The sequence below is a fragment of the Burkholderia sp. AU44665 genome, from assembly GCF_030504405.1.
In the GTDB taxonomy this organism is placed as follows: domain Bacteria; phylum Pseudomonadota; class Gammaproteobacteria; order Burkholderiales; family Burkholderiaceae; genus Burkholderia; species Burkholderia semiarida.
The window spans coordinates 56,095-113,765 of record NZ_JAUJRI010000016.1 but is presented as its reverse complement, the minus strand read 5'-3'; the positions used below and the strand labels follow the sequence as shown (position 1 = coordinate 113,765).

Below are 57,671 nucleotides of genomic sequence, written 5' to 3'. Positions count from 1 at the left end.
CGGAAGAAACCTTCATTTCCCATCTCGTCGAGCTTCGCGATCGCATCATTCGCGCGGGGCTGGCCGTGATCGTCGTGTTCGTCGGGCTCGTCTACTGGGCGCCGGACATCTTCAAGCTGCTCGCGCGGCCGCTGATGGACAACCTGCCGAAAGACGGCAAGATGATCGTCACCGACGTCACCGGCTCGTTCTTCGTGCCGATGAAGGTCACGATGCTCGTCGCGCTCGTGATCGCGCTGCCGATCGTGCTGTACCAGATCTGGGCGTTCGTCGCGCCCGGGCTGTACCAGCACGAGAAGAAGCTCGTCGCGCCGCTCGTCGGCAGCAGCTACTTCCTGTTCCTGTGCGGGATGGCGTTCGCGTACTTCCTCGTGTTTCCGACGATCTTCCGGGTGATGGCGCACTACAACGCGCCGCTCGGCGCCGAGATGACGACCGACATCGACAACTACCTGAGCTTCGTGCTGGGGATGTTCATCGCGTTCGGGGTCACGTTCGAGGTGCCGATCGTCGTCGTGCTGCTCGTCCGGATGGGCGTGCTGTCCCTGAAGAAGCTGAAGGAGATGCGGCCGTACGTGATCGTCGGCGCATTCGTGGTCGCGGCGGTCGTCACGCCGCCGGACGTGTTCTCGCAACTGATGCTTGCGCTGCCGCTTATCGTGCTGTTCGAGATCGGGCTGCTGGCCGCGCGGTTCTTCGTACCGAAGAAGCCGGTGGAAGAGGGCGAGGCAGGCAACGGCGAAGCCGCGAGTTGACCGCGCCGCCGCGTGGCGCTGCGGCCAGGTCGGCGTGGGCCCGGTACCGCGGTTGGCCGCCGGCCGGTGCGTGGCATAGCCATCTTCCCGGCCAGGCATCGTTTGAAGCAAGGTGAAAGGGCAGCCGGCCGGCTGCCCTTTTTCAATTCCGCATCGCGTCATGACCGGCAGGCGGCGTGCCGCCCGCCGACCGTCATTCGCTGTCGCTGTCCTGCTCGTCGAGTGCCTGTTTCGGCGGCGGCGGGCGCTTGCCGATCACGACGTTCACGTCGAACTGCTTGCCCTTGCGCACGACGTGCACCTTGGTGGGCGTGCCCGGCTTGATCTGCGCGACGACGTTCAGCAGCTTCGTCGTGTCGGTGATGTCCTCGCCGTTGACGTTCACCAGGATGTCGCCCGGCCGGATGCCGGCCTTGTCGGCCGGGCCGCCCTGCAGCACGCCCGCGACGATCGCGCCCGATTTCTGCTGGAGCCCGAACGACTCGGCGATTTCCGGCGTGACGTCCTGCGGCTCGACGCCGATCCAGCCGCGCGTGACCGAGCCCGTCGTGATGATGCTTTCGAGCACCGTGCGCGCGGTCGAGACCGGAATCGCGAAACCGATGCCGAGCGAGCCGCCGGAGCGCGAATAGATCGCCGTGTTGATGCCGAGCAGGTTGCCGTTCACGTCGACCAGCGCGCCGCCGGAGTTGCCGGGGTTGATCGGCGCGTCGGTCTGGATGAAGTTCTCGAACGTGTTGATGCCGAGGTGGTTGCGGCCGAGTGCGCTGATGATGCCCATCGTGACCGTCTGGCCGACGCCGAACGGGTTGCCGATCGCGAGCACGACGTCGCCGACGCGCGACTGGTCGGAGCGCCCGAGCGTGATCGTCGGCAGGTTCGTCATGTTGATCTTCAGCACCGCGAGATCGGTTTCGGGATCGCTGCCGATCACCTTCGCGGTGGCCGTGCGGCCGTCGGCGAGCGCGACTTCGATCTGGTCGGCGCCGTCCACGACGTGCTGGTTCGTTAGAATGTAACCTTCAGGGCTCACGATGACGCCCGAGCCGAGGTTGGCGGCCGGCTCGTCCTGCTGCTTGCGGGCGTTGCGGTCGCCGAAGAAGTAACGGAACAGCGGATCCTTCGCGCGCGGGTCGGGCGGCAGCGAGCCGTCCTTGCTGGAGAACACGTTGACGACGGCCGGCATCGCCTTCTGCGCGGCTTCGGCATACGACGTGGTTGCCGGTGCGCCGCCGATGCCCGGTGCGACTTCGCGCAGCGCGACGATCGGCGTGGCGAGCTGCTTGCCGAGCTGTCCTTGCCGTTGCAGCCATTGCGGCTTGAGCGTCACGACGATGAACATCAGCGCGAGCAGTACGGTCACCGCCTGCGCGAAGAACAGCCAGAAGCGTCTAAGCATCTGAATGGATTAGAGGTTTATATGGATCGGATCGAACTCGAATTGTACTTGAACAATACCCTTGAAACCGCGCGCTTCAAGGACTATTGCCCCAACGGCCTGCAGGTCGAGGGGCGCCGCAAGATCGAGAAGATCGCCACCGGCGTGACGGCGTCGGTCGCGCTCCTCGAAGCCGCCCTCGAATGGGGCGCGGATGCCGTGCTCGTCCATCACGGCTATTTCTGGCGCAACGAGGCGCCGCAGATCACCGGCCGCAAGTATCAGCGCCTGAAACTGCTGCTCGCGAACGACCTGAACCTGTTCGCGTTTCACCTGCCGCTCGACGCGCACCCCGAATTCGGCAACAACGCGCAGCTCGGCGAGAAGCTCGGGCTGATCGGCGAGCAACGTTTCGGCGAAGGCGATCTCGGCTGGATGGCGACGCTGCCGATGCCCGTCACGCTCGAGCACTTCGTCGCGAAGGTCGAGCACACGCTCGGCCGCACGCCGCTCGTGCTCGGCGATCCGGACACGCAGTTGCGCCGCATCGCGTGGTGCACGGGCGCCGCGCAGAGCTATTTCGATGCGGCGATCGACGCCGGGGCGGACGTGTTCCTGACCGGCGAGGTATCCGAGTCGACCACGCACGCGGCGGCGGAAAGCGGTGTCGCGTTCGTTGCGGCGGGGCACCATGCGACCGAACGCTACGGAATTCAGGCGCTGGGGCGCCACTTGTCCGAGGAATTCGATCTCGAACACCTTTTTATCGATATTCATAATCCGGTCTGAGCGCCGGATTTGCGGCGGTGCATCGAAATTCCGCAATGTAGCATCCGCTTAAAAGCGAAATGATTTAATTGCTCCGATAGTGGGGGATAACCCTTAACTATCAAACACTTCGAAGGGATTTTCATCTCCGGGCCTTGTAAATGACGACTCCATTCGAGCAAACTAGCGGCGGAATGGAAAGTCGTGACGGAAAATCCAACTCAGAAGTGGGGCGTGTGATGCGAGACAAGGAAGAGAAACGCGTCGACAGCGGCCGCCGTACCTGGCTGATTGCGACATCCGTAGCAGGTGGCGTAGGAGGCGTCGCCACCGTCATACCTTTCGCGGCGTCGCTTGCGCCGTCCGCGAAAGCAAAAGCAGCCGGTGCGCCGGTCGAGGTCGACATCAGCGGTCTGAAGCCGGGCGAAATGGTCACCGTGCCGTGGCGCGGCAAACCCGTCTGGATCCTGAATCGCACCGATTCGATGCTGGCCGACGTCGTCAAGGCCGACAAGGAAGTGGCCGATCCGGCCACGAAATCCCCGTATTCGATGCCGTTGCCCGCGTATTGCGCGAACGAATATCGGTCGCGGGCCGATCGCAAGAACATTCTCGTCGTGATGGCCGTGTGTACGCACCTCGGCTGCACGCCTAGCCAACGCTTCACGCCGGGTCCGCAGCCGAACCTGCCGGACGACTGGCCGGGCGGTTTCCTGTGCCCGTGCCATGGTTCGACCTACGACCTCGCCGGCCGCGTGTTCAAGAACAAGCCGGCGCCTCAGAATCTCGACATCCCGCCCTACATGTTCACGTCGGCGACGACCCTCGTGATCGGCAAGGACGAGAAAGGAGAAGCGTGATGGCCGCCGACAACAACGAAGTCTCCACGACAGGTTTCACCGGCTGGATCGACCAGCGCTTCCCGTTCACGTCCACCTGGAAGAAGCACGTATCCGAGTACTACGCGCCGAAGAACTTCAACTTCTGGTACTTCTTCGGCTCCCTCGCGCTGCTCGTGCTCGTCAACCAGATCGTCACGGGCATCTTCCTGACGATGAACTACAAGCCCGACTCGATGCTCGCGTTCGCGTCGGTCGAGTACATCATGCGCGAGGTGCCGTGGGGCTGGCTGATCCGCTACATGCACTCCACCGGTGCATCGATGTTCTTCGTGGTCGTGTACCTGCACATGTTCCGCGGGCTGCTGTACGGCTCGTACCGCAAGCCGCGCGAGCTCGTCTGGATCTTCGGCTGCGCGATCTTCCTGTGCCTGATGGCCGAGGCATTCTTCGGCTACCTGCTGCCGTGGGGCCAGATGTCGTTCTGGGGCGCGCAGGTGATCGTGAACCTGTTCTCGGCGATTCCGTTCGTCGGCCCGGACCTGTCGCTGTGGATTCGCGGCGACTACGTCGTGTCCGACGTCACGCTGAACCGCTTCTTCGCGTTCCACGTGATCGCGATCCCGCTCGTGCTGGTCGGCCTCGTCGTCGCGCACCTGGTTGCGCTGCACGAAGTCGGGTCGAACAACCCGGACGGCATCGAGATCAAGGCGAAGAAGGACGAGAACGGCATCCCGCTCGACGGCATCCCGTTCCACCCGTACTACTCGGTGCACGATTTCCTCGGCGTGTGCGTGTTCCTGATGGTGTTCGCGCTGATCGTGTTCTTTTCGCCGGAGATGGGCGGCTACTTCCTCGAGGCGAACAACTTCGTCCCGGCGAACCCGCTGCAGACGCCGCCGGAGATCGCGCCGGTCTGGTACTTCACCGCGTTCTACGCGATGCTGCGCGCGACCACCGACCCGTTCAAGATCGTGCTGATGATCGTGATCGCGCTGCTCGGCGTGCTCGCGCTGATCCGCGCGCGCGGCAAGTGGAAGATCGGGCTGCCGGTGCTGGCCGCCGCGATCGTCGTGTTCATGTACCTGACGGAATCGAAGTTCTGGGGCGTCGTCGTGATGGGCGCGGCGGTGATCACGCTGTTCTTCCTGCCGTGGCTCGACCGCAGCCCGGTGAAGTCGATCCGCTACCGGCCGCTGTTCCACAAGGTGTTCCTCGGGATCTTCGTCGCGGCGTTCCTGACCCTCGCGTTCCTCGGCACGCGGCCGCCATCGCCGGCGGCGACGCTGATCGCGCAGGCCTGTGCGTTGATCTATTTCGCGTTCTTCCTCGGCATGCCCGTCTGGACGCCGCTTGGCACGTTCAAGCAGCCGCCGGAACGGGTGCGCTTCAAGCCCCATTAACGTGAGCGAGGAGAGAACGACATGAAGAAACTGCTTTCGACACTCGCGCTAATCGGGGCGACCGCGTGTGCGCTGCTGGCGGCGCCGGCCGTGCGGGCGGAGGGTAATTTTCCGCTCGACCGGGCGCCCGATAACACGGAAAATCTCGTTTCGCTTCAGCACGGCGCGCAATTGTTTGTAAACTATTGCCTGAACTGCCACAGCGCGAACCTGATGCGCTACAACCGTCTGACGGATCTGGGCATATCCCAGAAGGAGATCGAAAAGAATCTCCTGTTCACGACCGACAAGGTCGGGAACACGATGTCCGTCGCGATGCGGCCCGACGACGCGAAGAACTGGCTCGGCACCACGCCGCCCGACCTGTCGGTCGAGGAGCGTGCGCGCGGCCGCGACTGGCTGTACACGTATCTGCGCAGCTTCTACCGCGACGATACGCGGCCGACCGGCTGGAACAACGCGGTGTTCGAGAACGTTGGCATGCCCCATGTGTTGTGGCAGTTGCAGGGGCAGCGCGTAGCCAAATTCGAAGACAAGACGGACGAGGAGACGGGCGAGAAGGCCCACGTGCTCGTCGGCTTCCAGCAGGTCACGCCGGGCACGCTCTCGTCGCCCGACTATGACGCTGCGGTGGCCGACCTGGTGGCCTATATGACATGGATGTCCGAGCCGGCCCAGCAGACCCGCAAGCGCCTTGGCGTGTGGGTGCTGATCTTTCTCGGTGTCCTGACTTTCCTGGCCTGGCGGCTGAATGCCGCGTACTGGAAAGATATCAAGTAAACACGCCTGACCGGCGTGGGGCCGGCGCAAGGCGGAACCCGTGAAAGGGGTTGCGCCGCGTGCCGGCCCTCGGCTTTTTTGAGGAAACGCAAATATGATGGTTCTGTATTCCGGCACAACTTGCCCGTTCTCCCAGCGTTGCCGGCTGGTGCTGTTCGAGAAGGGCATGGACTTCGAAATCCGCGACGTCGACCTGTTCAACAAGCCGGAAGACATTTCGGTGATGAACCCGTACGGTCAGGTGCCGATCCTCGTCGAGCGCGACCTGATCCTGTACGAATCGAACATCATCAACGAGTACATCGACGAGCGCTTCCCGCATCCGCAACTGATGCCGGCCGACCCGGTGCAGCGCGCCCGCGCGCGCCTGTTCCTGCTCAACTTCGAGAAGGAACTGTTCGTTCACGTCAGCACGCTCGAGAACGAGAAGGGCAAGGCGGCGGAGAAGAACCACGAAAAGGCACGCCTCGCGATCCGCGATCGCCTGACGCAGCTCGCGCCGATCTTCGTGAAGAACAAGTACATGCTCGGCGAAGAGTTCTCGATGCTCGACGTCGCGATCGCGCCGCTGCTGTGGCGCCTGGATCACTACGGCATCGAGCTGTCGAAGAACGCCGCGCCGCTGATGAAGTACGCCGAACGGATCTTCAGCCGTCCGGCCTACATCGAAGCACTGACGCCGTCCGAAAAGGTCATGCGTCGCTAATGTTGCAATGAAGGCATGACGGAGCGGTGGCGCGGTGTGCCGCGCGTCCGCTCCGGGTTCGAGGATTGTGATGCAAGAGATTTCAACGAAGCCGTATCTGCTGCGCGCGTTGTACGAGTGGTGCACCGATAACGGTTACACGCCGCATATCGCGGTGAGGGTCGACAACTCGACGCGCGTGCCGCGTCAGTTCGTGCGTGACGGCGAGATCGTGCTCAACATCAGCTTCGAGGCGACGAGCCAGTTGCAGATGGGCAACGAGTGGATCGAGTTCACGGCCCGGTTCTCCGGGAAGGCGCACAAGATCGAGATTCCGGTTGCAAACGTGCTCGCGATCTATGCGCGCGAGAACGGGCAGGGCATGGCGTTCCAGGTCGATGCGGTCGCAGGCGAAGGCGAGGATTCGGGCGCGTTCGACGATGACGCCGCGTCGGCCGATGATGCGCCGCGTGACGAGTCCGTATCGCCGTTGGCGCCCGTCGCCGACAGCGGCGCGAACGAGGAACCGTCCGAAGGCGCCGACGAACCGCCGAAAACCGACGGCGACGGCTCGAAAGGCGGGAGCAGACCTCGCCTCAAGATCGTGAAATGAGGTAGAATCTCGCGCTACGCCGGCTTAGCTCATCTGGTAGAGCAGTTGATTTGTAATCATCAGGTGGCGGGTTCGAGTCCTGCAGCCGGCACCATATCTGACAAGGGGTTACGCGATGTTTGCGTAGCCCCTTCGCGTTTCCAAAGCACCCGTCACGTTTCCAAAAGACGCTAGACGGCGCTCTAAGACCAGCTCGTCCATAATGGCGAGCGCGCACGAATAGACCATCGTGCGAGGTCAAACTGCCGCCCGGCCGGCGCAGTCCACAACGAAAAATCCAACAAGAATCGATCGTGAAGTTTTCCCGAATTCCCGAGCTTGATGTTCTCCGCTTCATCGCCGCCATTGCCGTTGTGTTCTTTCACTACGCATTTCGAGGCTACGCCGCCGACGACCTGACGACCATGCACTATCCGGCGCTCGAGCCGGTCGCGCAGTACGGGTTCCTGGGCGTGCACCTGTTTTTCATGATCAGCGGTTTCGTGATCCTGATGACGGCGAGCGACGGAAGCATCAAGCGCTTCATCGCGTCACGGGCGTCTCGCTTGCTGCCCGCCTTCTGGGTCTGCTGCACGACCACCTTCCTCGTGATACTCGCCATCGGCGGAGAACGCTTCGCCGCGACGTGGCCGCAATACCTCGTGAACATGGTCACGCTCGGCGGCGGCTTCGGCGCCGATCCGATCGATGGTGCGTACTGGTCGCTCGGCGCGGAGCTACGGTTCTATCGCCTGGTCGGCATTCTGCTCATCGTCGGCCAGATCCATCGCGCCGAGCGCTGGCTGTTTGTGTGGCTCGTCGCCACCGTGCTCGTGGACCTATTTCCGTTCATCAAGCTCGAGGGCTTTCTCGTGACGGACTATGCTGGCTTCTTCATTGCCGGCGCCGCGTGCTTCCTCATTCGTGCACATGGCCTGTCTTGGTCGCGCCTCGTGCTCGTTTGCGCGGCCTGGATGCTGTCGCTCCATCACGAATTCCAGCTCCTGTCGTATTCCAGCGGCCACTTCGAGTACACACTGAGCCCATCGGTCGTGGCGGCCGTGATGACTTCTTTCTTCGTGGTAATGCTGGCGCTGGCACTGCGTCGCATGCCGATGCTCGCCAGCCCGCGGTGGGCCTGGTTCGGCGCAGTCAGTTACCCCCTGTACCTGATCCATCAGAATGTCGGCTACATGGTTTTCAACACGGTCGGCACGGTTGTGAACCAGGTCGTGGTGTTCTGGTCGGTAGTCGTTCTGGCGATCGGGGCTGCGCTGCTGGTGCACGTCATAGTCGAGAAGCCGGCTGCGGGGCCGCTGAAGAGCGGCCTGTTGCGCATGCTCGATGCATTGCAGCGCCGCGCACCGAAGCTGCCGACGTGTCGCCGCCAGCAACAAGGCAATCAACGCGACGGCTTTACCGGCCGCGCGCCCCGTACGTAGGGCGCCGTCGTACCTGGCCCGCTGTGGCCCGCCAGGCGCTACCCTGCTTCGAGCCCTTCGTCGACCGGCTTGTGCGTTACGCCGCACGCGAAGGTCGCGGAACTGAAACTTTGCCTTGTCGATGCCGGCTAACTCGCGCGCCTTGTCGAATCGCGAGGCAGCTTGTCTTTCGTCAGCGGGAACCTGTCGGCAGAGTCACATATCCATATGTTTTCAATAATGCTAATGAGCGCCGGCGTTACCCCTTTTTCCTGTCACGCCCGCGTCACGCCGCACCTCTAACGTTGCACATTCCCATCGCGGCAGCACTTTCACGAGCCGAGCGCGCGTGACCGCATCCGACGCCGTGCCCGCGTCGCGCAGGCTCACCCGGGATCTCGCTCCCGCCAGCGCATTGGCTTCCGCCTCGCATCCATTCCATTCGAAAACGCGATCGACGCCGATCGAACTGCATCGCGGACGATCAGGAGACACGAACCATGCTGAGCCCGCACGAATTCTCGATGCTGCTGCGCATTGCGCGTGCGCCCGACAGTGTCGATCTCGCGAACCCGGCCTTTGCCGTGCTCGTCGAAAAGCGGCTGGTCGACGACACGCAGCTACGCGTGAACGAGGTAGCGGCGCGCCCGGCGCTGACGCCGATCGGCCAGATGCTGCTCGCCCGTTTCGACGACGCGGCCTGACGGAAAAGGCAAAGGGGGAAGGCTGCAACCGCGCGTCACGCCTTCGCCGCAGCGAAAACGTGACGCATTGAACGCGCGCCGAACCGCTTACTGCGCCACCGGCACCGTCACGTCGCTGCCGAACCAGTGCATCGAGATCTTCTTCAGCGTGCCGTCCTTGCGCAGCGAATCGAGCGCGTCGTTGATCGCCTTCTCGAACTTCGGGTTGCCCTTGCGGAACGGGATCGCCATCTCCTGCTTGCCGCCGTTCAGCACCGCCCCCGAGCGCAGCGGCAGGTTCGACGTCTTGATCATGTACGGCAGCATCAACCGGTCGTCGAGCGTCGCTTCGATCCGCCCCGCGGCGAGGTCGCGCAGTTTCTCCGGCGCGCCCGGATACGTCTGTACCTCGATGCCCGGCACGCTGCGCGCCATCTGGTCGTAGTTGGTGCCGAGCGTCACGCCGAGCTTCTTGCCCTTGAAATCCTCGAGCGACTTGAAGTTGCGCGTGTCGTCCTTGCGCTGGATCAGCTGCGCGGCCGAGTACGTGTACGGCTGGCTGAAGTCGAGCGCTTCCTTGCGCTGCGGCGTGATCGTGACCTGGTTGACGATCACGTCGAACTTGCCGGCCTGCAGGCCCGCGATGATGCCGCTCCATTCGGTCGGAATGAATTGCGTCTTCACGCCGAGCTTGCCGGCGACCGCGTTCGCGACGTCGACGTCGAAACCCTCGAGCTGGCCGGACGTGCCGCGCGAGTTGAACGGCGGATACGTGCCTTCGAGGCCGACGCGCAGCACGCCGGCTTTCTTCACGGAATCGAGCAGGTCTTCCGCGTGCGCGGCGACGGCCGTGAAGCCGAGGGCCGACGCGAGCAGCAGGCCCGACAGCAGGAACTTCGAACGTTTCATCGCGGATCTCCAGTGGTCAGTAGGGTGTTGTGGTGAGCGACGGGCACCGGGCGCTGGGTGGCCTTGATGGGCCGCAATACGGGCCACGTAGACACTACTCGCAACCGCGCCGCACCGGAAGTCGAATTGGCCCTGATTGCAATCGATTTCAGCGGATTGAAGGCGGCAATCCAGCGCGACGGCATGGGCTGTGCACGGCGACTGCCTGGTCGAACCGTTCGCCGCGGGCATTCTGGATCCACTTAAAAATACTCTTTTAAATCAGGTCATTTTTCCGATTCGGGCCGTAATTTGTCTGTAAAATCGCGCGAGCGAAACTGCTCAGCGCGCCATCCGAGGGCGCGTCAAAAGAAGAAAAGGCCGTAGCCATGAACATGCAGAACACGATCGCCGCATTGCGCGGCGGGTTGCTTCAGCAGGACCGGTTGCTGAAGCTCGAGACGCCATTGGGGAGCAACGTCCTGACCGTACAGCGGGCAGTCGGCCGCTCACGCATCGGGCGCGCGTACGAGTTCACGCTCGACGTGCTGTCGACCGACAGCGATCTGGAACTCAAAAAACTGATCGCGCAGCCGGTCACGTTATGGATTCAGCAAGGCGATCGCAGCTACCGGCCGGTGAATGGCTACGTGCACACCGCGCGTCGCCTGGGCGCCGACGGCGGGCTCACGACCTATCAGCTGACGTTCGCCGATTTCACCCATTTCCTGAAGTTCCGTCGGGACCAGCGGATCTGGAACGATACGACCGTCGACCAGATCATCAGCGACGTGCTGGACCAGCATCCGCAGGCGAAGGGCCATTTCCGCTTTGCGCTGTCGAAGCCGCTGCCGAGCCGTTCGTACACGCGTCAGCACGATACCGACTGGCATTTCGTGCACCGGCTGATGGAGAGCGAAGGCCTTTACACCACGTGGCAGCAGGCCGACGACGGCAAGTCGCATACGCTCGTGATCACCGACAACTTGCAGGCGTTCGCGCCGCTGTCGCCGCAGGCCGTGCGCTTCTATCACGGCGGCGCGGCGAGCGAAACTGACGCGCTCACGCAATGGTCCGGCACGCGCACGCTGCAGAGCGTGACCCGAACGACACGCACGTTCGACTACAAGAATCCGTCTCAACCGTCGAATCCGAAAGGCACGTCGCTGCCGACGATGGCCGGCCAGGGCGAATTGCCCGACCAGCTCGAAGTGTACGAATACACCGGTGCGTACACGTATCTGGATCAGACGCGCGGCGATCATCTGACGAAGATCCGGATGGAGCAGTGGGAGTCGGAGGCGAAGCGCTTCCACGGCGCGGGCGGCGTGCGTGCAATGGATGCTGGCCGGCGCTTCACGCTGGCGGACCATCCCGAACACGATCGCGATCCGGCCGACCAGCGCGAATTCGCGGCGATCGGCGTCGAATGGTGGATCGAGAACAACCTGCCCGTTGCCAGCAGCAGCGCCGATTTCCCGTACAGCCTGCGCGAAGCATTGACGCAGGCGCAGGACGGCTATGGCGCCGACCCCGCGTTTCGCGTGCCGCATGACGACGGCTCGGTCGGCTTCTATCTCGTCGAGGTCGAAGCACAGCGCGTGAGCGTGCCGTATCGCAGCCCGTTCGAACACGAGAAGCCGAAGATGCATCTCGAGACGGCGATCGTCGTCGGGCCGCAGGGCGAGGAAGTCTATACCGACGAGCTGAACCGGATCCGCGTGCAGTTCGTGTGGGACCGCCTGAACCCGGGTAACGAGAACGCGTCGTGCTGGGTGCGCGTCGTGCAGTCGGATACCGGCGGCGGCTACGGCGGCGTGCACGTGCCGCGCATCGGCGAAGAAGTGCTGATCGATTACGTCGGCGGCGACTGCGACCGGCCGCTGGCCGTCGGGCGCGTGTACAACGGCGCGAACCAGCCGCAGTGGCATTCCGACGGGATCCTGTCCGGGTATCGGTCAAAAGAATATTCGGGCGGCGGCTACAACCAGCTCGTGATGGACGACGCGACCGGGCAGAACCGCGTGCAACTGATGAGCAGCAGCGCGAACAGCCTGCTGCATCTCGGCTACATCATCGACCAGAACGGCAATGCGCGCGGGTCGTATCTCGGTAGCGGCTTCGACCTGCGCTCGGATGCGTACGGCGCGGTGCGGGCGAGCCAGGGCTTGTACGTGACGACCCATCCGAAGGCGGCGAACAGCCAGCCGCTCGACGTGAAGGAAGCGCAGCAGCAGCTCGTGACGGGCGAGAGCCTGATCGAAGCGATGTCGGGCGTGAGCGAGCAGCATCAGGCGGAAAGCCTGAAGGAGGCGCACGAAACGATGCGCGCGTTCACCGACGCGACGCAGGACAGCAAGTCGGGCAACGCGTCCGGTGGACGTACGGCGGGCGGCGGCACGGGCAGTGCGAATGCGTTCAAGGAGCCGGTGATGCTGTTCGGCAGCCCGTCGGGCATCGGGATGTCGACGCAGCAGTCGCTGCACATGGTCGCGAACGATCACGTGAACGTGGCGAGCGGACAGAGCGTGCACGTGGCCGCGGGCAAGTCGCTGATCGGGAGCATCGGGCAGAAGCTGAGCCTGTTCGTGCAGAACGCGGGGATGAAGCTGTTCGCGGGCAAGGGCAAGGTCGAGATCCAGGCGCAGTCGGACAACGTCGAGGTGACCGCGCAGAAGGCGGTGAAGGTTGTGTCCGCCACCGACCGGATCGAGATCGCGGCCGATCAGGGGATTCTGCTGACGAGCGGCGGCGGGTATATCCGCATCAAGGACGGCAACATCGAGATCCATGCACCGGGCGCGATCGATGTGAAGGGGGCGTCGCACACGTTCGCGGGGCCGGCGAGCATGGGGTATCCGTTGCCGAGCCCCCGGCCGGATCAGCCGGGGCAGCTCGAACTGTTTCACAAGTACGTGAACGGCGAGGCGGTGAAAGGCGGACTGTTCACTGTGAAGGACGTGAACGGAGCCGTGCTAAAGAAAGGCGCGCTCGACGACAGCGGTCATACGGTTGTGAGCGGGTTGCCGCCGGGCGCGGTGCGCGTCGAGTTCGGGAAGGATCCGCGCGAGTCGGATCAGCCAGGGAACTATTTCAAGCAGGCGAAGTGGCCGGCGGAGCCCGTGCAACCGTCGCCGGAAGCCGCGCAGGCCGCGGCGAGCGGACAGCTCGCGAGCCAGTTGCAGGGGATGGCGCCGGCCGCGACGACGGCGGCGATGGGGCTGGTGAGTGGCGGCAGCGCGGGCGCGGCCCTCGGCGGGCTCGCGAGCGCCGCATTGCCGGCCGCTGCGACCGCGTTGGGCGGAGCCGGCGTTGCGTCGGCGTTGCAGACAGCCTCCAGCTTGAGCGGTGCGGCGAAGCAGGTGGCCGGGATGGTTCAGGCCGCACGTCAGGGCGGGCTTGCCGCGCTGGCCGCGCCGGCGGCGAATGCGGCGTCCGGCGCGTTGCAGAGCGCATTGCCGGGCGTCGCCGGTATCGCGGGCAAGGGCGCCACGACCGTGGCGTTGGCCACGGGCGCGACGGGCATGAAGCTGCCGACGAGCGGGTTTGGCGGGCCGTTGAAATCCTGAGAGAGCGCGGCTTGTCAGCCGTCTTGAAAAAAACGAATTGAACGAAGAACGACATGGCACAACAACTCCCACCGGGCGCTGAGAAGGAACAGGCTGTTACCTGGCTCAGCGATGTTTCCGCCAAGGATGTCGCCGCGGTCGGCAACCGCTTCGATGCGTGGTTGCGCCGGATCAGCGGCAATCACATCACGTTCGAGGATGTGAAGACGTTTGCCGGTGCGGTACCGATCATCGGCAACATCATGGCGATGGTCGACGCGCTGGGCGATATCGCCGAAATCATCGAGAAGCGCGGCGGTCAGGTGCTCGACTACATGAGCCTCGCGATCAACCTGCTCGGCATCATTCCGATTCCGCCGACACTCGCGCCGTTCCGGATGTCGGCGCGGCCGCTGCTCGCGCTCGTTCGTCACGAATTGCTGGCGACCCGCAACAATCTCGGCGCGGCGATCATCTCCGTGCTGGTCACGCATATCAACGCGACGTGTGCGACCGAGATCGAGGATTTTCTGAACAAGCTGAAGGCTGGCCTCGTCGAACTGCTCGACGGATGCGCGTCGACATGCCAGGAAATCATGCTCGCGCTGGCGACGGGCATGGACAAGGCGCTGCACGGTCAGCTCTTCGACGCCAACGCGAATCTGAAGCGACAGCAGCAACTCGCAGAGAAGATGGCCGACGAGCGGCCGTGGTACAGCCCGAGCCGCGTCGGTGACGGCATTCAATTCGCGTACGAAGGAACCAAGGCGCTCGGAAAGAAGGTCATCAACAAGACTGCGGGCACCGTGGCGACGCTCGCGCCGGATGCATGGCTCGAGCCGTTTCGCGTCACGGTGACGTTCCTGCGGACCGAGGCGCCGAAGATCGCGAAGTCGATCCGTTCGCTCGCCGGCAGCGAAGAAGGCAAGATGATGTGGCTGGTCTTGCAGCTGATCGAGGCTGTCGCGCGCGTCAAGGCACGCGCGAAGCTCCATGAGCAGAGTGCGGACGTCAAGGCGGCAGGGACGAGCCAGGCGAAGAAGACGCGCGGACAGGAGGGGCTGGAGAAAACCAACGGACAAGCACCATCCGAAGGGCCAGGGAAGAGCGCGTGCAAGTCTTGCGGCGTCGGGGCATCGCCCGCATCCATCGATTTCGCGTTCGGTGACGAAACGTTTTCGCACGTGGATTTCGACCTGCCGGGCGCCATGCCTGTCGTATGGGAGCGTACCTATCGTTCCCGGCTGTCAGCCTATGACAACGGTGAACTCGGTGCACGATGGATCACGCCATATACGACGCGAATCGACGTCAAGAACGATCAGTGGATCTATCGCGATGCGGAAGGGCGCAGCATAGAGTACCCGGCGCTTGCGGCGGGTGCGGTGCACGACGATCTGTCCGAGAACCTGACGCTGTCGCGGCTCGACGATACCTGGGTGACGATCGCATACGGCCATGACGTGCTGCATGTGTACGAGCGCCGCGGCGACGCGTTCCGGCTTGCGATGCAGAAGGACCGCGCCGGCAACACGATCACGCTCGACTACGATGCGCTCGATCGCGTTGCGCGCCTGATCGATGCGAGCGGCAATGTGCTCGCGTTCGAACACGACAGGCACGGCCGTATCGTGCAGATCGAGCATGTGCTCAAGGACGGTGCGCGTCGCACGCTGGCGAGCTACGAATACGATGCGCACGGGGACCTCGTGCGCGCGGTCGATCGTCATGGCAATGCGCGGACGTATCAATATCACCGCCACCTCGTGACGCGTTACACTGACCGAACCGGCCGCGGGATGACGCTCGAATGGGATGGCGCGGACGCGCAAGACAACGCAGACGCGAAATGCATTCGCGAATACGCCGACGACGGCAGTCTGGATCTCCGGCTCGCGTGGAATCCGAACATCCGTCTGACCTACGTGACCGACGCGCTCGGTCAGATGACGCGGTACTACTTCAACATCCACGGCTACGTGTATCGGATCGTGTATCCGGATGGTAACCAGGAGTGGTTCCGGCGCGACGCCCATCACAATCTGGTGCTGCATATCCGGCAGGACGGCAGCATCGAGCGTCGCGAATACGACACGCGCGGTAACCTGATTCGGCACGAGCGGGCGGACGGCAGCGTTGTCGAGATGGCGTATGACGACAAGGATCAGATGATCCGGCTCGTCGATCCGAATGGTCATGTATGGCAGCGCAAGTACGACGACGCGGGCAACGTCGTCGAGGAAATCGATCCGCTCGAACATTCCACGAAGTACGAATACAACGACAAGGGTTTGCCGACGCAGATCACCGATGCGAAGGGCGGCTCGAAGACACTCGAGTACAACGATGCCGGGCAGATCACGCGCTATACGGACTGCTCCGGAAAGACGACGGAGTGGCGGTACGACGATATCGGGCGTGTGATCGAGACGAAAGATGCGGCCGGAGGCGTGGTTGCCTATCGTTACGGCCTGAACGGACAACCGACGGAAGTGCGTTCGCCTGCCGGTGTCGAGCAGGTCCAATACGACGCGGAAGGCCGTTTGCTGCGGCATACCGATCAACTCGATCGTTCGACGCGATATGGCTACGATGCGGCCGGGCGCATTGCGAGCCGCGCCGATGCGCTCGGGCAGACGGTTGCGTATCGCTATGACCGTCTCGGCCGCTTGTCCGCGCTGACCGATGCGAACTTTGCGACGTACCAGTTTCACTACGATCCTGCGGGACGGCTGATCGAGGAAGTGGGCTTCGACGGCAAGTCGACGCGCTATCAGTACGACAGCGTGAGCGGCAGTCTCGTTTCGATCGATGAAGCGGGTTGCGTGACTTCGGTCGAAGTCGATGCAAACGGCCGGCTGCTGAAGCGCGCCGCGGGGGAAAGCGAGGAGCGGTTTGCCTACGATCGGAGCGGCAGGTTGATCGACGCGGCGAACCGGTACAGCCGCGTGCAGTTCTTCTTCGATCCGGTTGGCAATCTGGTGCGTGAACATCACGCCTACGATCTGTTCGGCGACCGGCGCAGCTACGTTTGGCATCACGAATACGACGAACTCGGCAATCGGCGGCGTACCGTTCGGCCGGACGGGCATGTGGTCGACTGGTTGATGTATGGCTCGGGGCATGTGCACGGAATGCTGCTCGATGGCGAGGAGCGCGTGCAGTTCGAGCGTGACGATCTTCATCGCGAGACGGTGCGCGTGTTGTCGAGCAAGGTTGGGCAGCGCACGCACTATGATCCGGCCGGCCGCGTGTTGCAGCAGACGATCCAGCGATCGACGTCACCTGCGCCGCTTGCCGAGCGGCGGTATCGCTATGACGCGGCGGGGCAGTTGTCGCGAATCGAGGACAGCCGCAAGGGCGGGACCGACTATCGGTACGATCCGGTCGGACGGCTGATCGAGGCGATCAGTCCCATCGCGAAGGAACGGTTCGCGTTCGATCCGGCGAGCAACATCATCGATCCGGTGCGGACTGCGGAGACGCCGACATCGCGTCCGAGCCCGGTGCGGCCGGAAAGCACGTTGCCTGTCGAGGTGCCGAAGGTGCTCGGGAACCTGCTGAAGGCGTATGCGGGGATGCACTTCGAGTACGACGCGCGCGGGAATCTGGTGCGTAAGCGTACGCCGGCGGGTGAGCAGGAATACGAGTGGGATGAGTTCAATCGCTTGCTGCGCGCGCGGGTTGCCGAGACGTCGCGGCAGAGTCAGGCACGGTATTTCTATGATGCGTTCGGTCGACGTATCGCGAAGGAGGTGAACGGCGAGCGGACGGTGTTCGGGTGGGACGGTGACACGCTGGCGTACGAGAGTGATGGCGAGCGCGGCACGCACTATCTCTACGAGCCGGGGACGTTCGTGCCGCTGGCGCAGTATGTGGCTGAGCCCGTCGATGGGATCGCGACGCCGGAGTGGAAGAGCACCGACCGCTATGTGCCGGAGGAGGATCCGCTGCAGAAGGTGCCGGAGCGGCGGGGTGACGCGGCGGTGTTCTATTACCACTGCGATCAGATTGGTACGCCGCAGCTTCTAACGGACGACGATGGCGACGTCGTCTGGGAAGCGTCATATAAGGCGTGGGGTGAAGCGCGGGAGGTGATTGCGCGGGCGTCGAAGGCGGCGGGGATCGTGCCTAGGAATCCGTTGAGGTTTCAGGGGCAGCAGGGCGATGACGAGACGGGGCTCGCGTTTAACCGCCATCGATATTACGATCCCGGCATTGGACGGTTCATATCGAAGGATCCTGTCGGCTTGGCTGGCGGAATCAATGAGCTAGGCTATACCGCGAATCCAATTCAATGGGTCGATCCTCTTGGGCTCACACCATGCGCTGGAAAAGCAGTGATCCGACACTATGATACCGGTAGCCGCACGGGGCACTATACGGTTGAAGTCCAAGGCCCGACTGCGTCTGTTCATACGCATCAAGTGATCACAGGCGATACGACTACGACTGTTGTAAACGAGAGGCGGGAAAGGTTGATGGTTAACGATCCTGTTTTGCATACTACGGAAGTACCACTTCCCGACGCGAACGCCGCGATCGCATATCAGCAGAAACAGATCGGCCGCGAATTAGGTCAATATGATGAGAGGTCGAATAGTTGCGTCGACCACGTAGCTAATGTATTGCGGGCTGGTGGCGAGAACGTTCCCTCGGGACCGTTGGGCCAGTCGAGGTATCTTACCCAGCGTGGCTTCAAAATGAAGGTTAGGTAATATGGCTCATTCGATCTGCGAAAGACACGGCTCCCAACCTGCGGAGTTGGTGACCAGTAACGTTCTCGATATGATCAGGTCGGGTGCGAAGCCAGGCGCGGGGACAGTGTTTCCGGTAACCTTGATTTATGAGGAGTTGGAATATCCGGGTTACGGAATGATGGAGGACCGGACCATTCTTCGACGTCTCGGCGGGATTTGGGAATCGGCAGAAATGTGTCGGTTTACCGATGAGCGCGCGATGGAAGAGGCGATAGGGCTGTTCACTGCAATTTGTGCGAAGTGTTTGGTGGAAGTGCTGTGACATTCAGTGCGTTGAAGTAGCGATAGAGAAACCCAGAAATCTATCGCCTGTCGAGTTGAATCGGGGTGGGAAATCACGGGCAGCGGCTACGTAGTCGATCAAATCCGGCGGTGCCCGGTGTGATGTGATCGGTGGTTCGCCGGCAAAACCGTCGGCGGCCATACTACAGTCACGGCCGCGACGAGGCGTCCGGAATTGCGTGTCGGGATTGGTTGAAATTCGGACTCCAATGTTGAATCGCTCCGGGCAAAGCAGCGCGAACTGGGTGATGGCCTCTTCGGAGGTATCCGGAATTCCGTGTGTGAGGCGGGTTCAGATTCAGACTCCGATGTTGAATCGTTCCGGGTAAAGCAGCGCGAACTGGGTCATGGCGCTCTTCCAATCGTGCCGGGAACCGGTCCACTTGGCCGCGACGTTGCGCAGCGCCAGCCAGATCAGTTTGAGCGCGGCCTCGTCCGATGGGAAGTGGCCGCGCGCCTTGATGATCTTCCGAAGCTGCATGTGCAGCGACTTGATCGCGTTGGTCGTATATACAATTTTCCGGATGTCAGGCGCGAAGGCATAGAACGGAATCACCTGATCCCAGGCCCGGCGCCAGAGTGCGGCAATTGGCGGGTATTTCGTACCCCACGGGCTCGTATCGAACGCATCCAGCGCCACGGCGGCCGCTTCGGCGCTCGGTGCCAGATAGACCTCCTTGAGCGCCGCCGCGACCGATTTCCGGTCTTTCCAACTGGCGAAGTCCAGCGAGTTCCGGATCAGATGCACGATGCAGGTCTGGACCGTAGTTTCCGGGAACACCGTGTTGATCGCCTCCGGGAAGCCCTTCAGGCCGTCGACCACGGCGATCAGGATGTCCTGCACGCCGCACAGCTTCAGGTCGTTCACCACCCGCAGCCAGAACTTGGCCCCCTCGGTCTGCTCGATCCAAAGGCCGAGCACGTCACGTGTGCCGTCGCGGCGCACGCCCAGCGCCAGGTAGATCGCCTTGTTGCGCACGACGCCTTCGTCGCGGATCTTGACGCGTAAGGCGTCGAAGAACACGACCGGGTACATCGGCTCGAGCGGCCGCTGTTGCCATTCGCGCACTTCGTCGATCACGGCATCGGTCACCGTGCTGATGAAGTCCGGCGGCACCTCGATGCCGTACATCTCCAGCAGGAAGCCCTGAATCTCGCGCACGCTCATGCCGCGGGCGTACATCGCGATGATCTTGTCGTCGAAGCCGGTGAAGCGTTGCTCGCCCTTGGCGATCAGCACCGGATCGAAGGCGCCTTCTCGGTCGCGCGGAATCTCGACGTCGAGCAGGTCGTCGTCGGTCGCGATGCGCTTGCGGCCGGTGCCGTTGCGATGGTTCGTGCTACTGGCCGGCTTGGCTTCACCTTTCTCGTAACCGAGATGATGGGTCAGTTCGCCGCCCAGCGCACGCTCGAAGATCGCCTTCTTCAGGGCCGCGAGTTGCTCGTTGATCGTGGCCGATCCAGCGTGCCGGGTACCAGTTGCTTGATGAGTTTCGGGTCCAGGTTCAAGCCCTCGCCCGGTTCTACGGTCGCTTCTTCCTTACGTTTGCGTGGCATAACGTGGCTCCTTCGCCATCAGTTTATGCCTCGCACACAAAAGTTCGGATAGGCTCCATGCGGCTCAGCCGACAATGTGCGCGGGCAATATCACGATCCCTGATTCGGCATAATCACGGCTCGCCACCGTGACCTCACGACTCCCGCAACGCATTCCCTCCGTTCAACCGCAACATCCATGTCGACCACCCCCGCGACCACCGCGTCGCTGAAACACATCCTCGAACACCCTGGCGATTTCCACGGATGGCTCTGCCTCCCGCAGACGCCATGGACCCTCGACACAGAGGGCGCATTCATCGAAGACGCCACTGACACCGAAGCCGCTACGCCACCCACCACCGCACCACATCCCGATTGGCGCGTGACCTTGAACAGCGCGACGATCGAGGACATCGTGATCAATGCGCATGACCAGGTCGACGAGCCGACCGCCACCCAGCTGTTCGACGCGTTCGTGTTCTACGTCGACAACGAAGGCTTCATCCTGCTCTGAAGCCACACGCCACAGTAAAAAAGGACCGCCAAGCGGTCCTTTCTCATACAGCGTCAACGTCCGAACGAAGCGCGGCCCTCAAGGCAACGAAATCGTCAAATTAGCCGACTCCGGCCCAACCTTGATGACTTGCGAATAAGGCGCCAACGCCTGCAGCGTCTTGTCCTTGAGATAAGTATTGAGCCCGAGATACCCGAGCAGCGCCACGAGCGCGAACACGGCCCCGATCGCCCAGACCGGCACCTCGCGCTTGAGTCGATGCGCGATCTGGTCGGGCAGCGGCCAATGCGGCGCGAACGGCGCGCGTTTGCCCTTCATGTGCGCGATCTCGTCGCCGAGCCGCGCGGTGAGATAAGCCAGCTTCTCCGGCCCTTCGAGCAGATACTTGCCCTGGAACCCGAGCAGCAGGCACATATGGAACACCTCGAGCGACTGCAGCCGCGCCGCGCCCTGCGCGCGACATTCCTCGAGATACTGGAAGAACTTTTCCCCCGCCAGCTGTTCGCCGAACAGCACGAGCTGCAGCGGCCGGCGTTCCCAGTCCGCGCGGATCTTGAACTGCGACGACAGCACCATTTCGTCGATGGCCGCGCAGAACGCGAACTTCGCGCCGTACACGTCCTCGGCGGCAATATTCAGCTTCTTCGCGCCGCGTTCGAAATCGGACAGGAATTCCTGGATCCGCGTGCTGAACTCGCTGGCGCTGTCCGGCTCCCGCCCGTTCTTGAGCAGGAACAGCATGAAGAACCCGTCGTACAGCAAATCGAGCAGCGAGCGGGCCTGGAACGCGGAATCCGTCGACGCCGGGCTGTGCAGGGGCGGCGGCACGTTGTCGCCGAACAGGGAAGGCGCGTAGCTCATGATGTGACCGCGATCAGTTCGAATTTCAGGTCATTGATGCCAGTCGGCGCGTAGATCATCGCGGACTGGGCCTGCAGCATGCGCTCGTACAGCGGGCTGCGCGAATCGAGCGCGAAGTAGCACGCGCCGGGGCGCACCGGAATCGCGGGCGGCACCTGCGGCGTGTACGACAGCCGCACGCCGGGCATCGCCGACAGCACGAGCTTGTCGACGTCGTCGGGCGCGCCGACCTTGAAGCGGGCCGGCACCGCATCGACGAGCTCGACGCTCGGCATGTCCGCGGACACCGCCAGATAGAACTCGGTCTTGTCGTCGATCTTGCCGGAATCGAGGCGGCCGAGGTGGAACGACGGGCGCACCTCGTCGAGCGTGATCGCGAAATAGCGCGTCGAGATCACGGTGTCGAGCAGTTCGCGCAGCATCAGGTCGAGACGCGCGAAGCTCGGGCCCGGATCGTCGTGGCGGTACACGGGCAGGTCGGCGAGCGTGTAGCCCTTCGAGAACGTCATCAGCTGGCCCGCGAGGCGCAGCAGTTCCTGGAACAGCCGCTCCGGATGCAGCGCCGCGTGCTGGTGCAGGTGCGCGAGCGTCGCGAACGCGGCGTTGGCGGTGTGCAGCAGCCAGAACGATGCGATGTCGCCCGAGCGGAACTCGATGATGTTCTTCGACGGCTCGCGGTGGAAGCCGTACAGCGCGTTCACCTTCGCCTGCAGCGCGTCGACGAGCTGGCGCAGCCGCTGGTGCAGGATCGGCGACGCCTCGATCGCGAGGCACGGCGGCACGAAGCTGTCGTCGATCTCGAAGCCGGACGTCGCGGTGCGGCGCACGCGCACGAGCGGCACGGACAGCAGCTGGTCGCGCGGCTCGCTGTGCGCGATCAGCTTGACCTGTGTCTTCAGGAACGTGATGTCGGCTTCGGCGGCGTCGGTGAAATTGTCGGCGACGCTCGTCTGCTCGCTGACGAACCGCGTCATGAAGCCGGCGGCCGGATCGTCGCTGTAGTTGGTGCCGTTCTCGCGCAGCGGATGCAGCGCGAGATAGAACACGAATTCGTTGATGCCGTCGGGCAACGTATCCAGCGCGATCGGCGGCGGCAGGTCGTCGGCCTGCGGCGCGGCATACAGCGCGCCGTCGGGGAACACGAGCGCGAGGTCGGCTACCCGCAGCACGTTGCTGCCGAGCGCGTCGCGGTCGATGCGCACCGAGCGCACGCCCCAGTTGTACGGCTGGATCGCCTGGATGGACTCGAACAGGCGCGCCTCGTGGTACGCGTCCTGCCGCTGAAAGTGTTGAGGCCGGAGGAACAGCCCTTCCCCCCACAGCACCTTGGCCGAATAACTCATGTCAAATCCGGTTAATGTGGCGTTGCGATGTAATCGATTTGTTCGTGCCCGAATTAAATCGCCAATTGTTAACTCTTGTTAATTGACATTCGTGCGTCATGTTTAACCGCAGGACACCGAAGACAGCATATTCAGCGGCTGCGAAGGCGCACCCTGTTGCGGTGCGATGACCGTGCCGCCGGTGACGGTCATCGCGCAGTTATGCAGGCCGATGATTATGCCGGATTTCTCCGACTTCGCCGGATCGAACGTCAGTTTCCATCGTTGCAGCGCGGGATCGCGGAACAGCGCGACGATACCGAATGCCTGCGCTTCGCGCGACACCTTCTCGGTCGCCGTATAGCGCTGGCCCGGAATCAGCGTGATTTCGCGCACGTTCAGCAGGTCGGCGCCGAGTGCGGCTTTTTCCTTGGTCGGATCGGTAAATGCGTCGAACGGCGCTTGCTGGAACGAAGTCGGGTCCTTCAGCGCATAGAGCCGGACGACGAGCGCGAGCGGCTTGTTGTCGGTCGCGGCGTTCAGGTTCGGCGCGGCGGCCAGCGTCAGCCCGATGTTGCGCGGCGGCTTCTGCGCATCGGGCACCTCGGGCTTGCCGATGCCGGCCGCGGACATCACGGCGCTCGCGGCCGAGCCGAGCAGCGGGGCGGCCGCGCATCCGGCCAGAAGGGCGCAGGCGACCAGCGGCAGCGCGTAGCGAATCATGGACGATCTCATCGTGTTTCCGGCGTGCCGCCTTTATCCCTGTCAAAACTGCCGGGTATTACCACGTTCGCTGCGGGTCCCCGACACTGCACCGTTTAACTATTAAGCACGCTCGCGTCAAGGCGAGCGTTCGGAAATTTTTTCCGCCGCTGGGGCGGCGCGTCGTGCGATCAGTAAAACTTGCGCTTCCCGGCCCGACGAAAAACCGCCGCGAGCCCGCCGCGAGCGGCCATTCGAGGGGGTAGCGCCCGGTTTTAAAAGGAATTACTCTTCACACGACGATTGAATTATGAAAAATTGATCGGTACTATACCCGCGCGCTTCTTGCAAAGCAAAAGAACCAGATTCTCAACGATTTAAAACTCACGCGCCGGTGGATATAACGATGAAAGACCGTCTGTTCGCAAAACTGTCTGGGGTAGTGGTGGCTTGCGGCGTGATCGCCGGCTGTGCGAGCCAGCCCCCCGCGCCGCCGACTGCGGAAGTGTTCAACAAGTCGCTGGCCGATGCGGACGCCGTCGCGAAGGCGGGGGACCAGGACAAGGCGCTCGGCCTGTACCAGCAGCTCGCGAAGTCGGATCCGACGCGCGAGGAACCGTGGTCGCGCATCGCCCAAATCCAGTTCGCGCAAAACCATTACGGCCAGGCGATCGTCGCCGCGCAGGAAGCGCTGCAGCGCGACGCGACCGATCGCCAGGCGAAGAGCGTGCTGGCCGTCGCCGGCCTGCGGATCGCGACGCAGTCGCTCGGCGAGCTGCGTCAGGATGCGTCGCTCGCGGGCGACGCGAAGTCCGACGCGCAGGCGCTCGCGAAGCAGCTGCGCGACACGCTCGGCGAGTCGGCGCTGTTCCCGCCGGAGCAGCGGGCGCAGACGAGGAAGTACAGCGGCCGCCGTACGGTTCATCGTGCGAAGGCCGGGGGCGCACCGGCCGCGGACACGGCCGCGAGCGCCGCCCCGACTCCGACGCCGACGCCGCCCGCGGCGCAAAAGGGCAGCGCGGATCCGTTCGGCGCACTGCGCAACTGAAACCGCAACTGACGCGATAACCACAACTAACCTGGGAGCCGTCGAGATGGCCAAGAAAGAAAGCATTCAGAAAAGCTTGCAGAAAATACGGCCGCCGCGCGTCCAGCTGACCTACGAGGTCGAGAAGGGCGATGCGATCGAGGTGAAGGAACTGCCGTTCGTCGTCGGGGTCGTCGGCGATCTGGCGGGCCAGTCCGAAATCGAGCAGCCGAAGCTGCGCGACCGCAAGTTCGTCAATATCGACCGCGACAATTTCGACGACGTGATGAAGGCGATCGAGCCGCGCGCCGCGTTCCAGGTGGAAAACCGCCTGAGCCCGGAAGGCGGCAAGTTCGCGGTCGACCTGAAGTTCCGCTCGCTGTCGGATTTCAGCCCGGACGAAGTCGTCGAACAGGTCGAGCCGCTGCGCCGCCTGCTCGAGGCGCGCTCGAAGCTCGCCGACCTGCGCAACAAGCTCGCCGGCAACGACAAGCTCGAGGATCTGCTGTCCGAGGTGCTGAAGAACACGCAGCAGCTGCAGGAGCTCGCGAAGGGCACGGGCAGCGACAAAGACGGCGAATGACGACGGAGTGTTGAGATGAACCAGCAAACGGCTGCGGCCCAAGCGAGCGGCGCGGAATACGCCGCCGGGACTTCGCTGCTCGACGACATCGTCGAGAAGAGCAAGGTCGCGAAATCCGATTCCGAGCATGCGCGTGCGAAGGACCTGATCGGCGAACTCGTGCACCAGGTGCTCGACGGCACGGTGATCGTGTCGGACAACCTGTCGGCCACGATCGACGCGCGCGTCGCGGAACTCGACCGCCTGATTTCCACGCAGCTTTCCGCCGTGATGCACGCGCCGGAATTCCAGCGCCTCGAAAGCACGTGGCGCGGGCTGGACTATCTGGTCAAGGAAAGCAACACGGGCCAGACGATCAAGATCAAGGCGCTGCACGCACCGAAGCGCGACCTCGTGCGCGACTTCAAGGGCGCGAGCGAGTTCGACCAGAGCGCGCTGTTCAAGAAGGTCTACGAAGAGGAATTCGGCACGTTCGGCGGCTCGCCGTTCGGTGCGCTGATCGGCGATTACGAGATCTCGCGCCAGCCGGAAGACATGTACTTCATCGAGCAGATGTCGCACGTCGCGGCGGCGGCGCATGCGCCGTTCATTGCGTCGGCGTCGCCGGAGCTGCTCGGTCTGGAGTCGTTCTCCGATCTCGGCAAGCCGCGCGACCTCGGCAAGGTGTTCGACACGGTCGAGTACGCGAAGTGGAAGTCGTTCCGCGACGCCGAGGATTCGCGCTACGTCGGCCTGACGCTGCCGCGCTTTCTCGGCCGGCTGCCGTTCAATCCGAAGGACGGCCAGACCGCGGAGAATTTCAACTTCGTCGAGGACGTCGACGGCACCGATCACGACAAGTACCTGTGGTGCAACGCGGCATGGGCCTTCGCGGCCCGCCTGACGGCCGCGTTCGACGACTTCGGCTGGTGCGCGGCGATCCGCGGCGTCGAAGGCGGCGGCCTCGTCGAGGATCTGCCGACCCACACGTTCAAGACCGACGACGGTGAAGTCGCGCTGAAGTGCCCGACCGAAATCGCGATCACCGATCGCCGCGAGAAGGAGCTGAGCGACCTCGGCTTCATCCCGCTCGTCCATTGCAAGAACTCAGATTACGCCGCGTTCTTCGCCGCGCAGTCGGTGCAAAAGCCGAAAAAGTACAGCACCGACAGCGCGAATGCGAACGCCGTCCTGTCCGCCCAGCTTCAGTACATCTTCTCGGTATCGCGCGTCGCGCATTACCTGAAGGCGATGATGCGGGACAAGATCGGCAGCTTCGCATCGGCGCAGAACGTGGAGACTTTCCTCAACCGGTGGATTTCGCAGTACGTCCTGCTCGACGACAACGCCTCGCAGGAACAGAAAGCGCAATTTCCGCTGCGCGAGGCATCCATACAAGTGTCGGAGATTCCGGGCAAGCCGGGCTCGTATCGTTCGGTCGCGTTCCTGCGCCCGCACTTTCAGCTCGACGAACTCTCGATTTCTCTGCGACTTGTCGCTGATCTGCCCAAACCGGCAAATTCATAAGCGAGTAAATCGCCCGGGCGGGCCGCCTGGGTAGGACGTTAAAACCACCTCTTTGGGGAGTCGAAGGGCCATGTTACATATGCACTTGCAGTTTGGTAGTCCCGCGGTGAAGGGCGAGTCCGCGGACAAGGACCACCAGGGCTGGATCGAACTGAAATCGTGGGATCACTCGATCGTTCAGCCGCGTTCGGCAACCGCATCGACCGCTGGCGGTCACACGATGACGCGTTGCGAGCACGGCGACATGATCTTCACGAAGGAAATCGATTCGTCGAGCCCGCTGCTGTACCAGCACGCTTCGGGCGGTACCACGTTCGACGAAGTGACGGTCCATTTCTCGCGCGCGGACGGTGAAGGCAAGCGCGTGCAGTATCTGGAAGTCAAGCTCAAGTACGTGATCATCTCGAGCATCGCCCCGAGCGTTCGCGAGGAAGGTCTGCCGATCGAGACGTTCTCGCTGAAGTACGCAGCCGTGCAGTGGAAGCAAACCCAGCAGAAGATCGGCGGCAACCAGGGCGGCAACACGCAGGGCGCCTGGAGCCTGACGAAGAACGACAAGACCTACGCGGTCTAAGGTCGGTTGCGGCAACGGGGCGCTCGCGTCCCGTTGCCGTTTTCGCTGTCAACACCGGCCGATGAAACGATTCGAACCCAGTTTTCTCGACAAGCTGTTCGACGACGAACCGCATCTGCCGGCCTCGGCCGCGATGCGGCAATTGTCGCTGGACGAGCTCAAGACCACGGTCGCCCGCGACGTCGAGGCGATCCTCAACACCCGTATCGCGCACACCGAGAACGAACTGGCCGCGCTGCCGGAATGCCAGAAATCGGTGCTGACCTACGGGCTGAACGATTTCGCGGGGCTGAGCCTCGCGAGCCACTACGATCGCGCGTTCATCTGCAAGTCGATCCAGCAGGCGATCGCGCGCCACGAGCCGCGCCTGCAGCAGGTGCAGGTGACGTTCGAGCTGAACGAGCAGGCCACCAACGCGCTCTATTTCGCGATCCAGGCGTTGCTCGTGGTGCACCCGGCCGAGGAGCCGGTGAATTTCGACGCGATGCTGCAACCGTCGACGCTGCAGTATTCGGTCACGCGCGCACGCGCGGCACGCATGCAGTAAATCAAGCCGCCGAGCGGGCCGGACCGCCCGGTGGTGAATCAGGTCCGGCAGGAAATATTGAGGTTCGGGGTCGTCGATGGAAGAATTGCTGCCGTATTACGAACGCGAATTATCGTTTTTGCGGCGCTATTCGCGAGATTTCGCCGAACGCTATCCGAAGATCGCCGCGCGCCTCGCGCTGTCCGGCGAGCATTGCGAGGATCCGCACGTCGAGCGGATGATCGAGTCGTTCGCGCTGCTCGGCGCGCGCATCAACAAGAAGCTCGACGACGACTACCCGGAATTCACCGAAGCGCTGCTGGAAGTGCTGTATCCGCACTACTTGCGGCCGTTTCCGTCGTGCTCGATCGCGCAGTTCACGCCGGCTTCGCCCGGCCAGCAGACCGAACCGGTCGTGATCGATCGCGGCACCGAGCTGAAGAGCCGCCCGATTCGCGGCGTGCAATGCCGGTTCCGCACCGCCTACGACGTGACGCTCGCGCCGATCCGCATCTCGGAGGCGCGCTATACGCCGGTCGCGCTCGCGCCGAGCGCGACGGTGCTGCCGTCGAATGCGACGGGCGTGATCTCGATCACGTTCGAATCGCTCGCCGCGCAGCTCGATCTCGGCGCGCTGAAGCTGCCGACGCTGCGCGCGCACCTGCACGGCGAGCAGTCGTTCGTCGCCGCGCTGACCGACTGCCTGTTCATCAACGTGCTCGGTGCGTATGTCGAGCCCGAGCGCAACGGCCGCTGGACCGCGCTGCGCAAGCTGCCGATCGCGCAGGCCGGCTTCGCCGAGGACGACGCGCTGATCGACTATCCGGCGAAGTCGCATCCCGCGTACCGCCTGCTCACCGAGTACTTCGCGTTCCCCGACAAGTTCGATTTCGTCGATTTCGACCTCGCGGCGATCGCGCGCGCGTCGGGCCGTTGCCAGCGCGCGACGCTGCATCTCGTGCTGCAGGACGTGCGCGGCGATTCGCACGTCGCGCGCCTGCTCGAGCTGCTGACGGCGAGCCATTTCCGGCTGTTCTGCACGCCGATCGTCAACCTGTTCCGCCAGCACGGCGAGCCGATCCGCATCACGCACCGCGCGGTGTCGTATCCGGTGATCGCCGAGGCGCGGCGCGCGTTCGCGTACGAGGTGTACTCGATCGATTCGGTGAAGCTCGTCCGGCAGCAGGCGCACGAGGAATCGGTGATCGAGTTCCGGCCGTTCTATTCGCTGCATCACGGCGAAGCGGCGCGGATCGGCCATTACTGGTTCGCGCGCCGCAACGACTGGGTCGCGCAGAAGAGCCCCGGCTACGAAACCGAGATCTCGATCGTCGACATCGACTTCGAGCCGACGTCGCCGCAGACCGACACGCTGAGCCTCGACCTCACCTGCACGAACCGCGACCTGCCTTCGATGCTCGCGTTCGGCCTAGAAGGCGGCGATCTGTTCCAGGAAGGCGGCGCGCAGACGAGCGGCATCTCGCTGCTGCGCCGGCCGACACAGAGCGTGCGCTTCGAGCGCGGCCGCGCCGCGCACTGGCGGCTCGTGTCGCATCTCGCGCTCAACCACGTGTCGCTCGTCGCGCACGGCCTCGCGCCGCTGAAGGAAATGCTGACGCTGTACGACCTGCGGCGCACGGCCGTGTCGATGCGCCAGATCGACGGCCTGGCCGGCGTCGAACAGCGCGGCGCGGTGCAGTGGCTGCCCGGCAAGCCGTTCGCGACCTTCGTGCGCGGCATCGAGATCCGGCTGACGATCGACGAGGAGCACTTCGTCGGCGCGAGCCTCGCGTCGTTCGTGCGCGTGCTCGACAGCTTCTTCGGGCTGTACGTCCACCTCAACAGTTTCGTTCAATTGGTCGTCGTGTCGAAGCGCACCGGCGAGGAGATCATCCGATGCAAGCCCCGAACCGGCGAATCGATCCTGGCGTAGTCGACGCGCTGCTCGACGAGCCGCACCGCTTCGAGTTCTTCCAGGCGGTGCGCGTGCTCGAAGGGCTGTTCGCGCGGCAGGTGTCGGATGCGCCCGGCGCGTGGCGGCAGGGCGACGTGGTCGCGCAGCGCATCGAATTCCGCAACACGCTGTCGCTCGGCTTCCCGCCGAGCGAGATCGAAGGCGCGCGCTCGTTCGACGACGGCGGCGCGCCGCTGAACTCGAGCGAGCAGCGCGGCGCCGCGCTGGCCGCCGGCGAGCTCGGCCGCGTCGAGCTGACGCCCGCGTTCTTCGGGCTGCTCGGCGGGCAGGGCGCGCTGCCGCTGCACTACACCGAGCAGATCGTCGCGCGCGAGCATCTGCGGCGCGACCACGCGGCGCGCGCGTTCTTCGACGTGTTCTCGAACCGCGCGACCGCGCTGTTCTACGCGGCGTGGAAGAAATACCGGCTGCCGTTCCATTACGAACTCGACCGCGACGAGCGCTACCTGCCGCTGTTGCTCGCGATCGCGGGCGTGCCGAGCGACGAGGTGCGCGACAGCCTCGCGGCCGGCCCGGGCGGCGTGCTCGACGAGGCCGTGGCCGGCTACGCGCTCGCCGCGCGGCACCGGCCGATGTCGGCCGCCTACCTGCAGCGCACGCTGTCCGATTACTTCCGCGTGCCGGTGAAGATCGACCAGTTCGTCGGCAAGTGGTACGACGTGCCGCCCGATCAGCTGAGCGTGCTCGGCGAAGTCAACGCGGTGCTCGGCGCGACGGCGCTCGTCGGCGAGCGCGTGTGGCAGCGCGACATGCGCGCGCGGATCGTCGTCGGCCCGCTGTCCAAGCGCGACTACGAGGCGTTCCTGCCCGGCGGCGCGCACGCCGTCGCGCTCGAGCGAATGCTGACGCTGCTCGCCGGCGTCACGCTCGAGTACGAGGTGAAGCTCGTGCTGAAACGCACGGAAGTCGGCGCGAGCGTGCTCGGCGCGGGCTCGCGGCTCGGCTGGGACGCGTTCCTCTGCACGCGCGACGCGGCCGAGGACCGGTCCGATGCCCGCTACGAACTGCACGTGATTCACTGATCCCGAACGACAACAAACACGCAAACGAACCTGAGACCGACGCCATGAGCACGCCTCTGAAGACCCTGATCACGAAACTGAACCCGCTGTGCCGGCACGCGACCGAGCGCGCGGCGAGCGCGTGCCTGGCGCGCGGCCACTACGAGGTCGATCTGGAGCACCTGTTCCTCGCGCTGCTCGACGAGGCGACGGGCGACCTGCCGCTCGCGCTGCGCGCGAGCCGCGTCGATCCGCACGCGCTGCACGCCGATCTCGAACGCGAACTCACGCGCCTGAAGACGGGCAACACGCGCACGCCGGTGTTCTCCGTCCATCTGATCGCGCTGTTCGAGCAGGCATGGCTGATCGCGTCGCTCGATTCGCAGCTCGGCCGCATCCGCTCGGGGCACCTGTTGCTCGCGCTGCTGACCGCGCCAGATCTCGCGCAGTTCGCGCAACGGATGTCGTCGCGGTTCGCGGAAATGAACGTGACGGACCTGAAGCACAAGTTCGACGAAATCATGGCCGGCTCGAGCGAAGCCGAGCCGCGCCAGGCGGACGACGACGGCAGCGACGTCGCGCCGGCCGCCGACGGCATGGCGCCCGCGGCCGGCCCGTCGAAGACGCCCGCGCTCGACACGTACACGACCAACCTCACGCAGCGCGCGCGCGACGGCAAGATCGATCCGGTGATCGGCCGCGAAGCGGAGATTCGCCAGGCGATCGACATCCTGATGCGCCGCCGCCAGAACAACCCGATCATGACCGGCGAGGCCGGCGTCGGCAAAACGGCGGTCGTCGAAGGGCTCGCGCTGCGCATCGCGGCCGACGACGTGCCGCCGCCGTTGCGCGGCGTCGCGCTGCACGTGCTCGACATGGGGCTGCTGCAGGCCGGCGCGAGCGTGAAGGGCGAGTTCGAGAACCGGCTGAAGAGCGTGATCGACGAGGTGAAGAAGAGCGCGCACCCGATCATCCTGTTCATCGACGAGGCGCACACGATCATCGGCGCGGGCGGCCAGGCCGGCCAGAACGATGCGGCGAACCTGCTGAAGCCGGCGCTCGCGCGCGGCGAGCTGCGCACGATCGCCGCGACGACGTGGAGCGAATACAAGAAGTACTTCGAGAAGGATGCGGCGCTCGCGCGGCGCTTCCAGGTGGTGAAGGTCGAGGAGCCGAGCGAGCCGCTCGCAGCCGCGATGCTGCGCGGGATGTCGGGCCTGATGGAGAAGCATTTCAACGTGCGGATCCTCGACGATGCGATCACCGAGGCCGTGCGCCTGTCGCACCGCTACATCAGCGGCCGCCAGCTGCCGGACAAGGCGATCAGCGTGCTCGACACCGCGTGCGCGAAGGTCGCGCTCGCGCACAGCGCGACGCCGGCCGCGATCGACGACACGAAGAAGCGCATCGAGCGCATCGATGCGGAAATCGCGTCGCTGGCGCGCGAGGCGGCGGGCGGCGCGGCGCACGACGAGCGGCTCGGCGAGTTGCGCGCCGCGCGCGACACGGCGCTCGAACAACTGGCGAAGGATGAAGAACGCTACGAAGCCGAGCGCGTGATCGTCGCCGAGATCACCGAGCTGCGCGACACGCTCGACAAGGCGCGCGGCCCGTCGGAAGACGGCGAACCGGTCGATGTGCACGCCACGCGCGAGAAGCTGGCCGAACGCGTTGCCGCGCTGCATGCGCTGCAGGGCGGCGAGCCGATGGTGCCGCTGCAGGTGGACGGCCACGTCGTCGCCGAGATCGTCGCCGCGTGGACGGGCATCCCGCTCGGCCGGATGGTGAAGGACGAGATCGACACCGTGCTGAACCTGCAGCCGCTGCTCGCCGCGCGCGTGATCGGGCAGGACCATGCATTGGAGGCGATCGCGCAGCGCGTGCGCACCGCGACCGCGAACCTCGAGGATCCGAACAAGCCGCGCGGCGTGTTCATGTTCGTCGGGCCGTCGGGCGTCGGCAAGACCGAGACGGCGCTGGCGCTGGCCGACATCCTGTACGGCGGCGAGCGCAAGATGGTCACGATCAACATGAGCGAGTACCAGGAAGCGCACAGCGTGTCGGGCCTGAAGGGCTCGCCGCCGGGCTACGTCGGTTACGGCGAGGGCGGCGTGCTGACCGAGGCCGTGCGCCGCAACCCGTATTCCGTCGTGCTGCTCGACGAGGTCGAGAAGGCGCACCCCGACGTGCTCGAGATGTTCTTCCAGGTGTTCGACAAGGGCACGATGGACGACGCGGAAGGGCGCGAGATCGACTTCCGCAACACGCTGATCATCCTGACGTCGAACGTCGGCTCGGCCGCGGTGATGCAGGCGTGCCTGAACAAGCCGGCCGAGGAGCTGCCCGATCCGGACGCGCTCGCCGAGACGCTGCGTCCGCAGCTGTACAAGACCTTCAAGCCGGCGTTCCTCGGCCGGATGAAGGTCGTGCCGTACTATCCGATCTCCGACGACGTGCTGGCCGAGATCATCGAGCTGAAGCTCGAACGCATCCGGCGCCGGATCGACGCGAACCACAAGGCCGCGTTCGAATGGGACGAGTCGCTCGTCGACGCGGTGCTCGCGCGCTGCACCGAGGTCGATTCGGGCGCCCGCAACGTCGACCACATCCTGAACGGCACGCTGCTGCCGGAGATCGCGGGCCACGTGCTCGGCCGGATCGCCGACGGCGCGGCCATCGCGCGCATCGCGGTGCGCGCGGACGAGGCCGGCGAATTCGCGTACACCGTCGAATGAGCGCGGCCGCGCCCAGTCAAGCATTGATGAACTGACCGAACCATGCCGATCAATCTCCCCGAGCTGCTGACGCCGATCAGCGATGCGTCGCCCAGCGGCGACGACCTGCTGTTTTCGAACGAATTCGACGCGATCCAGGACGCGCGGCGCTACGACGACCCGACGCTCGACCAGGGCGAATGGGTGACCGAGATCAAGGAGGCCGACTGGGGCTTCGTCGTCGACCATGCGGGCGAGCTGCTGCGCACGCGCACGAAGGACCTGCGGCTCGCCGTGTGGCTGACCGAGGCGCTTGCGCTCGAGGACGGCATCACGGGCCTCACCGAAGGCTATGCGCTGCTCGAGGGCCTGTGCCGCGACTTCTGGGACACCTTCCACCCGCTGCCCGAGGACGACGACATCGAGCACCGGCTCGGCAACGTCGCGTGGCTGTCCGGCCGCACGGCCGAGCTGCTGCGCGCGGTGCCGCTGACGGACGGCGCGTCGAACGCGTTCAGCACGCTCGACTGGGAAGTCGCGCAGCACGTCGCGCAGGCGATCAGGCGCGACCCCGAACACGCGGACGACATCGCGCGCGGCAAACCGTCGATCGAGCAGATCGATGCGTCGCGGCGCGTGACGTCGATCGCGTTCTACACGGCGCTGCTGGCGAACCTGAAGGCGTTCGAATTCGCGCTCGATGCATTCGAGGAGCGGCTCGTCGAGCGCGCGGGCGATTCGGCGCCGAGCTTCCGGCAGGCGCGCGATGCGTTCGAGACCGTGTACCGGCTCGCCGAGCGCTTCGCGCGCGAACAGGGTTATACGGGCAGCGCGCCGCACACGCAGGCGGCGCCGCAGGCGCAGCCCGAACGCATCGAGCCGGTGTTCGGCCAGCCGATCCAGACCGAGGAGACTCACGTGCAGCAGCAGACCGCTTCGCGTCCTCCGGTGACGCAGACGATCGCCGGCATCCAGAACCGCGCGCAAGCCGTCGACCAGTTGCGCGCGGTGGCGCGCTATTTCCGCCAGACCGAGCCGCACAGCCCGGTCGCGTATCTGGCCGACAAGGCGGCCGAATGGGCCGACATGCCGCTGCACAAGTGGCTCGAGAGCGTCGTGAAGGACGACGGCTCGCTGTCGCATATTCGCGAGCTGCTGGGGGTGCGGCCCGACGAGCAGTCGTGAAGGACCGTTGTTTGACCTGAGAGCGCGGGCCCGGCGGGCTCGTGATGAACGAGAAGAAGGGTGACGCATGAACGTGACCGAACTGGCACAGGCGATTCGTGGCGGCCTGATCCAGCAGGATCGGCTGCTGAAGACGGACATCCCGTCGCTGCCGAACAATGCGCTCGTGCCGCGTCGCGCCGTAACCCGTTCGGCGCTCGGCCGTGATTTCAGCGTAACGCTCGATCTGGTGTCCACCGCGAGCGACGTCGAGCTCAAGACGCTGATCGCGCAGCCGATGACGCTGTGGATCCGGCAGGCGGACATGTCGTATCTGCCGATCAACGGCTATATCCACACGGCGCGGCGGCTCGGCGCCGACGGCAGCCTGTCGAGCTACCAGCTGAGCTTCGCGTCGTGGATGCACTTCCTCAAGTTCCGCAGCGACATGCGGTACTGGCAGGACCAGCCGGTCGACGCGATTCTCGCCGACGTGTTCGACACGCATCCGCAGGCCAGGGGGCGATACCAGTTCGCGTTGTCGAAACCGTTGCCGTCCCGCTCGTATTGCCGCCAGAGCGAAACCGACTGGAACTTCGTGCATCGGCTGATGGAGGACGAAGGGCTGTTTGGCTTCTGGCGGCACAGTGAAGACGGGAAGGTGCACACGTTCGTCATCACCGACGATCTGCATACGGTCGACGCGCTGTCGCCGAATACCGTCAGGTTCGATCGTTCGGGCAGCGGCACCGAGACTGCCGGTTTCACGCGATGGACCGCGTCGCGGACCTTGCAAAGCACGCTGCACACGACGCGCACGTTCGACTACAAGTCGCCGTCGGCGGCGGGCAATCCGAACGGCACGTCGCTGCCGACGAAGGCTGATCAGGGCGACCTGCCGGGTCAGGCGGAAATCTACGAATACACCGGCGCGTACACGTATTCGGGCCAGGACCGCGGCGAACACTTGTCGAAGATTCGCCTCGAGGAATGGGAATCACGTGCGAAGCGTTTCTTCGGCGTGGGCGGCGTGCGTTCGATTGACGCCGGCCGGCGTTTCACCCTCGTCGATCATCCCGAGCACGATCGCGATGCGGCGAGCGACCGCGAGTTCGCGGCCATCGGCGTCACGCGTTACATCGAGAACAATCTGCCGGTCTCGGATCACGAAGCGAGCTTCCCTCATAGCTTGCAGGCCGAGCTGGCCCAGGTGAAGGCTGGTCGCGGGGAAGTGGCGGCGTTCGAGGTCGGGCATGACGACGGCTCGGCCGGTTTCTATCTCGTCGAGGTCGAGGCGCAGCGCGCGAGCGTGCCGTATCGGAGCCCGTTCGAGCATCGGAAGCCCGAGATGCAACTCGAGACGGCGATCGTCGTGGGCCCGAAGGGCGAAGAGGTCTATACGGATGAACTGAACCGGATCAAGGTCATGTTCGTGTGGGACCGGCAGAGCGAAGGCCGAGAGACGGCATCGTGCTGGATGCGCGTCGTGCAGTCGGATACCGGTGGCGGTTACGGCGGTGTGCATATTCCACGCGTCGGCGAGGAAGTGCTGATCGGCTATATCGGTGGCGACTGCGACCGGCCGATCGTCATGCATCGTGTCTACAACGGTGTTGCCAAGCCGCAATGGCATAGCGACGGGATCCTGTCGGGCTTCCGGTCGAAGGAATATGCGGGATCGGGGCACAACGAGATGGTGCTCGACGACGCGACCGGGCAGAACCGCGCGCGCCTGTTCAGCAGCAGCGGGAATTCGCTGCTTCATCTCGGCTATCTGATCGAGCAAAACGGGAATACGCGCGGTGCGTATCTTGGCTCCGGTTTCGATCTGCGCACGGATGCGTACGGTGCGATGCGTGCCGGGCAAGGCCTGTACGTGACGACGCATCCGAAGCGGGCGAACAGTCAGCCGCTGGACGTGAGTGAAGCGAAGCAGCAGCTTGCCACTGCGGAAGGATTGATCGAGTCGATGTCGCAGGTCAGCGAAATGCATCAGGCGGAGAGTCTCGGCGCGGGGCACGACGCGCTGAAGCAATTTACTGACGCGACACAGAACAACGTGGCGGGCGCGACGACCGGCGGCGGCAGGACCGCAGGCGGCGGGACGGGCAACGCGAATGCGTTCAAGGAGCCGGCGATGCTGTTCGCGAGCCCGGCGGGGATCGGGGTGGCGTCGCAGCAGTCGGTGCATGTGGCCAGCGACCGGCAGACCAATATCGTCAGTGGGCAGAGCACGTTCATCACCAGCGGGAAATCGCTGATCGCCGGCATCCGGGATCGCATCAGCCTGTTCGCGCAGAATGCCGGGATGAAGCTGCTCGCCGGGAAGGGCAAGGTCGAAGTCCAGGCGCACATGGACAACGTCGAACTCACGGCGCAGAAGACCGTGAAGGTGATGGCGGCGACAGAGGCTGTCGACGTGGCTGCGAAGCAGGAGATATTGCTGACGTCGGGTGGCGCCTATATCCGCATCAAGGGCGGCAGCATCGAGATTCACGCACCGGGGAAAGTCGATTTCAAGGGCGCGCAGCACCAGTTCGCCGGGCCGACGAGCATGCCGTATACGCTGCCTGCTCTTCCAGTGTTGGTGACGCCACAGGTGTATAGCCAGCGCGTTGAAGTCAAGCGGATGTTGGGTCAGGAATTCGGCATTCCGCTCGGACGTGTGCCTTACGCGTTCAAGGATGAATCAGGCGCAGTCGTGAGTAGTGGATTGTTGGATTCGAACGGCATGACGAGCCGTGTTTTTACTCGAAACGAATCGAACTTGAAGCTGTATGTGGGCGATGACCCGTGGCGAATGTTTATCGACTCGGCCCACTTCGCCGAACACGACGACACGACACAGGTTTAAGGATTGCAGACAATGGCGACCAATTCTGACGACGCACCAACGCGACTGTTCCCGCCGAGCGAGCAAGGGGACAATATCGACGATGTGAAGGCAAATGCCCCCAACGACATGGGTGTAACGGAGGCAATGCCATTTGACTCCAATGCTGTGGAGGCTGGGCCGGCGCATCAGCAGGAACAAATGACCGAATCTTCCGCGGTCTCGTCGGTGCCGCCTGCCGCCGACCGGAATACGCCGATCGATCAAGCTGTCCAGAGCATCCCGGCTGCGCAAAGTGCTTTGGATGGCGTAGATAAGGGGGATGCAAACAGCAAGACGAGTGAACAGCAGACGGAACAGGCTGATGCAGTCACTTTGCCAAAAATCGAATGCCGTTTCATTGGCCTTGACGGTAGCCCGATTGATGGATTGAGATATCGACTGCAGTCGGGAAGTACCATCGTCGATGGCGTAACCGACTCTGATGGACTGGCGGCACCAGTCAGCATTTATGCACCCGGCGCGGATTGCTCCATCTCAGTCAAGACGGACGCCGGCGCTTATAAGCAGGTGGCGGGTTTCACGGTTCCCAGCGTGGACAGTACGATCACGATGATGAGCCCGAGTATGCTCCTCAAGACGTCGACCCAGTTGCATGGCGGAGCGGAGGACGATGTGCACAAGGAGCCTCCATCGCAAACCCAAGTGGATGATGGCGGTGTGGAAGCTCATCCCGCGTATGCAGACGATGCTGGTAGAGGTACGCTGCAAAAGACACCGGTCTCGACTGCCTCAGCTGCGTCGGGCGGTGCGGCAACCTCCCCACCTCCCGCAGGTGCGTCGACTTCGCCGATGGATGCGACAGCTGCGCAATCCACCGGTACTGCTGCGAGCCCCGCGGCCACTCAATCGCCGGGAATGTCGTCAGGGGCGGCGAATACATCGTCTACGCGGACGGCTTCCGCCACTCAGCCGACGCCAGTGAATAAGCCGTCGACGAGTACGAGGACATCGATGGCTAAGCCGGCCGGAACGAAGGGAGGGGCCGGCAGGACACCCACTGCGTCGACCGTTGCGACAAAGCGAGATTCGGTCGGACATCCACAGGCGCAGCCGGAAGAGACGTGGAGCGATTGGGCCGGGCATAAGATCAATGCTGCTTGGCATTTCATCGAGAACTGGCTCGGGATGGATACGAACCCAGTCGCGGGAGAATCGCCAGGCTCAGCGAGGCCCGCAGCGTCCGCTTCTTCGACCGCTTCTGAGCAAGCCGCAAAGGTCGATCTTGGCGCAGTCGCAAAGAAGATGAGCGACATCGCTGAGGAGCAGACGACATATGCGATGCCATCGTCGTCCACGGTCGTGAACCTCAAGCAGATTGCAGACGGCACAATCCAGTATGGAACCAAGGAAACGAAGAAGTCGCGTGGTCAGTGCTATATGTACGTTAAGGTCGCGCTCTGGAAAGCAAACGCGATCAAATTCGTCCGCGAAAAGAACGGTACGTTTGCCGGAGCAGGCGGCAGCTATGCGAAGGTGGCCGGAGCATTTCTGGAGTCGCAGGGTTTCGTCAATGTTACGAGCCAATTGCCCGACGCGCGTTGGGCATTGCCCGGCGACGTGATCGTATACCACGTGATGGGCGATGCTGAAACCGCCGACGGGAAAGGCCAACCAGGTCATATCGACATCCGTACGTATCACTATTATGTCAGCGATTTCAAGCGCAATTATCTATGTGTCAGTGGTGCCGGTCCTGGTAAGACCCGGCACTTTTATGAACCGATTGGAATCTACAGGAAACAAGGCTTCAGTGACCCGCTGCCGCTTGCGCGCATGAAGGCATTCCTGAAGATCATCCGCAGCCGGGAAGCGAAGACGTTCCTTGAACTGGCTGGGGACGCGAAGACGTATTACGCGTCCCAGGGCGTCTACACTCTGTCAGGTGCGCTCAAGGATTTGTCGACGTACCCAGATGGCGCGCGTCATCAAGGCGCGTATCAGATGACTAAAGCTGCATGGCTCGCCGGGCAGCGACCGGAGCAGGGTGCTTTGCCTGCCGACTTTCAGCCCGCTACCCAGGATCGCTACGCGGTGTTTTTAATGGAGGGGCATCCTGGCCGCTTCGACAAGAGCGGTCAGCCGCAACCCACGGCTCTTGGTTACGTCAGAACGGGCGAGATCGAGAAAGCCGTAGCATTGCTGCGCAACGAATGGGCATGTATGCCTGGCACGAGTCAAGATCAAGGCTACACAATGGCGCAACTCAAGGCCGATTTCGATAAGTATGTTAAGGAGTTCAGTAATTGAAACTGCGTGCGTCGTTGTTCCTGTCGATATCGATGCTGGCCTGGTGCGCGGCATCGGAGGCTCAGGTGGCTCGCGTTGCAGCGGCGGACGCCGCGCAGATCGAGGCGACCGTCAAGCAATACTACTCACTGTCACACGCTGACGCGTCGTGCCGTTTCAGCCGTACCGACGACAACGGCATGCCGCTGGACCCCCGCGTGCATCACCGCGCGTATCGCGACGCGCAGTATACGAGGACATTCAAGACGGTCTTTTCTCATGCACTGTTTGCGCTGATGAAAAGAACGTGCGTCGATTCCGACAAGGTGACTGGAATGCTCGACGTACGCTTGTCCGACTCCGAGATCGACAGCGATCCATCGAACTATGGCAACGACGTGCGAATGAAGGTGACGCGTCCCGTGAGGATACTGGCTGCGGATCCATCGCGCGTCCGAGTCCGTGTCGACTGGTCCGAGATGGTGAAGGGCGCCCGCAAGCCTTATTCGGTGGGGCGCTCGGACGTCATCCTCGTCAAGGAAGGCGACGCTTGGTTGATCGACGACGTTTATTCACTGGGTGTGGCGGATGGACCGCCGTCGCAGCTCGATATGTCGATCCAGGATTTCGAGCAGTCGCCGGGCGTTGTCCGTCTGCGTGGGAACGCGCCGTAGCGCATGGTGAGCGGCGTGCTGAGGTCGCCCTCACAAGGTGGTGGCTGCCCCCAAGCCCCCCGCAACCCGCTGCCCGATCCCGGGATTCGATCGTGCGCATTGCGAGCGTCCAGTCGAGTAGCCCGTGATCTCATTCGCGCCCGGCCGGCAGATCGCCAAAATCAGGCAAGACCCGGCCGGCGCGCAATGCAACGTTCATGTCCATCGTCAAGCGTCGAACACGGGCCCGCACAATCGCCGCCCCCGTTACTGCCCCACCCGGAACTCGATCCGCCGATTCCTTGCCCTGCCATCCGCCGTATCGTTCGGCGCGATCGGCTGATCCGGGCCCACCCCCGTCGTCGTCATCTGCTGCGGCGGAATGCTCTTCGTGATCAGATACCCCTTCACCGCATCCGCGCGCGCCTGGCTCAGCGCGATGTTCGACGTCCGGTTCCCCGAGTTGTCGGTGTGGCCGATGATGTCGACCGTGCGGTTCTGCATCTTCGCGAGCGCGGCCGCCATCTGGTCGAGGATCAGCTTGCCCTGCGGCGTCAGCGTCGCGCTGCCGGTCTCGAACTCGATCGTCCGGTTCGCGAGCGTCTGGTCGAGCACGCCCTGTTCGGACGCCGACACGCGTAGCCCGTTCTTGATCGTGTACGTCGGGTTCAGCGTGTTCGCCATGTCGCTCGCGAGCTGCTGGCGCTGCGCCTCGTTGTGCACCTCGCCCTTCATCTCGATCTGCGTGCCGTTGATCTTCAACTGGCCCTTGCTGATCTGCTTGAGCTGCGCGCCGAGCAGCTTCTGCACGTTCGCGCTCCAGTTCGGCGGCGTCGCGACGTCGCCCACCTCGATCTGGTCGACGACGTTCGTCGCGCCGTAGGTGTCGCGCAGCTTCTGCAGCACGGCCGCCTTGGTCGCCTCGTCGGGCACCTTGCCGCCCACCACCACCTGGCCGGGCGTCGCGTTCGCGGGCGGCGGCGCGATCGTGGCGGCGGTGCCGTGCACCACCGTGCCGGATGCGCCGCCGGCGTTCGGACTGGCCTGCGGCAGCGCGGTCGTCGCGACCGTGCCGTTGCCGACCGGCGTGACGGTCGCGCCGGTGTTCTGCGCGAAGGCCGCGCCGCTCGCGACGAGGCCGGCGGCGAACAGTGCGGCGAGGGCGGGCGAGAAGGCGGCCGAAAGACGCGCGCGCCGGGCCTGAATCGTGCGATGCATGCCGTCAGCCTCCGATGAACGCTTCTCGGAACGCGTCGATGGCGACGCGCAGCGAGAGTTGCGGTTGGTCGAGGTAGCTGACGAGCTTGCTGATCTGGTGATCGTTTTGCGCATGGGCGTCGATCCACTCGGGATCGTCGATGTCGATGTTGTGGGCGGCGTAGGTCTGCGGGTCGACGACGCTCAGCAGCGTCTTCGCCGACGCGCCGTTGAAGCCGATGATCAGCCGTTCGCGTTCGGCGATCGTGCCGATGAAGATCGCGAGCTCGAAGTCGGCCTGCGCGACGAACGGCGCGATCAGCTCGAGCCAGAACGCGGCGACGAGGCTGCGGTAGAACGGATCGACCGGCAGCGGCAGCGTGAGGCCGCGTTCGATGTGCGACGAGCCGCTCTGCATCACCGGCCGCAGCAGCGAGCCGAGCGCGAGCATCGCGCCGCGCAGCCGCACCGGGTGACCGCTTTCGAGCAGCATCTGCTGCAGGCCGTACAGCGACTGGTGTTCGACGAAATCGTTGAAGGTGCCGTCATGCGACGTGCCGGGCCCGCCGATGTCGATCGGCACCTGCGTATCGCCGAGCGCCTGCAGCGCGCCGGGCGGCTCGTCCTTGCCGAGCAGCGGCGGGATCTGCGCGGCGACGCGCGACCACAGCCGCGCGAACGCAAGCGGGCTGCGCGCGAGGAACGCGAGCGGCCGGTCGACCTCCAGCGCGGTGGCGCCGAGGAACGGGAAGCGGCGCATCGACACGTCGTGGCTCGCGACCATGTGGCCCGCGATCGCGAGCTTGCTGCGCGAGCCGAGGAACGCGAAATGCATCGGCTTCGCGTCCTCGTAGACGATCTTCCAGCGCGGATCTTCCGCGAGCAGCTCCAGCGCCTGCGCGATCCAGCGATCGAGCGTCTGCAGCAACTGCGGATTGTGCGCGCTCTTCACGAAGTCGCCGCGCGACGGAATCTTGCCGAAGTAGGCGATTTGCGCCTGTACGGTTTGCGTCATTGCGCCCTCTGTGCATTCGTTGCGTTGGCGGCCGCGACGGCCGGCGCGGCGCCCGGCGTGCCGGTGCCGGCTTGCGTCGCGTTCTGCGCGGCGCCCGCGCTCGCGTCGGCGACCGACGACGGCAGCTGCAGGCCGCGCAGGCTCTGCTGCTGCGGCTGGTCACCGCTGCCGGTCGACGGTTGCGACGTGCTGATGATGCGCATCGTCACCGACACGTTCACGCTGCCCTGCGCCCACGTCAGGTCGAACGTGCCGTCCGGACGGCGCTTGCGCTGTGCCGAGTTGATCAGCTTCTCGAGACCGTAGCGGCCCGGCTCGTTGACGAGCTGCACCGTGCGGCCGTCGAAGGTCGTCGCGGACAGCGTCGCGCCCGGCGAGCCCTGCGGGTTCGGCCACACGAAGTTGGTCCACTGCGGCGGCGTGTTGCGGTAGCGCAGTTGCTGGCCGTCGATCGCGATCGTGTATTCCGTCGTGCCCGTGCTCGGTTGCGGCAGGATCTGGAACACGGTCTGCGGCTCGGACGACGCGGCCGCGCTGCCGGCGGCGCCGCCCGCGAGCGGCGCGACCCAGCGTGCGAAGCCGTTCGTGAAGTCCGGCGTGAGCCCGATGCCCATGTCGCCCCACGTGCGGGCGGCGAGCGTGTCGCCGCGGCGCACCGCGAGCGGCCCGAGCGTCGTGCCGACGAACTTCGCGATCGAGCCGTCCGGGCCGAACACCTGCGCGATCTCGCCGGCGCCGGCCTCGACCTTCGCGTTCGCCGCGAACGGGTACTTCGTTGCAAGCGAGTTCTGGAACGGCTGGTAGACCTGCGCGTTCCACACCTTGTTGACTTCGGCGCTGGCCGGCTGGATCACGACCGCGAACGCCTGCATCAGCGGCCGCACCAGCAGCGGGCGCAGCGACTTGCGTTGCGAATCGGTCAGGCCCGTCAGCATCTGCTCGTCGACGAGCTTCAGCGAATCGGCGAGTTCCGAACCGCTGCCGTCGAGCGTTTGCTGCATCAGCTGACGCGCGCCCGGCCCCGGGTCACCCTGGTTCTTGATCACGTTGAAGCGCGTGCGGACCTTCGACAGCGACTCCATGTAGCCCTTCAGCATCGACGTGCCGTCATGCGTCGCGACGATCCGCGCGAGCCCGACGAACTCCTGGCCGATCGGGCCCATCGGCACCTCGGCCGGATTGCCGTTGATGTCGATGTTGGCCGCCGCCATCTGGCCGGCCTGCGAGCGCGTGAACAGTTGCTTGACCCAGTTCACGACGCCCGTCTGCGCCTTCTTGATCGCGACGTTTGCGAGCGACGGGTTGTCCCACGACGTCTGGTCGTACGCGGTCTCGAGGATCTTGCGGATCGGCGAATCCTGCGGGTCGCCCAGGCGGTTCATGCCGTCGACGGCCTGGCCGAAGCTGGTGAAGCCCTGGACCGCGATGCCCTGCATGAACTTCTGCCAGTGCTGCGCGTACTCGGTCTTGTACATGCCGACGAGCGTCTTCTGGATCTGTTCGGGGCTGCCCTCGAGCGTCAGGTCGTCCTGCGTCGACGTGTTGAGCACCCAATCCTTCGCCTGCAGTTCCTTGGTCGCCGCATCGCGGATCGCCGGCTGCACGTAGTCGAACCACGCTTCGCGCGTGAACGTGCCCGGAATCGCGTAGCTGCCTGCCACGAGACCCTGGTTGCCGTCGCCGACGATGCGCGCGATGGTCATCGGCGCGAAGCGGGTCGACGCGCGCGCCTTGATTTCCTCGTACACGCGCTGGCGGGCCGGCATGCCGCGCACGACGCGGCGCAGGTTCTCGCGGGTCTGGTCGACGAGCGCGAGGTTCGCGTCGATCATCGGCCAGTCGTTGTCGTTCACGCGCGACAGGTAGAACGAGATCATGCGCTCGGCGCTCCGGATCATCTCGTCGCGCGGCATGTTGCCGCGATTCGTCTCGAGCCAGCCGCGCCAGAAGCGGGCGAGCTGGTCGGTCAGGTGTGCCTGTTCGACGTGGCGCTTGTCGGACAGCATCAGGTACGTCTTGAGCGCGTTGTACGCGTCCTGCACGTTGGTCGGCGACGCGTCGCTGTAGAGGCCGCCCTGCGGCGCGGCTGCCTGTTGCGGGGCGGCGGCCGGCGCGGTGCCGGACGCGGCCAGCGCGGCGCCCGCCTGCGGCGCGGCGCCTGCCGCGTTCGTCGAGACCGGCATCGTACCGCCCTGCACGGCGCCCGATTCGGGCGGGCGCGTCATCGGCACGAGCTGCTCGGGGTGCGCGTTCACGTCCTTCATGAACGACGCGAGGTTCTGCGACACGGGGGCCAGCAGGATCTGGCGCACGCCGCCGTAGTACTCGGTCAGCAGATGCTGTTCCAGACGGTCGCCCTGGTACAGGCCGAGCGACACCGACAGCGGCTTGTCGCGGCGGAACTGTTCGAGCTGCTCGATCCGGTCCTCGAGGATGTCCATCGCCTGCAGGCGCGACTGCAGGTCGTTGCGGCCCTGCTGCAGGCGCGTGACGTTGTCGAGGTCGGCCTGCACGTTCGCGACGAGCTGCTGGTTGCCGATCGTCGACCAGGTCCAGCCCCCCAGCGCGAGCGCGAGCGCCGCGACGAAGCCGAAGAAGGTCGCGTAGCGCAGCCGCGTCTTGGTCGGGCTCGCGAACTGGCGCACCGTCTGGCGGTCGGCGAAGATCACCTTCGAGAACAGGTCGCGCAGGAAGAAGCCATTCTTCGAGAACGCGCTGTGCGGTTTCGGCAGCGCGCTCGCGTCGAGGCCGAAGCGGTGCGCGATGCGCTGCGCGGCCGCGCTGTTGGTTTCGCCTTCCTGCAGCGCGCTGGTGAAGTAGAAGCCGCGGAAGATCGGCTTGTACTGGAACGGGTTGTTCTCGAACAGCGTCGCGAGGAACGCGCGCAGCGACGGCTTGATCGTCGAGAATTCGAGCGGGAAGCTCAACTGGCCCGGCGACAGCTGGTTGCCGCGCGACAGCGACAGTTGCGCGACGCTGATTTCCTTCAGCCCTTCGTAGAGTTCCTCGAAGTGCGTGTCGAACTGCGCGACGACGTCGCGCTTGTCGTCGGGCTCGTAGGGCAGGGTGGCGCCCCACACGCGGTCGTACTCGTGTTTGTCGCTGCTGCTGAAGAATTCGGTGAAGCCGGTGATCAGGTCGGCCTTCGTGAACATCACGTAGACCGGCGCGAACACTTCCAGCTTTTCCGTCAGCTCCTGAACGCGCTGGCGGAGATTCTTCGCGAGGTTGATCGCGAATTCGGGGCGGTTGCCGGTGAGCTCGGCGATGCTGGCCGTGACGATGATGCCGTTGATCGGCGCCTTCGGGCGGTAGCGCTTGAGCAGCCCGAGGAAGCCGAGCCACTCGCTGCGGTCTTCCTCGTGCACCGAATAGCGGCCGGCCGTGTCGAGCAGGATCCCTTCGGTCGTGAAGAACCAGTCGCAGTTGCGCGTGCCGCCGATGCCGTGGATCACGGCGCTGTTCTTGTCCGCGAACGGGAATTGCAGGCCGGAATTGAGCACGGCGCTGCTCTTGCCCGCGGCCGGGTTGCCGATCACGATGTACCACGGCAGCTCGTACAGCGCGGAGCCGCCCGAGACCTGGCCGATCTTCGACGTCTTGATCGTCTTCACCGCATCCGACAGGCGCGTGCGCAGCACGTCGAGGTCGGCCGTCTTCGCGTCGGGCGCGAGCGCGGCGGCGGCCGGCGCGGCGATCTTGCCGGTTTCCGCCTGCTCTTCCAGCACCTGGCCCAGCTGCCGGTTCGCGCGCTTCACGCGCCAGCGGCGCCACAGCGCGACGGCGAGCCACAGCGCGAGAACCGCCGCGAACGCGATTGCCGCCCACAGGAGCGGCAACTGCAGCATGTCGGCGACGATGAACAGGATGGCCGCTAGCGCGACGATCCCGACGATCGAGAGCGTACGCGGATGAGTCAGCACGTTGAGGATGCGTTGCATAGGACGTTCAGGTTCCGGTGCGATTCGGTGAGGCGACGCAGGCGCGTCGAGCGGCAAGGGTGGCGCCGCGATGTGTCGCCATGCTGTCAAACGGGATGAAGGAGGCTGGCATCAATACGCTCGCGGCATCGGAGAAGGCGCGCGCATTAACGAAAGGACGCTGTGAGATTTAAAACGGAAGCGGCGGCCGGAAAAAATCGCGCACCGGAATGCCCGATTGTTTGCGCCGCCCAAATCGTTTCCTGCCGGGTGATTAAAAAGCCCCATGCCGCCCTCATTATTTCTTGTCCGGCAGCCCTGACTAGCTGCCGCGTCCCAGTTTAAAACCGGGTTTATGGTATTCCACGTGCCCGAGATCCATCATTTTCCATCGGCCGCCCCAGGTCAGGCCGACTTGTTCGGCGACCTGGCCGTACAACTGGTAGCCGCGCATCGCCCACGGGTCTTTCTCGGAAATGACCAGCTTGCCGTCGCGCAGGAATGCGTTGTCCGCCGCCAGCCCGAACTGGTGATAACTCTGGAAGGCTGCCGCGTTGGTCACGTTGCTGCCCATCTGCGCCAGCCGGTTCTGCCGTTCCGGGCTCCGGTAACCTTCCAGCAGCGCCATTTCATAACCGTGCTGTTCGTGCATGATCTTGTAGACCAGCAGCAAACGCGTGCGGAAATCCGGGTCCAGCAGGTTCCAGTCGCGGCTCGCATCCTTCAGCGCCGGGCGGACCTGCTCGACTTCCTTCGTGGCGAAGACTTCCGGCGGCAGCGGCGGCGGCGGCACGAGCTGCTCGCCCTGCAGCAGCGCGGCGATTTTCTCGTCGGGCACGCGCGCCGTGTCGTCGTACTGGAACAATTGCCGGCCGCGTAACGCAATGGCGACCAATGGCGGCGTCGCAAGAATACCTGCCGATACCATAATCATCAAGCGCCGTCGAACCAGTAAATTTTGCACATCGCTTAATGCGCCGCGCGTCACGCTTGCCGATTTAACAATCTGACTGCGCGCGCGCGCGGCGCGATCGTTGGCCCGGCGCGTGAGACGGCCGTGAAACTGGGCAACGGATTCGAAAACGGCCGCCCGGATACCCGGTAAAAGCAACAGTGCCGCAACGGCGACGGCAAGGGCGAAATAGGCGACGAGTGCGACGGCAATCAAAGAAATCCCCGGAAATTGGAATTGATTGTGTTTTGCAATGCTTGCTCTTAGAATCAGGCTGCTTCGAGAGGCCGGGCTATATTATCGCGGTGAATTAAACCAGGATTCAATGAGACGCTGAATGAGTGCGCCGGAAAATTCAAATTCGAAAACTCCGCCCAGCCTGCTGTCCGATACCAAACCGGCAGGCGAGGGAGGACCTCGGCAGTCGCGCATTCTCGCGGATCTGGAAGGGCGTGTCACGCCGCCCGCCGAGCCGCCGCGCCGTTCGCTGAAGGGGCCGATCGCCGCCGTCGTGGCGCTGGTCGTGGCCGTCGGCGGCTGGGGCGCGTGGCGCATGCAGCAGTCGTCGGGCGAACAGCCCGCGGCGGTGGCGGCCGCCACGGCACCCGCGGCGGCGCCAGGCAAGGCCGCCCCGGCCAGCGGCGCCGCCGCGCAGGTCGCGCAGAACGGCGCGTCCGCCGCGCCGGCCGCGCAACCGGCCACGATCGTCAACGACGATTCGGCGTCCCAGACCGTTGCATCGGCGTCCGCCGCTTCCGCCGCGGACAACAGCCGCCTGTCGCGCGCGCTTGCCAACGGCGCCGACGACGCATCGGGCGCGGCCACGGCCGGCGCAGCCGCAACCGCCGCGGCCGCCACGGCGGCGACGGCCAAGTCCGCGAAGGCCGACGCGTCGAAGAGCGCGAAGGTCGCGGCCCACGGCAAGACCGACACGAAGGCGGACACGAAGGCCGACGCCCGCAAGCATCGCAAGGAACAGCAGGCCGAACTCGCGCAGGCGAAGAAGCGCCGCGACGCGACGGCGGCCCGTACCGCGAAGGCCGGCGCGAAGGACGATCCGGATGCCGATCTGCTCGCCGCGCTCGTCGCGCGTACGAAGCCGGCCGACAAGACGCTCGCCGCGCAGAAGGCGCAGGCCGTGTCGACCAAGACGGCGGCGGCGACCGGCGGCTCGCTGGCGTCGCGCGTGAAGGCGTGTTCGGAGCGCGGTTTCTTCGAGGATCAGCTGTGCCGCTGGCGCGTGTGCGACGGCCACTGGGGCAAGGACCCGGCGTGCCCGAGCGCCGCGCAGTCGGAGACGCGCCAGTAGCGCGCGCCGCGCCCGCCGCGACGTGTTGCGTGTCCGCGCCGCCCCGATGGGCGGCGCGTTTGTTTTCGGGGAACGGAAAGCTGCCGGCATGATGCCGCGTGACACTGTCACGCGCGTGTCATGGCCGTCGGGCATACGTCTCCTTTCTTTTCCCGGCGCGGGCCCGCGACCCGCGATGTGCGGCGCGCCGCGCGCCGCACGACCTTCGACACGATGGACCTGATCGTACAGACTTACGGCGCCGATACGTCCGGCATGGTGTGCGGATTCCGCTTCGTTCCGGGCGGCGCCGGCGCGACGCTCGATGCCGACGCGGCCGCCGCATGGCTGCGCACGTGCCGCGAACAGGGCGCGGCCGCACCGGGCGATTTCGTCTGGCTGCACTTCAATCTCGCGCACGGCGCGAGCGAGCGCTGGATGCGCACGCATCTCGGGTTGCCCGACAGCTTCTTCGAATTCCTGCACGAAGGCTCGCGCTCGACGCGCATCGAGCAGGAGGACGGCGCGCTGCGCGCGATCGTCAACGACGTGATGTTCAACCTCGAACTGACGCCGTCGGAGATCGCGACGCTGTTCGTCCACGTCGAGCGGCGCATCATGGTGACCGCGCGGCTCAAGCCGCTGCGCTCGGTCGACACGCTGCGCGCGTGCGTGCGCGACGGCGAGGCGTTCCGGTCGCCCGCGGAGCTGCTCGTGCATCTGCTGCGCGACCAGGCCGACCTGCTGATCCAGATCATGCGGCGCACGAGCGTCGACGTCGACCGCATCGAGGATCGCTTCCTGTCGCAGCGGCTCACGTCGAGCCGCATCGAGCTGGGCGCGATGCGCCGTACGCTGACGCGCCTGCAGCGCATGCTCGCGCCGGAGCCCGGCTCGATCTTCCGGCTGCTCGCGAAGCCGCCCGCGTGGCTGCATACGGAAGACGTGCAGGAATTGCGCGAGTCGACCGAGGAATTCTCGCTGGTGCTCGCCGATCTGGCGGGGCTCAACGAGCGCATCAAGCTGTTGCAGGAAGAGATCGGCTCGCGCCTCGACGAGCAGAACAACCGGACGCTGTTCACGCTGACGCTCGTCACCGTGATCGCGCTGCCGATCAACATCGTCGCCGGGTTCTTCGGGATGAACGTCGGCGGCGTGCCGTTCGCGGAGAACAAGCACGGCTTCTGGCTGATGGTGCTGCTCGTCGCGGGCTTCACCGCGCTGGCCGCGTGGTGGGCGTTCCGGCGCCGCGACGATCGCTAGCGCGGCACCGGGCGTCGCATCGACGCGTCACCGCAGCAGCGCGATCGCGCGTTCGCCGATCACCATCCCGAGCAGGCCGACGAGCGCAACGAGCGGCGGGGCCGGCGAGCGCACGTGCAGCAGCGCGTACAACACGCCGACACCGACGCCTACCGCGAGCGAAATCAGGTAATCCATCATGGCGGTCTCCCGTGTGGTCCGGTATCAGGGTTTGAGGATCACGCGTTCGCGCGCACCGGCCAGCACCGCGCGATACGCATCGTGCGCACGCTCGAGCGGGTACACGTAGCCGTCGCCGATCGGAAACGGCCGCAGCGTGCCGTTGCCGAAGCCGGGCGCGAGCGTGTCGAGGATCCGCGCGACCGCGGCCGCGCCGAGCTGCAGCGAATCGATGCCCACGAACGTGTGCTGGCCGCGATAGAACGCGAAGATGTCGAACGGCACGCTGCGCTCGATCGTCGAGATGAAGATCTGCCGTGCGCCGATCGCCATCGATGCGTTCGCGGCTTCGAAATACGGGCTGCCGACCGTGTTGTAGACGAGGTCCGCGCCGTGGCCGCCGGTCATCTCGCGCACCGCGTCGGCCACCGTCCGGCTCGATGCGTCGATCATGCGGACCTCGCCCGACGCGTGGCCGCGATAGCCGCCCGGGCCGCGCTCGACGCCGATCACGGTCGCGCCGCGCGCGGTGGCGAGCTGGATCGCGGCCTGGCCGACCTTGCCGTTCGCGCCGAACACGAGCACGACGTCGTCGGCCGTCGGCATGCCGGCGCGGCGCAAGCCTTCGTACGCGGTGACGAACGGCACGCCCACGCCGGCCGCCTCGTCGAGCGTCAGCACGGCCGGCTTGCGGCGCACGTGCGCGGCGTCCAGCACGAGCCATTGCGCATGCGAGCCGTCGCGGCCGACGCCGAGATCGCCGCCCGATCCCCACACCGGCGCACCGATCCAGTCGTCCGGGCCGCCGCGTACGATGCCGGCCCAGTCGCGCCCCGGCGTGCGCGGCCACACCGCATGCGGCATGCGGCCGAGCGCGGCCTTCACGTCGCTCGGGTTCACGCCGGCCGCGCGCACCTCGATCAGCATCTGGCCGTCGGCCGGCACGGGCGGCGGAATGTCCCGGACCCGCGCGTCGAGCGACTCGATGTCGGCGGCGGGGGTGTCGAAGCGGATGCTGCGCATGAGATTCTCCATGAACGAGGGCCGCCGCGGCCCGGCGGGCCGGCGCGTGCGGCGGATGAAAGCGATGAAGGCAGTCTAGTGGGCCCGATTTGACGCGGAAACGTGCAAAGGCGGATGATTGCTTTGCGTTTTCCGCACAGCCAGACCCCCCAGGCCCCTGAATGGACGACTTCCTTTCCCCGCACCTCGCGCTGTTCGTCGACGTGGTCGATCAGCAGAGCTTCTCGGCAGCCGCGCGCCGGCTCGGCGTCGCCGCGTCGTCGGTCACGCGGCGCATCGACCGGCTCGAGACGCAGCTCGGTATCCGCCTCCTGCATCGCACCACGCACGCGCTGCGGCCGACCGAGGCCGGGCAGTTGCTGTACGGTCGCGCGACACGGATGCTGGCCGAGCTGCGCGGACTGCAGGAAGACCTGCACAGCCAGCACGACGAACCGGGCGGGCTGCTGCGCATCGACTGTCCGGCGCCGTTCGGCCGGCGGCACCTGATGGGCGCGCTGGCCGCGTTCATGCAGCATCATCCGGCGTTGCAGGTCGATCTCGTGCTGACCGACAGCATGGTCGATCTGCAGGGTGCGCGACTCGGTTCCGACGTCGATCTCGCGGTGCGTATCGGGCCGCTGGAGGACACGCGTTTCGTCGCGACCGTGCTGGCGCCGCAACGGCGCGTGCTGTGCGCGAGCGCGGCCTACCTCGCACGGCGCGGCGAGCCCGAATCGCCCGACGCGCTGGCCGGCCACGACTGTCTCGCGTGGCATGGCGCGCCGCCGCCGGGCGCATGGCGTTTCGGCGAGCGCCGTCACGCGCCCGCGCAGCCGCGGTTTCGCAGCAATCATTCGGAAGCGTTGCGCGAGGCGGCCATCGACGGGCTCGGTCTCGCGCACCTGCCGACCTGGCTCGTGGCGGACGCGCTGCGCGACGGACGGTTGCGCGCGGTGCTGCCGCAGTACGCGGCGGCGCCCGAGCGGGCGACGATCCACGTGTTGCGCCAGCAGGCGCGCGGCAGTGCGCGCACGTCGCGGCTCGTGGCGTTCCTCGCCTCATGGTTCGCGCAGCCGGCGTGGGATGCCGCGTGGGCGTGACCGCGAACGGACGCCGCGCGGCATGAAAAAAAGGGCCTCGCATGCGAGGCCCGTCAACAGGTCGGAGAAACCGGTACGCCGGCCGGCGCCGCGGGTCGCGCGGCACCGGCCGGGTGCGCACCGTTACTGCGTCACTACCTTGCGCGGCTTGAAGATGCCCTGGTAATGCAGCGCCGGGCGTTCCTTCGTCACCGCTTCGATGCCGCCGAAGCTCGGCGTCTGGCGCAGCTTCATCGCGGCCGGCGAAGCGACCGAGCCGATCGACGTCGAGCGCGAGGCCGGCGCGAGGTTGTTCGCGACGAGCAGCGCCGCTTCGCTCTTCAGGTTCGCCAGCAGCACCGGATCGGTCGAGCCGTTGACCTGCGTGAGCACCCCGCTCCAGGCCGCGTCGCTGTAGTTCACGACGTAGTAGTCGAGACCGCTCGGGTCGGCCACCACGCCCGTGCAGCCGTCGATCCGCGTCTGCGCCTGCGTATCCTTCAGCGCGAGCGTCGTGCGTTTCGCGAGACCCTGGCCGTACGCGAGCGTGATCGGCACCGTCCACTGCAGGCCCGGATACGCGTTCTTGTTCGGGAACGGCTGCTGTTTCAGCGTGACGACGGTCTGGTTCTTCGTCAGGTCGCACTGCGTGTCGAGCGAGATCAGCGGCACGCCGGTCTGACGCACGTAGCTGTCGCCGATCGGGCCGACCGCCTGGCCGCTTTCCTTCGACAGCGCATCCCACAGACGCTTCGGCGTCCCGTTGCCGAACGAGTAGTCGACCAGGTACTGCTGCAGCCCCTTGCGAAGCGTCTGCTCGCCGAGATAGTTCTCGAGCGTCTTCAGCACGTGGCCGCCCTTGTCGTACGTGAACGCGCTGGCGCTCAGCACGAAGTCGTTCGACGCCCAGTCGTTGAAGTTCGGCGCGACCGGGAACGCGTTCGGGCCGATGTCACGATTGATCACGCGGTACTTGTTCTTCACCTGGTCGAGCCAGCTGAACTCGTCGGGGAAGAACTGGATCGTCGTCTTGTTCTCGAAGAACGTCGCGAACGACTCGTTGAGCCACACGTTGTCCCACCAGTCGGTCGTCACGAGATCGCCGAACCACTGGTGCGCCACTTCGTGCGTCAGCACTTCATTGCCGTAGCGCGACATCGGCTGGCCCGGCTGCGGCAGGATGTCGTCGGCGAACTCGAGGATCGAGCCCCAGTTCTCCATCCCGCCGAAGTTCAAGTCCTTCTGCTCCTTGAACGCGTCGTTCGCGGCGACCGTGTCGAACTTCGTCAGCGGCAGCGGGATACCCGTGTAGCGGTAGTAGTAGTCGAGCGCCTGCTTGGTGCGGTCCATCGCCGGCTTCGCCCACTCGCTCATGCCCGGCGGCGTGAACACGCGCAGGTGCAGGCTGCCCTTGGCGCCCGGCAGCGGGCTAGTGAAGTCGTCCTCGTAGGTGTCGAACATGCCGCCGCCGAAGAACAGCAGGTACGACGGCATCGGCGGGGTCTTCTCGAACTGCACGAGCTTGTAGCCGCCGCCGACGTTGGTCGACGGCTTCTCGGCCGCGTTCGACACGACGCGCCAGCTTTGCGGCACTTCGGCCGTCACTTCATAGGTCGGGCGGAACGCCGGCTCGTCCCAGCCGGGGAACCACTGGCGCGACAGGTTGGTTTCGCCCTGCGTCAGGATCGCGCCGCTCGTCTTGCCGTCGGTGCCCTTCAGGTCGACGCGGAACACGCCTTCCGCGGCCGAGCAGCCCGGATACGGATCGTCGCCGCAACTGCCGCCGGTCTGATTGACCGGATCGTCATACGACTTGAAGTTGATGATGCCCGACCACTCCATGTGCAGCGAATAGTTGCCCGGTGCGATCGTGCCGGCGACGGGGCGCAACTGGTAGAAGTCGCCCTTGTCCTGCGGCGTCGCGATCAGCTGGATGTTGCCCGGCTGCAGCGTGATGCGGCCGTTCGTGAACTTGATCCGGTGGCCGGCGACCACGATGTTGTTGACCGGCTTGAGCACCTTGATCTCGACGTCGGCGCGGCCGTCGAACGCGTTCAGCGCGTCGTTCGGGCGGAACCACAGCCGGTAGTTCACGGGCACCACGGTGTCCGGCAATTCGACAGGCGAGACGCTCTTGTCGACGTTGGATGCGCTCGGCGGCGCGGTGACGGCGGGCGACGAGCCCGTGTGCGGCGCGCCGGCGGAGCTCAGCGCGGAAGCGGAGCCCGCACCGCCGTCGTCGCCGCCGCAACCGGCGAGCGCGAGTGCGGCGACGAGCGGCAGATAACGCATCTTGCGAATATGAATCGACATGACTGAAACCTCGATCGTTGAAAGAATCGTTCAGTGCTGCGAAAACGCCGGCAAAAGCAATCCCCTCGCCGTTTAATCAACGGCGAAAAAATGGCAATGACGGATTATTCGAAAAGACGGCGGCCGACTACGTGAAGGTAATCATGGTTTACTGCCCCCTCTGAATTTCCGGATGTCGGTTAACTGGCCGGTTCAAAATGGCCGTGCGCGTGTTGTACTGAATTGATTTCGCGCGCACGACACGGGGCCGCACGCCCGGCGCGGGCGCGCAATCCCTTTGAACCGACGACCTACGGGGCTGGCCGGGCCAGGCCGCAGGACGGAAGGACAGCGTGTCGCCGTCCCGGAAATACGCCGTCATGCGGCTTCAAGGTGTGTCGGCTTGCTCCAAGGATGCGTAAATATACTTGATGGTTTTGGGTAAAGGAAACGAAAAATTTAGAAAGAACGTCTATTGAATTTCCGGCGCTTCATTGAACGCTGGAAGTCATTAATGCGCTATCCGTTTGTCTGGCGATTTCGTAGTTTTAATCTATTAACGATCTCGCGGCGCTGCCGAAACTACGAAATCCGGTGAAGGATGGCGCGGTCGGTACAATGCATTGACGACCCGTTCACCGATCACCGCGAGGAGGCCCTTCCATGTCACGCGCCCTGTTCCGTATCGCGCCGCTGCGCGCCGTGCTGCTGCTGTTCGCGGCCGTGTTCCTGCTGGGCGGTTGCGCGGGGTTCACGCGCGAGCCCGTGCGCGTGTCGGTCGCCGGGCTCGACCCGCTCGTCGGGCAGGGCCTCGAGATGCGCTTCAGCCTGAAGTTGCGCGTGCAGAATCCGAACGATGCGCCGATCGACTACGACGGGATCTCGGTCGCGCTCGACCTGAACGGTGCGCCGTTCGCGAGCGGCGTCAGCGATCGGGCGGGCACCGTGCCGCGGTTCGGCGAGGCCGTGCTCGACGTGCCCGTATCGGTATCGGCCTTCGCCGCCGCGCGGCAGGCGTGGAACCTGCCGGGCGCGGCCGCGAACGGCGAGTTGCCGTATGCGCTGCGCGGCCGGCTCGCCGGCAGCGGGCTGGGCGCCGTGCACTTCAACGACGCGGGCACGCTCCGTCTGCCCGCCATGCCGGGGTGGGGCGGCTAGGTCGCCGGGATGCATTCAACGTCGGCTAAATGTGTCGAAAAATTCACCATTTGACAGTCTTTAATGCTTATCCGCGCGAGATCTCGATTTTTGTCGACGCGACCCCTTACACTTGCCGATGTCCGAGGGTCGGACATTCTTTTAGGGGAAATTCATGGCGGCAAAATTCGAGCTCAAGAAGGCCACGAACGGCCAGTACTACTTCCACCTGAAGTCGGCGAACGGCGAGATCATCCTCGCGAGCGAGCGGTACGAGGAGAAAGGCGGCGCGAAAAACGGGATCGCGTCCGTGCGGGAAAATGCGCCGCTGGACGAGCGCTACGAGCGCAAGCTGGCCCACAACGGCGAGCCGATGTTCAATCTGAAAGCAGCGAACCACCAGGTCATCGGTACGAGCGAAACGTACAGCAGCGTGCAGGCACGCGAGAACGGCATCGCGGCCGTCAAGCGCGATGCGCCCGGTGCGGAAACCCACGATCTCGCCTGATCGACGGTTGCGCCGCGACGAATGCCTTCGGGCGGCCGTCGCGGCGCCTGTTTTGCCGGGTCGGGCAAAGCGCGGTATGGTGTGGTCCGCGCGGTGAATTCTCGCCGCCGTTGAAGCCAACCGTAACCGAGTTCGCGTGACCGATTCCCCCGTTTTCCACTGGACCGACGCCGACGGCGTCGATCATGCCGTGCGCTGGCGCTCCGAGGCCGGCGTGCAACCGCCGAAGCGCGCGGTGCCCGCCGACGACGGCCTCACCGCCGACGCGGCCTACCGCCTCGCATGCGAGGGCACCGCGCTCGTCTGGCAGGGCGACTTCCAGAATGCGCGCCAGCTCGTGCAGGCGATGGCGCGCCGCGTCGAACGCAAGCCGAAGAAGGCGAAAGCCGCGGCCGGCGTCGAAGCCTTCAATCTGCATCGCCTCGCGCAATCGCAGCGTGCCCGCACGCTCGGCATGTTGCTGATCCCGCTCGACGCCGATTACACGATCCCGCTGCGCCGCGCGCCCGACGTGCGTGCCGCCTGCGAGGAAGCGTACGGCCCCGGCGGCGCGCCGTCGGTCGTGTCGCTGCGCGAACTGCTCGGCCTCGTCGGCGCGCACGAGTGGCGCAAGAAAGGCGTGCCGATCCCGGCGCTCGGCGGCGCGCCGATCCATCCGCACTACGGCGTGTTCTCGCCGGTGCGCGGAGAATACGTCGAGCTCGTCGCGCGCGCGCCGCTGCCGGCGACGTCGCTCGCGTTCGATATCGGCACGGGCACCGGCGTGCTGGCGGCGGTGCTTGCGTCACGCGGTGTCGAGCGCGTCGTCGCGACCGACCAGGATCCGCGCGCGCTCGCCTGCGCGCGCGAGAACGTCGCGCGGCTCGGTCATGCGGGCCACGTCGAGATCGTCGAGGCCGATCTGTTTCCGGCCGGCCGGGCGCCGCTCGTGGTCTGCAATCCGCCGTGGGTGCCGGCCCGGCCGAGCGCGCCGATCGAATACGCGGTCTACGATCCTGACAGCCGCATGCTGCGCGGTTTCCTCGCGGGGCTGGCCGCGCATCTGGAGCGGGGCGGCGAGGGTTGGCTGATCCTGTCCGATTTCGCCGAGCATCTCGGCCTGCGGCCGCGCGAAACCTTGCTGCAATGGATCGACGAGGCCGGCCTCGTCGTGCTCGGCCGCGACGACATCCGCCCCGCGCACCCGAAGTCGACGGACGCCGACGATCCGCTGCACGCGGCGCGCCGCGCCGAGGTCACGTCGCTCTGGCGCCTCGGCGCGCGGGCCTGACCGCGTATTTTCGGTAAACTG

The 57,671-nt window shown here is 65.0% G+C and carries 43 protein-coding genes, 1 tRNA gene and 1 pseudogene (1 of these 45 running past the window's edge); 32 read left to right on the top strand and 13 right to left on the bottom strand.

Translation table 11 applies throughout. The features are described 5' to 3' along the window. A protein-coding gene (gene tatC / locus QZM15_RS25865) for a twin-arginine translocase subunit TatC (RefSeq protein WP_059577240.1) crosses the window boundary here: on the top strand, positions 1 to 755 show its 3' portion. 34 nt of this gene lie to the left of the window's left edge; the window shows 755 of its 789 coding nt (coding positions 35–789); its start codon lies beyond the left edge, outside the window; it ends in the stop codon at positions 753 to 755. Between the two features lie 193 nt (positions 756 to 948). On the opposite strand, the gene QZM15_RS25860 is transcribed toward tatC, so the two are convergent. Beyond that, the gene (locus QZM15_RS25860; protein WP_302107511.1) at positions 949 to 2,154 is read right to left on the bottom strand and encodes a S1C family serine protease; all 1,206 of its coding nucleotides are present in this window, start codon (positions 2,152 to 2,154) and stop codon (positions 949 to 951) included. A 21-nt stretch (positions 2,155 to 2,175) separates the two neighbouring features. On the opposite strand from QZM15_RS25860, the gene QZM15_RS25855 reads away from it, so the two are divergent. The 9 genes from QZM15_RS25855 to QZM15_RS25815 all read left to right on the top strand — a co-directional run bounded on the left by QZM15_RS25855 (position 2,176) and on the right by QZM15_RS25815 (position 9,325). Continuing rightward, a complete protein-coding gene (locus QZM15_RS25855) occupies positions 2,176 to 2,922 on the top strand; it encodes a Nif3-like dinuclear metal center hexameric protein (protein WP_059577234.1) in 747 nt (248 codons plus the stop codon). Between the two features lie 218 nt (positions 2,923 to 3,140). Then, positions 3,141 to 3,761: a ubiquinol-cytochrome c reductase iron-sulfur subunit gene (gene petA, locus QZM15_RS25850; protein ID WP_006491868.1), complete on the top strand. Its 621-nt coding sequence runs from the start codon at positions 3,141 to 3,143 to the stop codon at positions 3,759 to 3,761. Beyond that, the gene (locus tag QZM15_RS25845; RefSeq protein WP_302107510.1) at positions 3,761 to 5,143 is read left to right on the top strand and encodes a cytochrome bc complex cytochrome b subunit; all 1,383 of its coding nucleotides are present in this window, start codon (positions 3,761 to 3,763) and stop codon (positions 5,141 to 5,143) included. The genes petA and QZM15_RS25845 overlap by 1 nt, the downstream gene beginning before the upstream one ends. A 21-nt stretch (positions 5,144 to 5,164) precedes the next feature. Beyond that, positions 5,165 to 5,923, top strand: a complete 759-nt coding sequence (locus QZM15_RS25840) for a cytochrome c1 (RefSeq protein ID WP_060009428.1) — start codon at positions 5,165 to 5,167, stop codon at positions 5,921 to 5,923. 94 nt (positions 5,924 to 6,017) lie between these two features. Then, on the top strand, positions 6,018 to 6,629 hold the full coding sequence (locus QZM15_RS25835; protein ID WP_006400565.1) for a glutathione S-transferase N-terminal domain-containing protein: 612 nt from the start codon (positions 6,018 to 6,020) through the stop codon (positions 6,627 to 6,629). 70 nt (positions 6,630 to 6,699) lie between these two features. Beyond that, positions 6,700 to 7,221: a ClpXP protease specificity-enhancing factor gene (locus QZM15_RS25830; protein ID WP_059640166.1), complete on the top strand. Its 522-nt coding sequence runs from the start codon at positions 6,700 to 6,702 to the stop codon at positions 7,219 to 7,221. Between the two features lie 18 nt (positions 7,222 to 7,239). Next, a tRNA-Thr gene (locus QZM15_RS25825) sits at positions 7,240 to 7,315 on the top strand. Between the two features lie 199 nt (positions 7,316 to 7,514). Beyond that, the gene (locus tag QZM15_RS25820; protein ID WP_302107509.1) at positions 7,515 to 8,642 is read left to right on the top strand and encodes an acyltransferase; all 1,128 of its coding nucleotides are present in this window, start codon (positions 7,515 to 7,517) and stop codon (positions 8,640 to 8,642) included. A 479-nt stretch (positions 8,643 to 9,121) separates the two neighbouring features. Continuing rightward, entirely contained in the window at positions 9,122 to 9,325 is a 204-nt protein-coding gene (locus QZM15_RS25815) for a hypothetical protein (RefSeq protein WP_302107508.1), read from the top strand. An 87-nt stretch (positions 9,326 to 9,412) separates the two neighbouring features. Here the strand turns inward: QZM15_RS25815 and QZM15_RS25810 are convergent, their stop codons facing one another. Continuing rightward, positions 9,413 to 10,213: a cystine ABC transporter substrate-binding protein gene (locus QZM15_RS25810; protein ID WP_059577205.1), complete on the bottom strand. Its 801-nt coding sequence runs from the start codon at positions 10,211 to 10,213 to the stop codon at positions 9,413 to 9,415. 368 nt (positions 10,214 to 10,581) lie between these two features. Here QZM15_RS25810 and QZM15_RS25805 point away from each other — a divergent pair, with 368 nt between their 5' ends. From QZM15_RS25805 to QZM15_RS25795, 3 genes are read left to right on the top strand one after another with little or no spacing between them, the layout of a single operon-like run. Beyond that, a complete protein-coding gene (locus QZM15_RS25805; protein ID WP_302107507.1) occupies positions 10,582 to 13,761 on the top strand; it encodes a type VI secretion system Vgr family protein in 3,180 nt (1,059 codons plus the stop codon). A 53-nt stretch (positions 13,762 to 13,814) separates the two neighbouring features. Continuing rightward, entirely contained in the window at positions 13,815 to 18,458 is a 4,644-nt protein-coding gene (locus QZM15_RS25800; RefSeq protein ID WP_302107506.1) for an RHS repeat-associated core domain-containing protein, read from the top strand. A gap of 1 nt (position 18,459) precedes the next feature. Continuing rightward, entirely contained in the window at positions 18,460 to 18,762 is a 303-nt protein-coding gene (locus QZM15_RS25795) for a hypothetical protein (protein WP_302107505.1), read from the top strand. Positions 18,763 to 19,080: 318 nt separating this feature from the next. On the opposite strand, the pseudogene QZM15_RS25790 reads toward QZM15_RS25795, so the two are convergent. Next, positions 19,081 to 20,339: pseudogene (locus QZM15_RS25790) on the bottom strand (IS256 family transposase). A gap of 178 nt (positions 20,340 to 20,517) precedes the next feature. Here QZM15_RS25790 and QZM15_RS25785 point away from each other — a divergent pair. Further along, positions 20,518 to 20,835: a hypothetical protein gene (locus QZM15_RS25785; protein ID WP_302107504.1), complete on the top strand. Its 318-nt coding sequence runs from the start codon at positions 20,518 to 20,520 to the stop codon at positions 20,833 to 20,835. A 78-nt stretch (positions 20,836 to 20,913) separates the two neighbouring features. Here the strand turns inward: QZM15_RS25785 and icmH are convergent, their stop codons facing one another. The 3 genes from icmH to tssJ form a co-directional block, all read right to left on the bottom strand. Continuing rightward, a complete protein-coding gene (icmH, locus tag QZM15_RS25780; protein ID WP_059577187.1) occupies positions 20,914 to 21,696 on the bottom strand; it encodes a type IVB secretion system protein IcmH/DotU in 783 nt (260 codons plus the stop codon). After that, positions 21,693 to 23,039 carry a type VI secretion system baseplate subunit TssK gene (gene tssK / locus QZM15_RS25775; protein WP_059577185.1) on the bottom strand — a complete coding sequence of 449 codons (1,347 nt, stop codon included), beginning with the start codon at positions 23,037 to 23,039 and terminating at the stop codon, positions 21,693 to 21,695. The genes icmH and tssK overlap by 4 nt, the downstream gene beginning before the upstream one ends. Positions 23,040 to 23,141: 102 nt before the next feature. Continuing rightward, a complete protein-coding gene (tssJ, locus tag QZM15_RS25770) occupies positions 23,142 to 23,753 on the bottom strand; it encodes a type VI secretion system lipoprotein TssJ (protein ID WP_059577183.1) in 612 nt (203 codons plus the stop codon). Between the two features lie 373 nt (positions 23,754 to 24,126). Between tssJ and QZM15_RS25765 the strand changes: the two genes are divergently transcribed. The 12 genes from QZM15_RS25765 (at position 24,127) to QZM15_RS25710 (ending at position 40,586) form a co-directional block, all read left to right on the top strand. Further along, a complete protein-coding gene (locus tag QZM15_RS25765; protein WP_060315466.1) occupies positions 24,127 to 24,768 on the top strand; it encodes a M48 family metallopeptidase in 642 nt (213 codons plus the stop codon). 46 nt (positions 24,769 to 24,814) lie between these two features. Beyond that, positions 24,815 to 25,330 carry a type VI secretion system contractile sheath small subunit gene (gene tssB, locus QZM15_RS25760; RefSeq protein WP_027783377.1) on the top strand — a complete coding sequence of 172 codons (516 nt, stop codon included), beginning with the start codon at positions 24,815 to 24,817 and terminating at the stop codon, positions 25,328 to 25,330. Positions 25,331 to 25,345: 15 nt separating this feature from the next. Continuing rightward, on the top strand, positions 25,346 to 26,836 hold the full coding sequence (gene tssC, locus QZM15_RS25755) for a type VI secretion system contractile sheath large subunit (RefSeq protein ID WP_006484397.1): 1,491 nt from the start codon (positions 25,346 to 25,348) through the stop codon (positions 26,834 to 26,836). Positions 26,837 to 26,906: 70 nt separating this feature from the next. After that, the gene (locus tag QZM15_RS25750; RefSeq protein WP_059449787.1) at positions 26,907 to 27,410 is read left to right on the top strand and encodes a type VI secretion system tube protein Hcp; all 504 of its coding nucleotides are present in this window, start codon (positions 26,907 to 26,909) and stop codon (positions 27,408 to 27,410) included. 61 nt (positions 27,411 to 27,471) lie between these two features. Further along, a complete protein-coding gene (gene tssE / locus QZM15_RS25745) occupies positions 27,472 to 27,957 on the top strand; it encodes a type VI secretion system baseplate subunit TssE (protein ID WP_034183677.1) in 486 nt (161 codons plus the stop codon). A 76-nt stretch (positions 27,958 to 28,033) separates the two neighbouring features. After that, on the top strand, positions 28,034 to 29,869 hold the full coding sequence (gene tssF / locus QZM15_RS25740; RefSeq protein ID WP_059577179.1) for a type VI secretion system baseplate subunit TssF: 1,836 nt from the start codon (positions 28,034 to 28,036) through the stop codon (positions 29,867 to 29,869). Further along, a complete protein-coding gene (gene tssG, locus QZM15_RS25735; protein WP_302107503.1) occupies positions 29,833 to 30,933 on the top strand; it encodes a type VI secretion system baseplate subunit TssG in 1,101 nt (366 codons plus the stop codon). Before tssF ends, tssG begins: the two co-directional genes overlap by 37 nt. Before the next feature lie 44 nt (positions 30,934 to 30,977). Next, positions 30,978 to 33,647, top strand: a complete 2,670-nt coding sequence (tssH, locus tag QZM15_RS25730; protein WP_302107502.1) for a type VI secretion system ATPase TssH — start codon at positions 30,978 to 30,980, stop codon at positions 33,645 to 33,647. A 42-nt stretch (positions 33,648 to 33,689) separates the two neighbouring features. Next, complete coding sequence (gene tssA, locus QZM15_RS25725) at positions 33,690 to 34,811, top strand: type VI secretion system protein TssA (RefSeq protein ID WP_059577172.1); 1,122 nt, start codon at positions 33,690 to 33,692, stop codon at positions 34,809 to 34,811. 67 nt (positions 34,812 to 34,878) lie between these two features. Beyond that, entirely contained in the window at positions 34,879 to 37,644 is a 2,766-nt protein-coding gene (locus QZM15_RS25720; RefSeq protein ID WP_302107501.1) for a type VI secretion system Vgr family protein, read from the top strand. Positions 37,645 to 37,656: 12 nt separating this feature from the next. Continuing rightward, on the top strand, positions 37,657 to 39,933 hold the full coding sequence (locus tag QZM15_RS25715) for a flagellar hook-length control protein FliK (protein WP_260434254.1): 2,277 nt from the start codon (positions 37,657 to 37,659) through the stop codon (positions 39,931 to 39,933). Beyond that, positions 39,930 to 40,586: a hypothetical protein gene (locus QZM15_RS25710; RefSeq protein WP_249182112.1), complete on the top strand. Its 657-nt coding sequence runs from the start codon at positions 39,930 to 39,932 to the stop codon at positions 40,584 to 40,586. The genes QZM15_RS25715 and QZM15_RS25710 overlap by 4 nt, the downstream gene beginning before the upstream one ends. 246 nt (positions 40,587 to 40,832) lie before the next feature. On the opposite strand, the gene QZM15_RS25705 is transcribed toward QZM15_RS25710, so the two are convergent. The 4 genes from QZM15_RS25705 to QZM15_RS25690 all read right to left on the bottom strand — a co-directional run bounded on the left by QZM15_RS25705 (position 40,833) and on the right by QZM15_RS25690 (position 47,865). Continuing rightward, positions 40,833 to 41,783, bottom strand: coding sequence for an OmpA family protein (locus tag QZM15_RS25705; RefSeq protein ID WP_124659041.1), 951 nt, complete (start codon positions 41,781 to 41,783; stop codon positions 40,833 to 40,835). Between the two features lie 4 nt (positions 41,784 to 41,787). Continuing rightward, complete coding sequence (tagF, locus tag QZM15_RS25700; protein WP_059577148.1) at positions 41,788 to 42,777, bottom strand: type VI secretion system-associated protein TagF; 990 nt, start codon at positions 42,775 to 42,777, stop codon at positions 41,788 to 41,790. Further along, positions 42,774 to 46,718, bottom strand: a complete 3,945-nt coding sequence (gene tssM / locus QZM15_RS25695; RefSeq protein ID WP_099316017.1) for a type VI secretion system membrane subunit TssM — start codon at positions 46,716 to 46,718, stop codon at positions 42,774 to 42,776. Before tssM ends, tagF begins: the two co-directional genes overlap by 4 nt. 301 nt (positions 46,719 to 47,019) lie before the next feature. After that, the gene (locus QZM15_RS25690) at positions 47,020 to 47,865 is read right to left on the bottom strand and encodes a M15 family metallopeptidase (protein WP_059640096.1); all 846 of its coding nucleotides are present in this window, start codon (positions 47,863 to 47,865) and stop codon (positions 47,020 to 47,022) included. A 121-nt stretch (positions 47,866 to 47,986) separates the two neighbouring features. Here QZM15_RS25690 and QZM15_RS25685 point away from each other — a divergent pair, with 121 nt between their 5' ends. Together QZM15_RS25685 and QZM15_RS25680 are read left to right on the top strand one after the other, a co-directional pair. Continuing rightward, positions 47,987 to 48,958, top strand: a complete 972-nt coding sequence (locus tag QZM15_RS25685; protein WP_302107500.1) for a phage tail protein — start codon at positions 47,987 to 47,989, stop codon at positions 48,956 to 48,958. Positions 48,959 to 49,171: 213 nt separating this feature from the next. Continuing rightward, positions 49,172 to 50,200, top strand: coding sequence for a transporter (locus QZM15_RS25680; protein WP_060315573.1), 1,029 nt, complete (start codon positions 49,172 to 49,174; stop codon positions 50,198 to 50,200). Positions 50,201 to 50,227: 27 nt separating this feature from the next. On the opposite strand, the gene QZM15_RS25675 is transcribed toward QZM15_RS25680, so the two are convergent. Beyond that, positions 50,228 to 50,380: a DUF1427 family protein gene (locus QZM15_RS25675; RefSeq protein ID WP_081083313.1), complete on the bottom strand. Its 153-nt coding sequence runs from the start codon at positions 50,378 to 50,380 to the stop codon at positions 50,228 to 50,230. A 24-nt stretch (positions 50,381 to 50,404) separates the two neighbouring features. Further along, on the bottom strand, positions 50,405 to 51,382 hold the full coding sequence (locus QZM15_RS25670) for a zinc-binding alcohol dehydrogenase family protein (protein WP_059640100.1): 978 nt from the start codon (positions 51,380 to 51,382) through the stop codon (positions 50,405 to 50,407). 161 nt (positions 51,383 to 51,543) lie between these two features. On the opposite strand from QZM15_RS25670, the gene QZM15_RS25665 reads away from it, so the two are divergent. Further along, on the top strand, positions 51,544 to 52,464 hold the full coding sequence (locus tag QZM15_RS25665; protein WP_302107499.1) for a LysR family transcriptional regulator: 921 nt from the start codon (positions 51,544 to 51,546) through the stop codon (positions 52,462 to 52,464). A 123-nt stretch (positions 52,465 to 52,587) separates the two neighbouring features. Here the strand turns inward: QZM15_RS25665 and QZM15_RS25660 are convergent, their stop codons facing one another. Further along, entirely contained in the window at positions 52,588 to 54,756 is a 2,169-nt protein-coding gene (locus QZM15_RS25660) for a M1 family metallopeptidase (RefSeq protein ID WP_059577131.1), read from the bottom strand. A gap of 642 nt (positions 54,757 to 55,398) precedes the next feature. Here QZM15_RS25660 and QZM15_RS25655 point away from each other — a divergent pair. The 3 genes from QZM15_RS25655 to QZM15_RS25645 all read left to right on the top strand — a co-directional run bounded on the left by QZM15_RS25655 (position 55,399) and on the right by QZM15_RS25645 (position 57,650). Then, positions 55,399 to 55,893 carry an LEA type 2 family protein gene (locus tag QZM15_RS25655; protein ID WP_059577128.1) on the top strand — a complete coding sequence of 165 codons (495 nt, stop codon included), beginning with the start codon at positions 55,399 to 55,401 and terminating at the stop codon, positions 55,891 to 55,893. A gap of 154 nt (positions 55,894 to 56,047) precedes the next feature. Continuing rightward, a complete protein-coding gene (locus QZM15_RS25650; RefSeq protein WP_059577125.1) occupies positions 56,048 to 56,380 on the top strand; it encodes a YegP family protein in 333 nt (110 codons plus the stop codon). A 136-nt stretch (positions 56,381 to 56,516) separates the two neighbouring features. Further along, positions 56,517 to 57,650, top strand: a complete 1,134-nt coding sequence (locus QZM15_RS25645; RefSeq protein ID WP_302107498.1) for a class I SAM-dependent methyltransferase — start codon at positions 56,517 to 56,519, stop codon at positions 57,648 to 57,650. Positions 57,651 to 57,671 lie beyond the last annotated feature (21 nt).

Coding starts and splice junctions, on each gene's coding strand:
- QZM15_RS25785 (WP_302107504.1), top strand. CDS start 20,518: ATGTCGACCACCCCCGCGACCACCGCGTCGCTGAAACACATCCTCGAA.
- tssM (WP_099316017.1), bottom strand. CDS start 46,718: ATGCAACGCATCCTCAACGTGCTGACTCATCCGCGTACGCTCTCGATC.
- tagF (WP_059577148.1), bottom strand. CDS start 42,777: ATGACGCAAACCGTACAGGCGCAAATCGCCTACTTCGGCAAGATTCCG.
- QZM15_RS25855 (WP_059577234.1), top strand. CDS start 2,176: ATGGATCGGATCGAACTCGAATTGTACTTGAACAATACCCTTGAAACC.
- tssC (WP_006484397.1), top strand. CDS start 25,346: ATGAACCAGCAAACGGCTGCGGCCCAAGCGAGCGGCGCGGAATACGCC.
- QZM15_RS25685 (WP_302107500.1), top strand. CDS start 47,987: ATGAGTGCGCCGGAAAATTCAAATTCGAAAACTCCGCCCAGCCTGCTG.
- QZM15_RS25805 (WP_302107507.1), top strand. CDS start 10,582: ATGAACATGCAGAACACGATCGCCGCATTGCGCGGCGGGTTGCTTCAG.
- QZM15_RS25660 (WP_059577131.1), bottom strand. CDS start 54,756: ATGTCGATTCATATTCGCAAGATGCGTTATCTGCCGCTCGTCGCCGCA.
- tssA (WP_059577172.1), top strand. CDS start 33,690: ATGCCGATCAATCTCCCCGAGCTGCTGACGCCGATCAGCGATGCGTCG.
- QZM15_RS25845 (WP_302107510.1), top strand. CDS start 3,761: ATGGCCGCCGACAACAACGAAGTCTCCACGACAGGTTTCACCGGCTGG.
- QZM15_RS25715 (WP_260434254.1), top strand. CDS start 37,657: ATGGCGACCAATTCTGACGACGCACCAACGCGACTGTTCCCGCCGAGC.
- tssJ (WP_059577183.1), bottom strand. CDS start 23,753: ATGAGATCGTCCATGATTCGCTACGCGCTGCCGCTGGTCGCCTGCGCC.
- QZM15_RS25800 (WP_302107506.1), top strand. CDS start 13,815: ATGGCACAACAACTCCCACCGGGCGCTGAGAAGGAACAGGCTGTTACC.
- QZM15_RS25655 (WP_059577128.1), top strand. CDS start 55,399: ATGTCACGCGCCCTGTTCCGTATCGCGCCGCTGCGCGCCGTGCTGCTG.
- tssK (WP_059577185.1), bottom strand. CDS start 23,039: ATGAGTTATTCGGCCAAGGTGCTGTGGGGGGAAGGGCTGTTCCTCCGG.
- QZM15_RS25830 (WP_059640166.1), top strand. CDS start 6,700: ATGCAAGAGATTTCAACGAAGCCGTATCTGCTGCGCGCGTTGTACGAG.
- petA (WP_006491868.1), top strand. CDS start 3,141: ATGCGAGACAAGGAAGAGAAACGCGTCGACAGCGGCCGCCGTACCTGG.
- QZM15_RS25670 (WP_059640100.1), bottom strand. CDS start 51,382: ATGCGCAGCATCCGCTTCGACACCCCCGCCGCCGACATCGAGTCGCTC.
- icmH (WP_059577187.1), bottom strand. CDS start 21,696: ATGAGCTACGCGCCTTCCCTGTTCGGCGACAACGTGCCGCCGCCCCTG.
- QZM15_RS25675 (WP_081083313.1), bottom strand. CDS start 50,380: ATGATGGATTACCTGATTTCGCTCGCGGTAGGCGTCGGTGTCGGCGTG.
- QZM15_RS25795 (WP_302107505.1), top strand. CDS start 18,460: ATGGCTCATTCGATCTGCGAAAGACACGGCTCCCAACCTGCGGAGTTG.
- tssE (WP_034183677.1), top strand. CDS start 27,472: ATGAAACGATTCGAACCCAGTTTTCTCGACAAGCTGTTCGACGACGAA.
- tssB (WP_027783377.1), top strand. CDS start 24,815: ATGGCCAAGAAAGAAAGCATTCAGAAAAGCTTGCAGAAAATACGGCCG.
- QZM15_RS25720 (WP_302107501.1), top strand. CDS start 34,879: ATGAACGTGACCGAACTGGCACAGGCGATTCGTGGCGGCCTGATCCAG.
- QZM15_RS25705 (WP_124659041.1), bottom strand. CDS start 41,783: ATGCATCGCACGATTCAGGCCCGGCGCGCGCGTCTTTCGGCCGCCTTC.
- QZM15_RS25815 (WP_302107508.1), top strand. CDS start 9,122: ATGCTGAGCCCGCACGAATTCTCGATGCTGCTGCGCATTGCGCGTGCG.
- QZM15_RS25860 (WP_302107511.1), bottom strand. CDS start 2,154: ATGCTTAGACGCTTCTGGCTGTTCTTCGCGCAGGCGGTGACCGTACTG.
- tssH (WP_302107502.1), top strand. CDS start 30,978: ATGAGCACGCCTCTGAAGACCCTGATCACGAAACTGAACCCGCTGTGC.
- QZM15_RS25650 (WP_059577125.1), top strand. CDS start 56,048: ATGGCGGCAAAATTCGAGCTCAAGAAGGCCACGAACGGCCAGTACTAC.
- QZM15_RS25765 (WP_060315466.1), top strand. CDS start 24,127: ATGAAAGACCGTCTGTTCGCAAAACTGTCTGGGGTAGTGGTGGCTTGC.
- tssG (WP_302107503.1), top strand. CDS start 29,833: ATGCAAGCCCCGAACCGGCGAATCGATCCTGGCGTAGTCGACGCGCTG.
- QZM15_RS25750 (WP_059449787.1), top strand. CDS start 26,907: ATGTTACATATGCACTTGCAGTTTGGTAGTCCCGCGGTGAAGGGCGAG.
- tssF (WP_059577179.1), top strand. CDS start 28,034: ATGGAAGAATTGCTGCCGTATTACGAACGCGAATTATCGTTTTTGCGG.
- QZM15_RS25810 (WP_059577205.1), bottom strand. CDS start 10,213: ATGAAACGTTCGAAGTTCCTGCTGTCGGGCCTGCTGCTCGCGTCGGCC.
- QZM15_RS25680 (WP_060315573.1), top strand. CDS start 49,172: ATGGACCTGATCGTACAGACTTACGGCGCCGATACGTCCGGCATGGTG.
- QZM15_RS25665 (WP_302107499.1), top strand. CDS start 51,544: ATGGACGACTTCCTTTCCCCGCACCTCGCGCTGTTCGTCGACGTGGTC.
- QZM15_RS25840 (WP_060009428.1), top strand. CDS start 5,165: ATGAAGAAACTGCTTTCGACACTCGCGCTAATCGGGGCGACCGCGTGT.
- QZM15_RS25835 (WP_006400565.1), top strand. CDS start 6,018: ATGATGGTTCTGTATTCCGGCACAACTTGCCCGTTCTCCCAGCGTTGC.